General features: G+C 66.8%; 48 protein-coding genes (1 of these 48 running past the window's edge). 31 read left to right on the forward strand and 17 right to left on the reverse strand.

What is annotated here, in order from left to right; translation table 11 throughout:
- The first annotated feature begins 502 nt into the window (after nt 1-502).
- Together CDO46_RS00835 and CDO46_RS00840 are read left to right on the forward strand one after the other, a co-directional pair.
- Nucleotides 503-1,687: a DUF4236 domain-containing protein gene (locus CDO46_RS00835; RefSeq protein WP_087836681.1), complete on the forward strand. Its 1,185-nt coding sequence runs from the start codon at nt 503-505 to the stop codon at nt 1,685-1,687.
- Nucleotides 1,688-1,750: 63 nt separating this feature from the next.
- Nucleotides 1,751-2,158, forward strand: a complete 408-nt coding sequence (locus CDO46_RS00840) for a GFA family protein (protein WP_087836682.1) — start codon at nt 1,751-1,753, stop codon at nt 2,156-2,158.
- 52 nt (nt 2,159-2,210) lie between these two features.
- Here CDO46_RS00840 and CDO46_RS00845 read toward each other — a convergent pair whose 3' ends face one another.
- Nucleotides 2,211-2,435 carry an amidohydrolase family protein gene (locus CDO46_RS00845; RefSeq protein WP_132980475.1) on the reverse strand — a complete coding sequence of 75 codons (225 nt, stop codon included), beginning with the start codon at nt 2,433-2,435 and terminating at the stop codon, nt 2,211-2,213.
- Between CDO46_RS00845 and CDO46_RS00850 the strand changes: the two genes are divergently transcribed.
- From CDO46_RS00850 to CDO46_RS00865, 5 genes are all read left to right on the forward strand, one after another.
- A complete protein-coding gene (locus CDO46_RS00850) occupies nt 2,436-2,870 on the forward strand; it encodes a hypothetical protein (RefSeq protein ID WP_132980476.1) in 435 nt (144 codons plus the stop codon).
- Nucleotides 2,871-3,732: 862 nt separating this feature from the next.
- A complete protein-coding gene (locus tag CDO46_RS00855) occupies nt 3,733-4,572 on the forward strand; it encodes a MazG nucleotide pyrophosphohydrolase domain-containing protein (RefSeq protein ID WP_243724653.1) in 840 nt (279 codons plus the stop codon).
- A complete protein-coding gene (locus CDO46_RS27835) occupies nt 4,572-5,279 on the forward strand; it encodes a hypothetical protein (RefSeq protein ID WP_132980477.1) in 708 nt (235 codons plus the stop codon). Before CDO46_RS00855 ends, CDO46_RS27835 begins: the two co-directional genes overlap by 1 nt.
- Nucleotides 5,280-5,351: 72 nt before the next feature.
- On the forward strand, nt 5,352-6,389 hold the full coding sequence (locus tag CDO46_RS00860) for a uracil-DNA glycosylase family protein (protein WP_243724654.1): 1,038 nt from the start codon (nt 5,352-5,354) through the stop codon (nt 6,387-6,389).
- Nucleotides 6,390-6,630: 241 nt separating this feature from the next.
- Nucleotides 6,631-6,819 (forward strand): hypothetical protein, encoded by a 189-nt coding sequence (locus CDO46_RS00865; protein WP_087836687.1) that lies wholly within the window; start codon nt 6,631-6,633, stop codon nt 6,817-6,819.
- A 348-nt stretch (nt 6,820-7,167) separates the two neighbouring features.
- On the opposite strand, the gene CDO46_RS00870 is transcribed toward CDO46_RS00865, so the two are convergent.
- Complete coding sequence (locus CDO46_RS00870) at nt 7,168-8,073, reverse strand: LysR family transcriptional regulator (protein ID WP_087836688.1); 906 nt, start codon at nt 8,071-8,073, stop codon at nt 7,168-7,170.
- Nucleotides 8,074-8,219: 146 nt separating this feature from the next.
- Here CDO46_RS00870 and CDO46_RS00875 point away from each other — a divergent pair, with 146 nt between their 5' ends.
- The 5 genes from CDO46_RS00875 (at nt 8,220) to CDO46_RS00895 (ending at nt 12,615) form a co-directional block, all read left to right on the forward strand.
- The gene (locus tag CDO46_RS00875) at nt 8,220-9,857 is read left to right on the forward strand and encodes a tannase/feruloyl esterase family alpha/beta hydrolase (protein WP_087836689.1); all 1,638 of its coding nucleotides are present in this window, start codon (nt 8,220-8,222) and stop codon (nt 9,855-9,857) included.
- Nucleotides 9,858-9,928: 71 nt separating this feature from the next.
- Nucleotides 9,929-10,867 carry a tripartite tricarboxylate transporter substrate binding protein gene (locus CDO46_RS00880; RefSeq protein WP_165963301.1) on the forward strand — a complete coding sequence of 313 codons (939 nt, stop codon included), beginning with the start codon at nt 9,929-9,931 and terminating at the stop codon, nt 10,865-10,867.
- Nucleotides 10,868-10,877: 10 nt separating this feature from the next.
- On the forward strand, nt 10,878-12,071 hold the full coding sequence (locus tag CDO46_RS00885; protein ID WP_087836691.1) for an FAD-dependent monooxygenase: 1,194 nt from the start codon (nt 10,878-10,880) through the stop codon (nt 12,069-12,071).
- A 134-nt stretch (nt 12,072-12,205) separates the two neighbouring features.
- Nucleotides 12,206-12,409 (forward strand): hypothetical protein, encoded by a 204-nt coding sequence (locus CDO46_RS00890; RefSeq protein ID WP_087836692.1) that lies wholly within the window; start codon nt 12,206-12,208, stop codon nt 12,407-12,409.
- A gap of 2 nt (nt 12,410-12,411) precedes the next feature.
- Nucleotides 12,412-12,615: a hypothetical protein gene (locus tag CDO46_RS00895; protein ID WP_087836693.1), complete on the forward strand. Its 204-nt coding sequence runs from the start codon at nt 12,412-12,414 to the stop codon at nt 12,613-12,615.
- On the opposite strand, the gene CDO46_RS00900 is transcribed toward CDO46_RS00895, so the two are convergent.
- The 7 genes from CDO46_RS00900 to CDO46_RS00930 all read right to left on the reverse strand — a co-directional run bounded on the left by CDO46_RS00900 (nt 12,612) and on the right by CDO46_RS00930 (nt 21,556).
- Complete coding sequence (locus tag CDO46_RS00900; RefSeq protein WP_087836694.1) at nt 12,612-13,865, reverse strand: PepSY domain-containing protein; 1,254 nt, start codon at nt 13,863-13,865, stop codon at nt 12,612-12,614. The genes CDO46_RS00895 and CDO46_RS00900 overlap by 4 nt on opposite strands.
- 7 nt (nt 13,866-13,872) lie before the next feature.
- The gene (locus CDO46_RS00905) at nt 13,873-16,368 is read right to left on the reverse strand and encodes a TonB-dependent receptor (protein WP_087836695.1); all 2,496 of its coding nucleotides are present in this window, start codon (nt 16,366-16,368) and stop codon (nt 13,873-13,875) included.
- Between the two features lie 115 nt (nt 16,369-16,483).
- Entirely contained in the window at nt 16,484-17,500 is a 1,017-nt protein-coding gene (locus CDO46_RS00910; protein WP_087836696.1) for a FecR domain-containing protein, read from the reverse strand.
- Nucleotides 17,497-18,021 (reverse strand): sigma-70 family RNA polymerase sigma factor, encoded by a 525-nt coding sequence (locus tag CDO46_RS00915; protein ID WP_087836697.1) that lies wholly within the window; start codon nt 18,019-18,021, stop codon nt 17,497-17,499. The genes CDO46_RS00910 and CDO46_RS00915 overlap by 4 nt, the downstream gene beginning before the upstream one ends.
- Nucleotides 18,022-18,084: 63 nt before the next feature.
- Nucleotides 18,085-19,329 carry an FAD-binding oxidoreductase gene (locus tag CDO46_RS00920; protein WP_087836698.1) on the reverse strand — a complete coding sequence of 415 codons (1,245 nt, stop codon included), beginning with the start codon at nt 19,327-19,329 and terminating at the stop codon, nt 18,085-18,087.
- Nucleotides 19,320-20,540 carry a dipeptidase gene (locus tag CDO46_RS00925; protein ID WP_176400622.1) on the reverse strand — a complete coding sequence of 407 codons (1,221 nt, stop codon included), beginning with the start codon at nt 20,538-20,540 and terminating at the stop codon, nt 19,320-19,322. Before CDO46_RS00925 ends, CDO46_RS00920 begins: the two co-directional genes overlap by 10 nt.
- A 14-nt stretch (nt 20,541-20,554) precedes the next feature.
- Complete coding sequence (locus tag CDO46_RS00930; protein WP_165963303.1) at nt 20,555-21,556, reverse strand: tripartite tricarboxylate transporter substrate binding protein; 1,002 nt, start codon at nt 21,554-21,556, stop codon at nt 20,555-20,557.
- A 132-nt stretch (nt 21,557-21,688) separates the two neighbouring features.
- Here CDO46_RS00930 and CDO46_RS00935 point away from each other — a divergent pair, with 132 nt between their 5' ends.
- The 6 genes from CDO46_RS00935 (at nt 21,689) to CDO46_RS00960 (ending at nt 37,130) form a co-directional block, all read left to right on the forward strand.
- Nucleotides 21,689-22,576, forward strand: a complete 888-nt coding sequence (locus CDO46_RS00935; RefSeq protein WP_087836701.1) for a LysR substrate-binding domain-containing protein — start codon at nt 21,689-21,691, stop codon at nt 22,574-22,576.
- 305 nt (nt 22,577-22,881) lie between these two features.
- Nucleotides 22,882-23,460 carry a TonB family protein gene (locus CDO46_RS00940; RefSeq protein WP_176400623.1) on the forward strand — a complete coding sequence of 193 codons (579 nt, stop codon included), beginning with the start codon at nt 22,882-22,884 and terminating at the stop codon, nt 23,458-23,460.
- Between the two features lie 2 nt (nt 23,461-23,462).
- Nucleotides 23,463-23,978, forward strand: a complete 516-nt coding sequence (locus CDO46_RS00945; RefSeq protein WP_087836703.1) for an RNA polymerase sigma factor — start codon at nt 23,463-23,465, stop codon at nt 23,976-23,978.
- A 96-nt stretch (nt 23,979-24,074) separates the two neighbouring features.
- Entirely contained in the window at nt 24,075-25,070 is a 996-nt protein-coding gene (locus CDO46_RS00950; RefSeq protein WP_176400624.1) for a DUF4880 domain-containing protein, read from the forward strand.
- 185 nt (nt 25,071-25,255) lie between these two features.
- Nucleotides 25,256-36,571: a filamentous hemagglutinin family protein gene (locus tag CDO46_RS00955; protein ID WP_140416814.1), complete on the forward strand. Its 11,316-nt coding sequence runs from the start codon at nt 25,256-25,258 to the stop codon at nt 36,569-36,571.
- Between the two features lie 19 nt (nt 36,572-36,590).
- Nucleotides 36,591-37,130, forward strand: coding sequence for an RNA polymerase sigma factor (locus CDO46_RS00960; RefSeq protein ID WP_087836706.1), 540 nt, complete (start codon nt 36,591-36,593; stop codon nt 37,128-37,130).
- A gap of 18 nt (nt 37,131-37,148) precedes the next feature.
- Here CDO46_RS00960 and CDO46_RS00965 read toward each other — a convergent pair whose 3' ends face one another.
- From CDO46_RS00965 to CDO46_RS27840, 5 genes are all read right to left on the reverse strand, one after another.
- Entirely contained in the window at nt 37,149-37,394 is a 246-nt protein-coding gene (locus tag CDO46_RS00965) for a cytochrome c (RefSeq protein WP_254914535.1), read from the reverse strand.
- Nucleotides 37,395-37,539: 145 nt separating this feature from the next.
- Complete coding sequence (locus CDO46_RS00970; RefSeq protein ID WP_087836708.1) at nt 37,540-38,763, reverse strand: sulfite oxidase; 1,224 nt, start codon at nt 38,761-38,763, stop codon at nt 37,540-37,542.
- A gap of 35 nt (nt 38,764-38,798) precedes the next feature.
- Nucleotides 38,799-39,389 carry a hypothetical protein gene (locus CDO46_RS00975; RefSeq protein ID WP_087836709.1) on the reverse strand — a complete coding sequence of 197 codons (591 nt, stop codon included), beginning with the start codon at nt 39,387-39,389 and terminating at the stop codon, nt 38,799-38,801.
- Nucleotides 39,386-39,931 (reverse strand): RNA polymerase sigma factor, encoded by a 546-nt coding sequence (locus tag CDO46_RS00980; protein WP_087836735.1) that lies wholly within the window; start codon nt 39,929-39,931, stop codon nt 39,386-39,388. Before CDO46_RS00980 ends, CDO46_RS00975 begins: the two co-directional genes overlap by 4 nt.
- Nucleotides 39,932-40,001: 70 nt before the next feature.
- Nucleotides 40,002-40,967 (reverse strand): LysR family transcriptional regulator, encoded by a 966-nt coding sequence (locus tag CDO46_RS27840; protein WP_176400625.1) that lies wholly within the window; start codon nt 40,965-40,967, stop codon nt 40,002-40,004.
- 109 nt (nt 40,968-41,076) lie between these two features.
- Here CDO46_RS27840 and CDO46_RS00995 point away from each other — a divergent pair, with 109 nt between their 5' ends.
- From CDO46_RS00995 to CDO46_RS01045, 11 genes are all read left to right on the forward strand, one after another.
- Complete coding sequence (locus CDO46_RS00995; protein ID WP_087836711.1) at nt 41,077-42,042, forward strand: tripartite tricarboxylate transporter substrate binding protein; 966 nt, start codon at nt 41,077-41,079, stop codon at nt 42,040-42,042.
- A gap of 2 nt (nt 42,043-42,044) precedes the next feature.
- Entirely contained in the window at nt 42,045-42,821 is a 777-nt protein-coding gene (locus CDO46_RS01000; RefSeq protein WP_087836712.1) for an SDR family oxidoreductase, read from the forward strand.
- Nucleotides 42,822-42,835: 14 nt separating this feature from the next.
- Nucleotides 42,836-44,578, forward strand: a complete 1,743-nt coding sequence (locus CDO46_RS01005) for a thiamine pyrophosphate-dependent enzyme (protein WP_087836736.1) — start codon at nt 42,836-42,838, stop codon at nt 44,576-44,578.
- Nucleotides 44,575-45,366 carry an HpcH/HpaI aldolase/citrate lyase family protein gene (locus CDO46_RS01010; protein ID WP_087836713.1) on the forward strand — a complete coding sequence of 264 codons (792 nt, stop codon included), beginning with the start codon at nt 44,575-44,577 and terminating at the stop codon, nt 45,364-45,366. The genes CDO46_RS01005 and CDO46_RS01010 overlap by 4 nt, the downstream gene beginning before the upstream one ends.
- Nucleotides 45,367-45,372: 6 nt before the next feature.
- Nucleotides 45,373-46,065: an RraA family protein gene (locus tag CDO46_RS01015; protein WP_087836714.1), complete on the forward strand. Its 693-nt coding sequence runs from the start codon at nt 45,373-45,375 to the stop codon at nt 46,063-46,065.
- A gap of 252 nt (nt 46,066-46,317) precedes the next feature.
- A complete protein-coding gene (locus CDO46_RS01020) occupies nt 46,318-47,301 on the forward strand; it encodes a tripartite tricarboxylate transporter substrate binding protein (RefSeq protein WP_087836715.1) in 984 nt (327 codons plus the stop codon).
- The gene (locus CDO46_RS01025) at nt 47,298-48,728 is read left to right on the forward strand and encodes an aldehyde dehydrogenase family protein (protein WP_217896280.1); all 1,431 of its coding nucleotides are present in this window, start codon (nt 47,298-47,300) and stop codon (nt 48,726-48,728) included. The genes CDO46_RS01020 and CDO46_RS01025 overlap by 4 nt, the downstream gene beginning before the upstream one ends.
- A 3-nt stretch (nt 48,729-48,731) precedes the next feature.
- Nucleotides 48,732-49,220 (forward strand): MaoC family dehydratase, encoded by a 489-nt coding sequence (locus CDO46_RS01030; protein ID WP_217896281.1) that lies wholly within the window; start codon nt 48,732-48,734, stop codon nt 49,218-49,220.
- A gap of 73 nt (nt 49,221-49,293) precedes the next feature.
- Nucleotides 49,294-49,767, forward strand: a complete 474-nt coding sequence (locus tag CDO46_RS01035) for a MaoC family dehydratase (RefSeq protein ID WP_087836717.1) — start codon at nt 49,294-49,296, stop codon at nt 49,765-49,767.
- A gap of 7 nt (nt 49,768-49,774) precedes the next feature.
- Nucleotides 49,775-51,346: a class I adenylate-forming enzyme family protein gene (locus CDO46_RS01040; RefSeq protein ID WP_176400626.1), complete on the forward strand. Its 1,572-nt coding sequence runs from the start codon at nt 49,775-49,777 to the stop codon at nt 51,344-51,346.
- 11 nt (nt 51,347-51,357) lie between these two features.
- Nucleotides 51,358-52,125 (forward strand): SDR family NAD(P)-dependent oxidoreductase, encoded by a 768-nt coding sequence (locus tag CDO46_RS01045; RefSeq protein WP_087836719.1) that lies wholly within the window; start codon nt 51,358-51,360, stop codon nt 52,123-52,125.
- A 27-nt stretch (nt 52,126-52,152) separates the two neighbouring features.
- On the opposite strand, the gene CDO46_RS01050 is transcribed toward CDO46_RS01045, so the two are convergent.
- The gene (locus CDO46_RS01050; RefSeq protein ID WP_087836720.1) at nt 52,153-53,979 is read right to left on the reverse strand and encodes a tannase/feruloyl esterase family alpha/beta hydrolase; all 1,827 of its coding nucleotides are present in this window, start codon (nt 53,977-53,979) and stop codon (nt 52,153-52,155) included.
- 134 nt (nt 53,980-54,113) lie between these two features.
- Here CDO46_RS01050 and CDO46_RS01055 point away from each other — a divergent pair, with 134 nt between their 5' ends.
- Entirely contained in the window at nt 54,114-54,998 is an 885-nt protein-coding gene (locus CDO46_RS01055) for a LysR family transcriptional regulator (RefSeq protein ID WP_087836721.1), read from the forward strand.
- A 57-nt stretch (nt 54,999-55,055) separates the two neighbouring features.
- Here CDO46_RS01055 and CDO46_RS01060 read toward each other — a convergent pair whose 3' ends face one another.
- Nucleotides 55,056-55,682 carry a glutathione S-transferase family protein gene (locus tag CDO46_RS01060; RefSeq protein WP_087836722.1) on the reverse strand — a complete coding sequence of 209 codons (627 nt, stop codon included), beginning with the start codon at nt 55,680-55,682 and terminating at the stop codon, nt 55,056-55,058.
- A gap of 173 nt (nt 55,683-55,855) precedes the next feature.
- On the opposite strand from CDO46_RS01060, the gene CDO46_RS01065 reads away from it, so the two are divergent.
- Entirely contained in the window at nt 55,856-57,013 is a 1,158-nt protein-coding gene (locus tag CDO46_RS01065) for an MFS transporter (RefSeq protein ID WP_087836723.1), read from the forward strand.
- Between the two features lie 19 nt (nt 57,014-57,032).
- Here the strand turns inward: CDO46_RS01065 and CDO46_RS01070 are convergent, their stop codons facing one another.
- On the reverse strand, nt 57,033-57,671 hold the 3' portion of the coding sequence (locus tag CDO46_RS01070) for an IclR family transcriptional regulator (protein ID WP_087836724.1). 153 nt of this gene lie beyond the right edge of the window; the window shows 639 of its 792 coding nt (coding positions 154-792); its start codon lies beyond the right edge, outside the window — the gene reads right to left on this strand; it ends in the stop codon at nt 57,033-57,035.

Genomic DNA, 57,671 nt, shown 5'->3' on the forward strand with positions numbered 1-57,671 from the left:
CTGTTCCGCCAGCCTCACCGCCTCGCGCTTGAACTCGTCCGTGAAATGTCTTCTGTTTCGTGCCATCGCTTCGCTCTCCAGGCATGATCATGCCATCTGATCTGTCCGGAGTAACGGGGCAAGCCCAGACAGCATGATCGACGGTATTCCGGGCTGTGGTGCGCGTCGAGATTTTGAGCGCTACATCTTGTTTGTCGCCTCATCATTCCCTAAACTGTTCCCTCAGCGCCCCGACTTTTGAGAAGGTCCAATATCCATGCTGGTTTACGCCCCTTTTGGGATCGTGCCCCAGCCACCACGAATTTGATGCCCAGCCTTTTGGCTGGGCATTTTCATTTGTGCAGCAGACTTTGACGAAAGCCTAACCACACGTCCCAAGTCGTCCCGCTACTTTCACGTTTGCCCGAACCTTGGGTTGTACCAGCTATCGCCAACGCGTCATGTAACCAACGTGATATATAAAGAACGGCAAGCGGCATACAAAAAAACCTGAGGAAGAGGCATGGCGCTACGCTTTCGGCGGTCCATCAAACTGGCACCCGGCGTCCGCATGAATGTCAGTGGATCCGGCGTGAGTTGGACGCTCGGGCCTCGCGGCGCGACGGTTGGCATCGGCAAGCGAGGCACCCGTTTGAATACGAGCTTCATGGGGCTTTCTTCCAGCCAAATCCTTTCTCGCCCTCTTCCCCGTCCCCGACAAGCCGCGCCACCTGCACTGTCCGCACCAACCCGGTCTATCCCGTTGACTTGCTCGGTGGACGACGACGGCGTCCTATCCTTCCAGGACGAGCACGGTAACACTCTGGACGATGCCCTGGTCGAGATTGCCAAGAAGCAAAATCGCGCTGCGGTCCTCGGGCTTATTCAACGCAAATGCGACCAGATCAACGGGGAATTGGACGGGTTGGCGACCATTCATCTTCACACGCCTTCTCCCCATACGCCTCCGCGCTTCCACCCTGAATCCTATTCGGAGCCGACGCCGACGGCGCCGATGCCGCCTCGGCCACGTTGGTGGGAAAAGTTTCTGTCCAAACGCTTGGCGAAGCTGGACGCGCTTTACCAGCAGGCGCTTGCCGAGCACCAGGTCCGAGTAGAGTCCTGGCAAAGGGAAAAGGCTAAACACGAACAGGAGCAGGCAGCTAAGCAGCGCTTGATCGAGGAAGGCATCTATACCGATACGGTAGCGATGGAGTGCTGGCTGGAGGCGAATCTTCAAGAGATCGCTTGGCCACGTGAAACCTTGGTCGCCTTGGAAATTGCCGACGAAGGGCGCCATATTTTATTGGACGTAGACTTGCCGGAAATCGAGGACATGCCCGCTAAGCTCGCGGCTGTACCGACCCGTGGTTTGAGGCTTTCAGTTAAAGAGCTACCCTCTGCTCAGGTCCGCAAGCGCTATATGGCGCATGTTCACGGCATCGCTTTTCGGTTGATCGGCGAAACCTTCGCGGCTCTGCCAATCGTCCAGCGCATCACGCTATCAGGTTTCTCCCAGCGCAATGACCCTGCCACGGGACAGCTCCGGAACGATTATCTATATTCGGTCTTGGTGGATAGAGAGGCATGGTCGCATATCGATTTCGCACAACTCACCGCGATTGACGTCGTAGAAGCCCTGGGTAGATTCGAATTGCGACGACAGATGAGCAAAACGGGCATTTTCAAACCGATCGAACCGCTTTGATTTATCCCAGCATTCCTTGTGGAATGAGAGCTTTGCCATTCCGTGGCCGATTGGGAGAGAGCAATGAAAGTACACGGTCAATGCCATTGCGGCGCGATCCGCTACGAGGCCGAGGTCCAGCCTGGATCGATGCGGGTTTGTCATTGTTTGGACTGCCAGATCATGTCGGGTTCGGCGTTCCGCACGAACATTCCCGCGCCGGCCGAGACGTTCCGGTTGCTGCAAGGCAAGCCGCGCCACTATGTGAAGACCGCCGACAGCGGCGCGCAGCGGGTCACCGGTTTTTGCGAGCAGTGCGGCACGCAACTCTACGCGACCGATCCGGGTACGCCGAAGCGCTATTCGCTGCGGGTCGGCACCCTGGCGCAGCGCGACCAGGTGGGCGGTCCGCAGGCGCAGATCTGGACGCGCCGCCGTGTCGGCTGGATGCCGCCGCTCGAAGGCGTTGATGAGGTCGACGGGCAGCCGTAGCCGTGCCGTTAGGCTGAATTTTCCCGCGCTTCGGTGCCTTGGGGGGCAAGGTTCAGGTGGACTCGTCCGAATCAAGCCGCAGCAGCCGTCTGGCATTACCACTCTCGATCGCCCTGCGGTCTTCCGGTAACAGTTCGAGCCTATCCATCTGCTCCACCGCATGCCGCAACGGGAACCGGTCGTAGTCGCTGCCGAACAGGATCTGGCTGACGGGGACCCGGCTCATGAGTAGCGCCATCTGTTCCGGCGAGTAGGCCTGCGCGCACTCGAAGTACAAGTGGCGGAACTCCGCCGTGATGCCTTCGGGAAACAGTTCGGCCTGGCGGCCGATCCCGGCACCCTGTACCTGGTCCGGCCAGACCACAACGTCGCGGCGCGCTGGAAACGACCGGACCTTCGCCGCGTGCGGGAGCCAGTGAACCGCCTCGTTCTGAAGGAGACGGTGAACCGCGAGCCGACCTTGCCGCGGCCGGCGCTCAGCGCGACGGAGCGGGTGTACAACAGTTTGGGCGAACTGCTGGACCGCACGCAGAACAAGCTGGAAATACTGACGGCCCTGGCGCTGCGGCTAGGCGTGGACTTGAGTGACGCCGAGGCTTTCGAGCGGGCGGTGCAGGCGATAGAGGCCGCGCAGGAGGCGCGGCAGCATGCGATGCCGCAGGCCGACGAGGCCATCGGCATTCCGGTCAACGGATTGGACGCCTTGCCTTGAAGGCCCCGGGTCGCGAGTCGCTGCTGCGCACGCAGGAGCGCCTTGGCGGCGGGCGTGTCGGTGCTCGACCCCACTTATCATATCCATCGACTGTCGTGATCCGAAGGGAATCCGGCTGGAACTTCCCTGGCCTAAGATCGATTGTCGCTACCTCGAGCAGACCGTCGGCAGGCGCATGTCAAGTTGCGGCAATGGGCGTTGCGTGACAAAACGCCGTTGCATACCGCATATGCGCAGCCTGGACCCGGTACGGCATGAAGTAAAGTGGAGAACCTGCTTGATCGATGTCACTGTGAAGTAATGGCGCCAGCTCGATGAAACGCATGATGCCCTAAAGCGCAGTCAGGTCGATGTTCTCACCATGTCGGCTGAAGTGGCACAAAGTCAACGTGGTCATCGGGTTTCCTGTCGATCGACGGCTGGTACCCGAAATCGAAGCTCTCCAGTCCTTTGATGAACGGGAGCTTGGGCCAACGAGGTCCGCATGGTGAGCATATAGATGAGCTGGTGCTGCGTCACTTGGCGCTGCAGCCACCGCCCAAACGCGTTCGGTGGAAAGGCCTTTGCCTGTCGAAAGAAGGTGCAGCCGAAAACGGGCTAAGTAGCAGTCGAGAGGTAGATGAGGAAACGCGTCTACCTTGATTTGTTGCCTCAACCCGCACCGAGAGAATTTCTTGATTGGGCGGCAGGGTTTTTCCCCGCTCTTGGAAGGTGGGGAAAACCCGAGACATCGATTGTTACAAAATGCGTAAAATTGCCTCGCCAAATGCGCCGATAGCGCAGGGGGGCGGGGATGCCAACTACATCGGACCGCAAAGACCGTGGCCGGAAGCCGGTTCGTACGTTCGCCGACTACCAAGCCATGGTCGAACGAACCGACGAGCGCAAGAAGGTCATCGTATCCCTACTTGGTTTGGCTGGCGAGCTCGGGGACCTCAATTCGACCTTCAAGAAACTGGTGCTGCAACGTGACAGCCAAACGCTTCGCGGAGACCTTCGAGAGGAAATCGGCGACATCCTCTGGTATCTGACCAGCCTTGCCGTCCTCCATAAAATTCCTCTGCAAGAGGTGGCACGAGAGAGCGCGCGCAAGGCGGAACGACTTTATTCGCAGGGCGAGGTGAACCGTTTCGACGACGGCTTTGATCACGAAGAGCGCCTGCCACGGCAGTTCAGCGTCACGTTCTCGGAGAAGCGAAACGGCAAGCAATTGTTGGTTCGCATTATGGTCAGCGGCGTTATCGTCGGCGACACCCTAACCGACAACGCCCATAAGGGGGATGGCTACCGATATCACGACGTATTCCATTTAGCCTACGCCGCGGTACTTGGCTGGTCTCCGGTGGTCCGGCGTCTCTTGCGGCGCAAGCGTAGGAGTGACCCGCGCATCGACGAAATTGAAGACGGTGGCCGTGCGGTAGTGGTCGAAGAGGCTATCTCTGCGCTCGTCTTTAACGAAGCGCCGCAGCGAGCCTGGTACAGCGAAGAGAGTTCAGTCGACATCGGCCTGCTCAAGACCATCATTCGCCTTACCGCTGGATTGGAAGTCCATCGCTGTACTGCGAAACAGTGGAAGGCCGCTATCCTACAGGGCTACTCGGCGTTCAAGCAGTTGAAGGATCACTGCGGTGGTCGCATTGATGTGGACCTCGACCGGCAGACCTTGACCTATCACCCGCCACAAACCGTCGAGGATTCGTAGTGATTGCGCACAACGTTGTCGGCATCACGCCGCTGGACGCCTGGCGCGAGGGTGTTCAAACCCTTCTCACCAGGGGCGAGTTCTTTAACCTTTTCACGACTGTCGAACAGCCGGCCGCGTTCGACCTTTCGTGGCTTCAGACTCATTCGCCGCGACGAAGGGGAAGTGGCCGCGATGATCTGCGGGAGGTCATCAAGACCATCTTCCCGTATGATCTCGCACAACGCACGACGGATCGGCAGGATCTCTACAACGAATACTTGCGTTGCCATGATCGAGCAATGAGGTTCGTTCGCAACCGTGGAACATGGGGGACGTATTTCGAGCGGCTCGTGCGCTTCCCCGGACATCCCGAGACCAATCAACTTGAAACTGTTATCGGCAAGCTCTGCACTTGGCCAAGACGAAGCGGGACCAGCTTGGTATTTCATCTGTCGACACCGGTCTGCGATACTCCCCGTACTCGCGGAGGGCCATGTTGGCACTTCGGTGAAATAATCTGGCACCCGGGCAACCGTCTTGATTTGGTGGTGGTCTATCGCAACCACGATTTCTTCAACAAGGCTCTCGGTAACTTTATTGGCCTAGGCCAGCTTCTTAATTTCATATGTGCCGCCTCGGGCAAGACGCCCGGGCGCTTGTTGTGCCACTCGGTGCACGCCTACAACGGTGGCGGGACTGAAGCACTGCGTGCCTTGGCGGCTTGAACGATGATGGCGACTAGGCAACAGTTTGTTGACCTTGTACGTCGCGTGAAGGCGTGCAAGCGGTGCCCGCGCATGGCAGATAGCGCGCGCGTTTTCGGCGCAGGATGTGGTTCGCTCAGCGCCAAGGTGATGTTCATCGGCGAAGCCCCTGGGCGACTCGGAGCCGATGCTTCGGAGCTTCCGTTTCACGGCGATAAGTCCGGCCACAACTTCGAGTCGCTGCTGGAGCAAGTGGGGCTGAGCCGCTACGATGCCTTTGTGACCAACGCCGTGTTGTGCAATCCGAAGGACGAGAATGGTAATAACGCTACGCCCACGCCATCAGAGGTGGCCAACTGCGCCTCATTCCTGAAAGAGCAACTGGATCTTGTGGACGCTCCTGTGGTTGTGACATTGGGCGCGGTTGCCTTGCGGGCTGCTGCACTTGTCACGGCTCATACACTTACGCTCAAAGATAGCGTGCGGAAGGTCCATCTCTGGGCCGGGCGCCAACTTATTCCGGCCTACCACCCGGGCCAGCGTGCCATGGTCCATCGCAGCTTTGCCAACCAACTGGCGGACTACCAGTTCATTGCTGAGGCTGTGCGTCGAGGCAGTGGTGGTTCCGCGCGGCGGAAACCATCAACCAAGCTAAGCCGGGCGTCGGAGAAAGTTGGTGCCGCTGCCCGGGTACTACTCGAGGAAAGCGGCGAGCTGAGTTACTTCGCCCTGCACAAGCTATTGTTCATGGCCGAGGTTCGGCATCTCGAAGCTTCTTCGGAGCGCCTCACGGAGGGCTACTATGTGCGACAGAAAGATGGACCCTACTGCGTCGAGCTTCATGCCAGTCGGCTGACTGCGCTCATTCCGGGCTGCTTCACTCGCACTGTCGGCAGGCAACTGATGGTGTCGCTCCGTCAGGATGTCCTGTTTGGCGTTACATCGCAAGCCGATATACTCCCCCCGGCTGCAAGACGCATCTTGTCGGAGGTGGCGGGCAAGTACGGCCACCTGCCGGCCGGGAAGCTAAAGACCGCGATTTATTTGACGGCTCCCATGCGTGAAGTAATGCGCAAAGAGAAGACGCTAAGGATGAACCTGTTCAACAGCGCGGTGCTTCCACCACCTTGAGCCACCAAGCCGAAATAGGCGCGAAAGCAAATGGCCTACTGGTCTGTAATGTATCTGGTTGAACCGCCTATGCCCACAATATGACGCCTCCAATCTTGTCGAGGCGCTGCGTATGGTGTCGAGCACGCCGAACATTTAGATGTTCACCTATGAGGAAGTCGCCGAGCGCGTTCGCTGCGTTCAAGAGGTTCGAGCCAGACGGTGCGGCGGAATGCGGTCCGTAAGCTCGTTGAGTTAATTCTTGCGTAAGACCGAAATTCCGCCTGGGGAACACCGGTACAGCGTCCAACACCGCGGCATTATGCAATACGGCATTTGTTACCGGCTTGCCGAGGTCGCACTGCCGCTGAGCGACGATAACCATATCCAGGGGCTACTGCGCCGGATGGCGAGCAACATCATGCTGCCCGCCGATCGTAAGCAGTTTTAGGCAAGGGTGCATTGTAGGAGATCGTGCTGCTGGCTCATTTTGCCAAAGCCTGAATTGCCGCCCGATTTGAGGACCTGTTGGACATCGTGGCTACGTCAGACGACGAAGACTATCCGTTCGCTTGCAATAAGGTGTGGATCGAGAACGGCGTCAAAGCTCACATCCGCAAAGCAGGTCAGCAACACTGACTCTGCAAGCATTCTTCGATCTCTTCCCAGCACCAAGATTTTCCAGCAATGCCAGCGGTGCTTTGAAACCGGCATAAAGCCTTGGCTCTGCAAGGTTCGTGTACGTGCAGGGCGTTGCACCAGGAAGCGCGTCAATAACGACAGCCGTCGAACTTTCACCCTATCTTCGCAGCGGAGCGAGCAGGTCGGACAGGAAGTCGAGCAACGCCCGGGTCTTGGCAGGCAACAACTGGGAGGTCGTCACTGCGTAGACAGGCAGGCTGGTGGCGCTCCAATCGGAAAGCACGGGAACCAGCCGGCCAGCCTCGACTTCGGGAATGGCGAAAACGTCGGCCATGACGGCAATGCCATTTCCCGCCACGGCCAGATTGCGGATGAAGCCCACGTTATTGGCTGCCGCGCGACCCCGTACTTCGACTTCCACGGAGCGTCGAGAGGCCCGCAACGTCCAACGCCGCTCGATCTGGTCGGAACCCCGTTCGCTGCGAAGCACGCACTGGTGCTTCGTCAGGTCCTGCGGGTTGCGCGGATGACCGAAGCGGGCAAGGTAGTCGGGAGAGGCATACAGCCGCCTGGGCAAGTCGCCCAGGCGCCGGATGACAAGCGATGAATCGGGAAGCTCTCCCATGCGCACCGTGACGTCATACCGCTCCGCAAGCGGATCCATCCACTTGGGAGTGAAGTGCAGGTCCAGCGTGACGTCGGGGTACCGATCGAGAAATTCCCGCACCTTGTCTGCGGTGAGGCGGACCGTGAAATCGATGGGAGCCGCGATGCGCAAGGGGCCATTGGGCCGGGACGGCGCCGTCTGCGCCAGCTGCGTTGCCATGGCGATTTCATTCATCCCCCGGCTGCATTGTTCGAAGTAGCGCTGTCCCTCTTCCGTCAGCACCAGCGTCCGGGTGGTGCGATTGATCAATTTGATGCCCAGCTCTTTCTCCAGCGCGGCAATGCTGCGGGAGGTAGACGACTTCGGCATTTCCAGCGCGTTCGCCGCCGCCGTGAAGCTGCCCGTTTTCGCGACCTCGAGGAAAACGCGGACGTGATGAATCAGGTGGGGTTTCATGACGATCTTGATTGTTCCTTGTTGGGAACAATGTTATCCGGAAAAGCTATTTGTGGAACGAACCGGCCTCAATAGAATGGCTGCGGCGTAACGATCCGGTGCCTGTACGGCCTTGAGAGATCACCGCCCAAGAACAAGGAGACAGCATGTTCGAAGAGCAACTTGTCCGCGTACTGGCGATTTCCGCCTTGCTGGGCTTGATGGGGATAGCGGGTTGCGGAGGAGACGGCAGTGCGCCGGCCGCCGCGCCGGCAGAGACTTTCGCGGCCGCCACCAGCTGTGAAAGCCTCCGGAGCCTTCGGCTTCAGAACGTCGAGATCACCGCCGCCCAGGCCGTGCCTGCGGGGACTTACCAACCGGCTGGAAGCACCTCGGCTTTCGGCAACCTTCCCGCATTCTGCAGGGTGACCGCCAGTCTGGCGCCGGTACCGGGGTCCAGGATCGGCGTCGAGCTATGGCTGCCCGCTGCGTCGTGGAATGGCCGGTACCAGCAGTTGGGGCAGAACGGCTGGGGCACGGCGTTCTCATCCTACTGGGGCTCGATGGCGCCTCATCTCCGGAACGGCTACGCCATCGCCATCACCGACGGAGGGCACGCCGCGACCGCCGTCACCGATGCCACGTGGGCGATCGGCTTTCCGGAGCGCATCGTTGATTTCGCGTATCGCGCCACGCATGAGACGGCGGTCGCGTCCAAGGCGATCATCAAGGGGTTCTATGGGAAGTCCGCGGTCTACTCCTATTTCAATGGCGCTTCGACCGGGGGCAGAGATGGCCTGATGTCGGCGCAGAAATTCCCGACGGACTTCAATGGCGTGCTTGCCGGCTCGGCGCTGATCAACTGGACCCGCGTGGCGACGCAGAAGCTCTACGCGAGTCAACAGTTGCTGAAGGCCGGGATCCAGGGCGCGGCGGGCGCCTCCTTGCTGGATCTGGCAAGGAAATCGGCCATCGCCGCGTGCGATGCCGACGACGGCATTTCCGACGGCATCTTGCGGGATCCGCGCTCCTGCCGATGGGATCCTCACGCGCTTCTGTGCCATGCCGGCCAAGACTCATCGAGCTGCCTGACCAGCCTGCAAGCCGATGCGCTGACGACAGTCCTGTCCCCGTTGCGCGACCCGGTCACGCTCGAATATCTGTACCCGGGGTACCTGCATGGGTTCGAAAACGACTGGACAGGGTTTGGCTACGTGAATGGCACGCCTGCACACGCGGCCACGGTCTACAAGATCGCGCTGGGGCAGCCCGATTGGGATGCTTCCACGTTCGACGTTCACTCTGACCTGCCCCTGGTCGAGGCCACGCTCGGCTTCATGAACGCCGACCAGCAGGCTGACTTGAGCGCGTTCAGGCAGGCCGGGGGCAAGCTCATCCAGTATCACGGCTGGCAAGACGCGGTGACGATGCCGGAACGCATCGTCCAGTACTACGAGGAGGTCCGGAACCGCACGACAGGTGGCGACCTTGCCGCGGAGCAAAGCTTCTATCGCCTGTTCATGATGTCAGGGGTCGGGCACGGAGGCGCCGGCGAAGGTGCGTGGCACTTCGGGGCGATTGCGCAGCAGGCCGTGGCGGGCGATGCCGAACATGACGCCGTCCTGGCACTGCGCAATTGGGTGGAGAAGGGTGCCGCGCCAGAAAAATTCGTTGCGACGAAGTTCCAGGACGGCGACGTCACCAAGCCGGTGATGTTGCAGCGCCTGATGTGTCCGTACCCCCGTCAGGCTGTCTACAGGGGCAGTGGCGAAACGCAGTCGGCCGACAGCTTCTACTGCGGCTAGACCGGGGATCGTCCGTATTCATCAACTTTTCAGGGCATAGGCAAATGATAAAGAGACGAACATTCCTGGGCATGTCCTCGCTGTTGGCCGTCCCGCTGATCTCGCGCGCGAATGATTACCCGCGGATGCCGATCAACCTGGTGACCCCGCTCGCGGCGGGGGATGCCGCGGACCGCGCGGCGCGCCTGATCGGGCAGGAACTCTCGAAGTTGCTGGGCGTTGCCGTCACGGTCATGAACCGCCCGGGCGCCGGCGGTTCGCTGGGGACCCAAGCCGTCATCCGGGCGCCCAAGGATGGATATACCTTGCTCTACGCACAGAACAGCCCGCTGACCATCCGGCGCGTGATCGATCCCGAGGCGGCCAACTACGATCCATTGACGGACCTGACGCCACTGGCGCTGACGACCAGAAGCCCGTCGGTACTGGTGGTCCATAAAGACGCGCCTTTCAAGACCATCAAGGAAATGGTCGACCTCGCACGACAGCGTTCCGGCGGCATCAACATCGGGAATGCCGGACCCGGATCCGTCGGCGAGATAAGCGTCCAGTTGATGAATGCGGCGGTGGGCGCGCCGTTGAACTCGGTGAACTACAAGGGCGCGGCGCCCGCCGTGACCGACCTGCTCGGCGGCTACATCGATGCGGTGATCCTTGCGCTGGGCGCCGTAAGCGCCCATATCCGCAGCGGATCGTTGCGCGCTTTGGCGATCTCGTCGCCGTTCCCGGATTTCCCCGCCATCCCGACGCTGCGCAAGCTCGGATACAACGCCGATCTCCTGGGCGTATGGTTCGGCTTTTTCATGCCCGCCGGCGTTCCCGGGCACGTCATCGACACCTTGCTTCCCGCGCTGGAACAGGCGGCACGCAGCCCCGCCATCTCGGCGCAATTGCTTCCATCGGGCATGACGCAGGAATGGGGATCCCGCCAGGCGCTGGCCGAGGAAATTGCCACCGAGTATCGATCCATCAAGGAGCTGCTCGGTCCCACTTCAAAGAACGGAAAATGAAGGATCAGTGATGTCGAAAAGCATTCAGGTAGCCATTGTGGGTGGTGGCATCGGCGGGCTCGCCGCCGCAGTGGCGTTGTCTCATCGGGGAATCCGGGTCGCGGTCTATGAACAGTCGAGCGTGCTGCGGGAAGTCGGCGCAGGCCTCTTTGTCTATCCCAACAGCCTGAGGCAGCTCGAGCGGATCGGCCTGGGCGAAGCCCTGGCCCGGGTCGGCGCCAGGGTGGGCCAGGGGTCGGAGTATTACCGCATGGACGGTTCGGTCGTCGGCAAGATACTGACCACCGACTCGAGCGGCTGGAACGGGATGTATGGCATGCATCGCGCCGATCTCCTGAAGGTATTGGAGGATGCGATGCCCGCGGGGTCCATACATACCGGTCATCGGTGCATCGGCTTCAGCCAGGATGAAGCGGGGGCAAGCCTGACCTTCGACAACGGCCACGTCGCGCGTGCGGACGTCGTGATCGGGGCCGATGGCATCAATTCGGTCTTGCAGAAATACGTCGTGGAACCGTCGGCCCCTGAATACGCGGGATTCCGGGCATACCGGGGCTTGATCTCCTCTGACCGGATTCCCGAATGGAGACGGGAGGCACACCAGGTCTGGATGGGGGACGGCAAGCATTTCATGGTGTTCCCGGTCCGCCGAGGCGAAATGGTGAACTACGTCGGCTTCGTCCCGACAACGAGCGAGACGGTGGAATCCTGGTCCGCCGTTGGCGACCGCGATGAGCTCGCCGCGTCATTCGCCGGCTGGGACCCGCGCGTGACCGGATTGCTCGCCAAGGTCGAAACGTGTTTCTGGTGGGGACTGTTCGACCGCAAGCCGCTCGAGAAATGGGTGAACGGACGCCTGGCATTGCTTGGCGATGCGGCTCATCCGATGCTTCCCCACCTGGGGCAAGGCGCGAACCAGGCCATCGAAGATGGAACGGCCCTGGCGGTCCTGCTGCAAGGATGCGCCGATGGCGACTCGGTTCACGACGCGCTGAAGCGCTATGAGGCGCTGCGGCGGCCCCGTACCGCCATGGTGCAGGCGGAAGCCCGGAAGAATGGCTTGCGCTACGACTCCAAGTACGCGGATCTCGGACAGCGCGACCGGGAGATCGCCAACTCTTCGACGTTGCGCAAGTCGCTGTATGACTACGATATCGAGAAGGAGGCCATCGAGCTGCTCCGCCTCGGCCCTGTTTCTGCGTAGGCTCCGATCCTCGCCCGGGTCAGCCGCCCCGTACGAATTTAGCAGGCCTATTCGAGCATTAAGAAATGGTCGCTTGGTGGCCGGGGCTTCGCGCCATAGCATGGCTCATCACTATGTTGGCGCGAATCTGAAGCATGGTCGGGAACTCGTTCGGCTGTACCGTCATGGCGACGATGGCGGTGAAGAATGTACTGGTCCGCCTGTTGCCCCGCCTGGAGGAAGCGGCCGGGCGAGCCGTGACGCTGCGTATGGGCACCATAGCCGGCCTCCAGTCGGAAATCGAATGGGGCGCGGAATTCGACGTGGCGACCTGGATCAACGGGGCTTGCCGGGGGTAAGCGTGCTGACGACCGAGTTCCGCGATGCCTTTGCCAAGCAATGCGCGGCAATTGGTTTCGAAGGGGCGTCGCTTTACGTGCCGCACCCCATGCAGAACCGCACGACCGTGGAGCTGCATCGACTCGCGGAAGAGTCGTTCGAAAGCATTCTTGCAAGCCTGACCGCCAGCGCCGAGCAGGCGTGCGTATCCGCATCCGGCGCCTAAGGCCGCGTACAGGCGGGCGCGGGGTCGGCCCTTGCTCGCCGGCGCGCTCCTGCCTTGCGCCGCCAGACCAGGACGCCCGTCGCGCTCAGCATGGCGACCATCAGCCCAACGACCGTAACGAGCGCTTGAAGCGGCCAACCCCACCGCGCAGCCATGTGCAGGCCGGCCAGCCAACTGGTGATCGTGTCGCCGCTGGCGGCGCCGGTGGGAAACCAGGACAGGCGAAGCTCGCCCGTGTTGCCATCGAAGGCGACGACGGTACGGCCCACGCGTTCGCGCACGTCCAGGCTGCTGCGCACGTAGTAGCTGAACAGCGCGCGCCGCGGATCGTAGTACAGCAGGTCTTCGCGCTGGATGGAGAATCCCTTCGCCGACGCTTGTTCTTCCATCAACCTCCGGCCGGTCTCCAGGGCTTGTTGCCAGCTAAGACCGGGCTGGTCCTGGGGCGCCGTCAGTGTCGGCTGCGAACGCGTATCGGCCTGGAACGACAGGCCGCCGCGTGCCATGACCGCATCGTAGGCCGGTGTCAGGTTGAACGCCACGCTGCTCCACGCGAATACGAAGAGCATGGCCCAGATCCACAGGCCGCCCGCCCGATGCAGGTCGAACGTGAGTTTGTAGCTGCCGCCTTGCCAGCGTACCCACCACGCAGGCATCCATCGCCGCAGCCAGGATTTGCCGGCCATTCCGCCGGCCCGCCGCGGCGAGGCCGAAGCGGCCGGCAGGGTCAGCCACAGGCCGACGAAGCAGTCCACCGTCCAGAGCAGCGCCGCGGCGCCCAGCATCAGCGTGCCCGCCAGGCCCAGCGCCAGCGAATGGTGCAGGCGATAGATGAAGGGCATGACGTACCGGGCGCCAGGTGCGGCCTGCCCCAGGACACGGTCGCCGAGCACCTGGCCGGTATAGGGCTGGACCAGCACCTGCGCCACCGGCGGGACAGGCTTGCCGGTATCGTCAGGACCGGGCGCGACAAAGAAGACCGCCGAGCGGCCTGGAGGTTGGCTCAACGGTACATGGTTGACCCGCCGGTGCGGATACGCCTGCGCCACCCGTGCGCGCAGCGCCAGGGCATCCAGCGGCTGCGCGGCGCCGGGAGACGGGTGCGCCGTCAACAGCCGTGGTGCGAGCAAGGCATCCAGCTCGTCGTACCAGGCCAGCAGCGCACCGGTCAGGCCCGCGACCAGCAGGAAGCCCGCGGCCACCAGTCCGATCCAGCGGTGCAGCCGCGCGATTGCCGGCCGTAAGCGCATGCCGGGCTCAGAAGTCGATCGTGGCCGAGAGGTAGACCGTGCGCGGCGCCGACAGGACGATGCCGCCGGATCCCGCGCTTCCTTCCCAGTAGCTGCTGTTGGCCAGGTTCAGCACGTTCGCGCGCAGGGTGACGGGGTACCCGAGCGCCCGCGTCCGGTAGCGCGCGCCGGCGTCCCAGCGGGTCCAGCCGGGCAGCCGCAGGGTGTTGGCCGCATTGACGTATTGCTTGCCGGTGGCGAGCACGCGCGTGGTCAGCGTCAGGCCGGGCAGGAAGGGGGCGTCCCACTCCAGGCCGACGTTGGCGATCCAGCGCGGCGCCACGATGGCGTCCTTGCCGTCGTTGGTACCGCCCTGCGTGCGCATCTGCTTGGCCTGCAGGTAGGTCATGCCCCCCAGCAGCCGCACGCCGCGCGCCAGTTCGCCGAAGGCGCTGAGTTCCATCCCCCGGTTGCGCTGTTCCCCGTCCATCACGTAGCGATAGGCCAGCGGCGTGCTGCCGGGCACGGTGATCGCGTTGGGCTGCTTGAGCTCGAAGAGGGATACGGTGCCGATCACCCGTCCGAAGTCGATCTTGGCGCCCAGTTCCTTCTGCTTGGTCTTGACCGGCGGAAAGGTCTCTCCGCTGTTCTCGGCATCGGCCGGTGCGGTGGCGCCGGGGCTCAGCCCTTCGATGTAGTTGGCATACAGCGAGACGTGGTTCCAGGGCTTGACCACCAGGCCGACAGCGGGCGAGTTGACCGTGCGTTCGTAGCCGGAAGTGCGCGGATTCACGGGCGCGGTGGCGGCATAGTTGTCCACGCTGATCTTCTGCCGGCGCACGCCCAGAATGAGCCGCACCGCATCGTCGTTCCAGGAAATGCTGTCCGAGATGCCCACCGACGACAACTGCGTTTCCGAGGCCTTGCGGGTATCCAGAAAGCCCGCGAACGGCGCGCCGGCTTGCAGCGGGTCCGGGATCCTGGCGGGGTTGTACAGGTTGGAGGCGGTACCCGCCCATTGTGCAAATCCGTAACCGGCCGTGGTGTCCAGCGAGGATGCCGCCACGTTGATTTCGTGCAGGGCGTTCAGCGCCTCGAACTTCATCCGGGCGCCCGCCAGGAACGATTTGGACTTGGATGTTTCCGGATAGTTGACGGGCGAAGTGGCAAGATCACCCGCCGGGTTGAGGATGCGAGACTCGGTGCGGTAGTTGCTGTGGCGGTGGTCGCGCGCGCCAGCGGCGCCGTAGACCATGAGCGACGACGACACGTCGAACTCCACTTGCGCGACCTGGTAGTCGTCCACATACTTGCGCCGTTCCCAGTCCTGGGCGAAGCGCGCGCCGGTCTTCGGCGCGGCGGGCACGGCCGTGAGCGCGGGCGCCAGGCGATAGCCCACGGACGCGGCGCGCGCGTCGTCGGACTGGTATCCGAGATCCAGCGAGGCGCGAAGCCGCTCGCCCCGGTAGTCCAGGCCCAGCGACGCCGCGCCCAGCTTGACCGATTGTCCCGACGTCGCGGTGTCTCCGCTGCGATAGACGCCATTGGCCCGCACGCCGAACTGATTCTGTTCGCCGAATCGCCGGCCCAGGTCCACATGCGTTCCCCACAGCGAATCAGAGGCATAGCTGCCCGTCAGCCGCGTGATGGGCGCGTCGGTCGCGCGCTTGGGTACCACGTTGATGGCTCCGCCCACTCCACCGCTGGGGGCCATGCCTGTCAACAGCGCGCTGGGACCCTTGAGCACCTCCACGCGTTCTACCGTTTCCAGCGACAGCGTGCCATAGGGCAGGACGCCGTACAGGCCATTGAGAGAGATATCGCGGTTGCCCAGTCCGAAGCCGCGCAGGAAGAAGTTGTCGCCGCCGCCCACGCTGGTATTGCGCCCGCGCGAACTCATGCGCACGGCGGGGTCGTTGTCCAGGACATCGGCCAGGGTGGCTGACTGCTGGTTCTGCATCAGTTCGCTGGTGTAGCTTGCCACATTGAAGGGCGTGTCCATCACGTCCTGATTGCCCAGCAGGCCCAGCCGGCCGCCGCGCGCGACCTGTCCGCCGGCGTACGGCGGCGGAAGTTCGGCTTCGGATTCGCCGCGCGCCGTCACGGTGATGGTCGGCAGCATCGTATCGCTGGTCGATGGCAGGAGCGGCGCGGCGCGCAGGACATAGCCACCGCCGGCCGTGGTCACGGCTTCCAGCCCCGAGCCGGCCAGCAGATGCGCCAGGCCGTCGCGCACGCCGAAATTGCCCGACAGGCCCCGGCTGGTCTTGCCGGCGGTGAGCGAGCCGTCGATCGACAGCGTGATACCCGCGGCGGCGGCGAAGCGATTGAGTGCCTGGTCCAGCGTGCCCGAGGGAATCTCGTGCCGAAGTACCGCATCGCCTTGCGCCGCGGCCTGGGCCCGGGTCGCGGCGGGCAGTGCCAGGGTGCCCGCCGCCAGGCAGAGCATCAGCGCCGCGCGCGCCAGCGGCGTGCGCGGGCAAGAGGGCGGGGTATGGGGTCGGCTGCGGTGGCGCGGATGCATGGTTTTCCTTTCCGAGGGGAGCGTTGCGGCCTCGTATCTGCGCGAGGGCCTTTCCTGGTATCCCGGATGAAAAGGAAAAAGTGCTACGGCAAGCGGAAAAAACTCGATGCGGTTTCTAGCCTGCCCGCGCGCGGACCGTCACCCAGTATCGCGTCACGCTGTCGATGCGCACTGGCAGGGCATGGGCCAGGGTCGACAAGGCCAGGTCCGTGTCGTCGAGCGGGTACACGCCGGAGACGACGAGGTCCTGCACCGCCGGGTCGCAGCGCAGCAGGCCGCTGCGATAGCGGCCCAATTCAGCCAGGAAGTCCCGCAAGCGCATGCGTTCGGCTACCAGCCGTCCATGTGTCCAGGCTGAATCCCCGGGCAGGGATGCCACCGGCGATTCCACCGCCGTCGCGGAGAACCATGCACGCTGTCCCGCTTCAAGTCGTACCGGGCTCGCAGCGGTCAGGCGCGGCTGGATCCGCACTGCGCCTTCGTCCACCGACGCCATCGATCTGCCGTCGGACAGCCGCACGGTGAACCGCGTGCCGATTGCCTGTACGGCCCCGTGCTGGGTATGCACGGTGAAAGGGCGGGAGGCAAGACCCTCGGCGCCGAGCGGGTCCGGCGCCGTCGCGATGAAGACCTCGCCGGCGCGCAGGAGCACGTCGCGCGCCTGCGTCGTGAACCGCAGGTCGATCGCGCTGTCGGTGTTGAGCACCAGGCGCGTGCCGTCGGGTAGCAGCAGGTCCCGCCGTTCGCCGCGGCCCGTCCGATGCTCGGCCAGCATGGATTGCACCGGTGCCGTGTTTCGCGCCGCGTAGGCGGCCACGCCTGCTGTCGCGAACAGGCCTACGGTCCGCAACAGGGTGCGGCGGGTGGAGGCGCTACGCGCGGCATCCGCCGCGCGTAGCGCCTCGCCTTCCACCGGTCCGGTCAGCGACCGGACGCGCTGGCCGGTGCGCTGTACCTGGCTCCAGGCCCGTGCATGGTCGGTGTCCTGCGCCAGCCAGCGGTCGAATGCGGCGCGCTCGCGCGGCGTGACTTCGCCCGACCAGAATGTCACCTGCCATTCCAGCGCGCGCTGCACCGCGGACTCCGGGACGCCGGAAGATTCCGGGGCCGGTGTAGCATGCGCGGCACTCACTGCTTGTTCCCACCTTCCGCGGCCAGCATCGCTGCGTGCAGGGATTGCGCCGACCGCAGCATGTACTTGCGCACCGTGGCGAAAGAAATGCCCAGGCTCTTGGCGATCTGGGAATACGTGAGTCCGTCGAGTTGCGACAGCAGGAACGTCTGGCGTACCTTGGCCGGCAGCGCGCCCAGTGCGCGGTCCACCAGCAGCAGTTCCTCGATGATCAGCGCCCGTTGTTCAGCCGAGGGGGCCTGCGCCTGAGGCCGGTGCGCCAGGGCCTCCAGATAGGCGGCTTCCACCAGGCGCCGGCGGTGGAGGTCGATCACCAGTCCTTTGGCGACCTGCGTCAGGTGGGCGCGCGATTGGTCGGCCTCCGGCGTTCTTCCCGTCAGCAGGATGCGCAGAAAGGTGTCATGCGCCAGGTCGGCCGCATCCCCCGCGTGGCCCACGCGCCGGCGCAGCCAGCCCTGCAGCCAGCCGTGGTGGTCGCTGTACAGGGTGTGGAACTTGACGGTGGTGTCGCCGGAGGGCATGTGGGGCCTGCGCGGGGTGGAGCATATTGATGCGAACGATTCTCATTATATGCGTTGACCTGATTATGGCAATAAAGATGGCTCGACATCCGGCCCCAGCATCCCATCCGCAATTCTCCGCGCGGTATTGACCGAGTCGGTCATGCCAAGATGACCGTGTCCCACGGCCAGCCAGAGACCTGGCTCGATGGCCGGGCCGATGACGGGCAGCGAATCGGGCATGCAGGGACGATGGCCCATCCAGTGTGTAGCCGTTGCGTTAGCCAGTCCGTCGAAGGTTTCGCGTACGATGCGTTCGAGCAGGCGCGCGCGGCGCATGTCCGGGGGACGGTCGAGGCCCGCGATCTCGACCGTGCCGCCTACCCGCAGTCCGTCCTCCATCGGGGCCAGGAATATCTTGCGGTCGGCCAGCACCACCGAGCGCGAGACCAGCCCGGCACAGCCCGAGAACTGTGCGTGATAGCCGCGCTGGCTCTCCAGCGGCAGCCGGATGCCGAGCGGCTCCAGCAGGCGCGTGGACCATGCGCCGGCGGCCACCACCACCCGGGAAAAATGTTCGCCACCTCGTCCGGAATTCAGCTCCCATCCGTCGCCGTCGCGCTTGAGCGCCCGCACCTCGTCGCGCCGTACCTCGCCGCCGCGCGCGGCGAACGCCCGCACGATGGCCTGGACATAGCGCAGCGGATTGAGGATGGTTCCGTCGTCGGGCAGGAATACGCCAACCGTGTAGCGCTTGCCCACATGCGGTTCCAGTTCCAGGATGCCGGGACGGTCGAGCAGCGTGAAGGGCAAGCCGTGCGAGGCGCGCAGCCGCCACGCGGCTTCGTCCTGGGCGTGGGCATGGCTGTCGGGATAGAGGTGAAGCTGGCCGCGCTGAAGGATGAGTTCCGGGACGCCGACTTCGCGGGCAAGGGCCTGGTGCGCCGCGACGGCGCCGGCGTGCAGGCGTGCCAGCGTGCGCGACGCTTCCGCGACCTTGGCGGCGCGGGCCGACGCCAGGAACCTGAGCAGCCAGGGCAGCGCTCGAGGCAGGTAGCCCAGGGGAAGGAATAGCGGGCTTTCGGGATCGCGCAGCATGCTGGGCAGCGAGGCCAGGATGCCGGGCATGGCCAGCGGGGCGACGGAACTCATGCTGATCGCGCCCAGGTTGCCGAAGCTGCAACCGCGGCCCGGCTCGTCACGGTCGATCAGCACGACGTCGGCGCCACGTCGGCGCAAGGCATGAGCGATACATGCGCCGACGATGCCCGCGCCTATCACGGCGATACGCTGTTCCGGGCCGGGCGATGGGGTTGCCGCTATCCGCATATCTCGCGGAATACGCGCATGTAGTTCGCGCCGACGATCTTGACGACGGTGGATTCGGCCATGCCCCGGCGCAGCATGGCGGCGGTCAGGTTGGGCCACTTGTCCCAGGTTTCCAGGTCCAGCGTCTGCGCGTTCGGATCGAAGCGGTCCTGCGGGCGCCAGCCCACCCAGTTGAAGCTGCCGCTCTCGGGCCGGATCATCGACGGCGTCCAGGCCAGTGCGTTGTAGTAGGGCTTGCCCCAGTCGGTACCGACGCCGACGTGATCCTCGCCCATTACATTGACCAGGTGCTGGAGGTGGTCGACGACGGTGTCGAGCGTGGCCCAGCTGCGCGGCTTGCCGTGTTTCTCGGCTCGGCCGTCGCCTTCGGCCGGCAGGATGAAGGCCGGCAGCACCACCACGCCGGCGTAGCCCCCGCCGTCGGCGATGCCCTTCAGTACGTCGTCGGGCAGGCCTCGGGGGTGGCCGCTGAGCGCGCGGGCGGCGGTGTGGGTGGCCACGATCGGCGCCCTGGACGCGGCCACCGCGTCGCGCGCGGTGTTCGCGCTGGCGTGCGAGAGATCGACCATCATGCGCCGCGCATTCATCCTCTCGACCAGCGCGGCGCCGAAGCGGCTCAGGCCGCCGTCGTTCGTCTCCAGGCAGCCGTCGGCGAAGCGGGTACGCAGGTTGTACGTGAGCTGCATGCTGCGCACGCCGAGTTCGTGCAGGACTTCCACCCGGCCGAGGTCGGCCCCGACGGGCTCGGCGTTCTGCAGGTTGTACATGACGGCGTGCCGGCCGTCGCGGTGCGCGGCCTCGAGTTGCGCGGCGTTGGTGGCCAGCGTCACCTGTCCACCCAGCGAGGCCATGAGCGTTTCGGCGCGCCGCGCGCTGGCGATCGTCGCATCCAGGGCAGTGTCGGGCGGACCGGATGCGTACAAGGTGTAGTTGCATGCCGTGACACCCGAGCGCCACCAGTACGAAAGATAGGTTTCGCGCGTTTCGGGATCCTGCGCGCACTGGGCGATGAGGTGTTCGGCCATGGCCTTCTTGATGGCGGGGCGCGAGCCGCCCTGGGCCTGCAAGGCCTTGCCGATCTCGATCATGGCGGGCGTCAGCGCCCATTCGTCGACGAAGCTGGGCGCGAGCGAGTCGATGACGATGTGCTCGGCGTGGATGCGGCGGGCGGTCTCTTCCGCTTGCGCCGCCGTGGGTGTCGGTCTGTTCATGGTTGCCCCGCGTGTCATTGCGGCTGGATGCCGGCCAGGGAGACCAGCTCTTTGAGCTTCGCGATGTCCTGCTTGATGATCGCCGCATACTCCTCCGGCGTGCCTCCCAGTGGGCGGGCGCCCGCCGCCTGCATCTGCCGGATCGTCTCGGGCGATTTCAGGATCGCGTTGATCTCGCGATTGAGCCGATCCACGACGTTGCGCGGAACGTTGGCCGTGGTGAGCACTCCCTGCCAGCTCCTGACCGCGTAGCCCGGCAGGCCCGTTTCGTCGCAGGTGGGGGCATCGGGCAGCAGCGCGCTGCGTCGGACGTCGCCCAGGCAGACCACCTTGAGGCTGCCGTTCCTCAGGTAAGGCAGGTAGGCGGTGACGGCGTCGATGGTGACCTTGACCTCGCCGGAAACGATGTCGCGTATGGCTTCGCCGGTGCCTTTGTAGGGCACGTGATTGACCTGGATGCCGGCCATGCTGGTGAACAGGACCTGCGCCATGTGGCTGGACGAGCCGATACCGGTCGAAGCCATGCTGACGCCGCCCGGGCTCGCCTTGGCGTAGGCGATGAACTCGGCGGCGCCGCGCACGGGCAGGGACGGATGGGCGATCAGCGCATTGAGCGTGGTGGTCACCGTGGTGATGGGCTGGAAATCGGCCACCGGATCGAAGGGCAGCGATTTGTAGAGCGCGGCATTGATGGCGTGGGCCGCCGAGGTGTAAAGAAGGGTATAGCCATCGGCGGAAGCCTTCGCCACGGCACTGGCCGCGATGCTGCCGCCCGCACCGGGACGGTTCTCCACCACGACCGACTGCCCGAGCCGCTCGGACAACTGCAGCGCGATCATGCGTGCGGACAGGTCGGTGGCGCCGCCCGCCGAGAACCCAACCAGCATGCGGATCGGCCGGCCGGGGTAGTCGTCGGCCGCGCCCGCGCGGGGCGCGAAGGCCAGCCCGCCCGCCAGGACGGCGGCCAACGGCGCCCCCAGAGAGAACTTCAAGCCCCACGCTGTTGCATGTTTCATGATTCTTCCCCCGGTTTCGAGCACTATCATTTCCGCGGATGCGCTACTGTCCCCAGCATACAGACGCCGAAATCCGCGATCCAATCCTGTTTTTCTCTGAACCCATAAAAATCGCCTATACCCGATTCCGCCATGTTCAAAGTGCGTCAGCTCGAGGCTTTCCACGCAGTGATGGTCGCGGGAACCGTGACGGGGGCCGCCGTGCGGCTCGGGTTGTCGCAGCCCGCCATCAGTACCCTGATCGCGGGGCTGGAGTCCGATCTCGGCTTCAGCCTGTTCGTGCGCGAAAAAAGCCGCCTGCAGCCCACCGAAGAGGCCAAGTATCTCCACGGCGCGGTGGTGGGCGCGCTTCAAGGGCTGGACGGCATAGCGCAGCTCGCGGCAGATATCCGCGATGCGAAGGCGGGCAGCTTGCGGATCGCGGCGCTTCCCATGCTGGCGCTCGAATTCCTGCCGCGCGTCGCCGCCCACTTCCTGCGGGACTACCCGGGCGTCAACGTCACCTTGCAGGCACGCAGCTCACCCACGGTCGTGACCCTGGTCACCACCCAGCAGTTCGACATCGGATTCTCGGAGACGGCGTATGACCCAGGATGGGTCGACGCCGAAAAGCTCCGCCTGCGCTGCGTCTGTGTCCTGCCCGCACAGCATCCGCTGGCGGGAAAGGATGTCATCCGTCCGGCCGACCTGAGCGGACTGCCCATCGTGACAGCGCCGCGCGACCACATCCGCACGCAGCGCCTGCAGGAGCTGTTCGCCGAAAATGGCGCCACCCTGTCCATCAAGGTCGAGACGCCGCTGTTCGCGTCGATGTGCGCGTTCGTGGCAGAAGGCGTGGGCTACAGCATTGTCGATCCCGTCACTGCCCACGATTTTTCAGGCCGGGGCCTGGTTGCGCGCCGGTTCGAGCCGGCGTTCTTCAATGACTTCGCGATGCTGTTTCCGGCGGGAAAACCCCGGTCGCTGGTCACGCAGGCGTTCGTGCGGCTGGTTGCCGAATTCCTGAAGGACTATGACTAGTGTCTTGTCCTGCGTCCGGCGGTTGTTGCTCAGCCGAGTAACCAAACCGACATATCCGCCTGTCACCATGCGCGGTCCGAGAATGCTTTCCAGTTCGTGCGGATGCGATCAATCTTTCCAATCTCCCTCGGGACGGGACGCAAAGGCCGGCCAGAATGCGTGCCATGGCTGCGGGGTTGATCGGTTCCGGACTGATGGCCTGGGGAGCATGCGGGTCCGATCCAGCCTCGGGCGCCGAGTCGCCACGCGTTTTCTCTCCTGAGGATTCGAGTTCCGCCCAGCCCGCGGCGGACCGGGCACAGGCTGTGTTCGAGTTCGACATTCCCGCGATGCCGCTGGCCGACGCGCTGCACCGCTATGCCTCGCTGACCCGCCGCGCCGCATTGGTTCGCAGCGAAACGGTTGCCGGCCGCAGGTCGTCGGCGGTGAAGGGGCGTTACACATCCGACGAAGGACTGGCGCGATTGCTGGCGGGAAGCGGTCTGGAGGCGGAAAGCATAGCGGACGGCCCCGCGGATGCATTCGTGCTGAAGCCCGTCCAGGGTCTGGCGTGGTCCATGGCGTCGGCGCTGAATCGTGCCGGCGACTATCCGGCCCGGGTCCAGGCGCGCTTGTGGGACGCCTTGTGCGATTCGCCCGCGACCATGCCTGGCGCGTATCGTGCCTTGCTGCGGTTCCGGATCGACGGCCAGGGGCGGGTAGGGGCGGTCCAACTGCTGGAATCGACGGGAGACGCGGTGCGCGACCGGGCGGTGCGCAGTGCGATCGGCCTGGTGCGGATGGAGATGCCGCCGCCGTCCGGCATGCCGCAGCCGTTGACCATGATCGTGCTGCCGAACGATCCCGGCGATCCGGCCGGCTGGCGGCACTGCGGAGCGCCCTGACCATGTCCCAGGGCGCGCAACCCATTCTGCTGGATTACCTGACCAAGCGTTACGGCGAACTGAAATTGCGGCTGGCGCGCGTACTGCGCAATGCCGATCTGGCCGGCGATGCGTTGCAGGACACCTGGCTGCGGTTGAACAGCGAGAAGTCCGGCGGCATCGGGTCGGTGCAGAGTCCGAGGGCGTATCTGATGCGCATGGCGGCCAACGCGGCGGTGGACATCCAGCGCCGGCATGGCCAGTCGTTGCCGCATGAGGAGGTCAGCGCCCTGCTGGAGCTGGCGGATCCGGCGCCCGGCCCGGCCGAACAGGCCGAGGCGCGCTCCGACCTTGCCGCCTTGGTCGCTATGTTGAACCGTCTGCCCAGCCGGCAGCGCGAAGTCATCGTGCTGGTGCGCCTGGAAGGCATGGCGCAGAAGGAAGTGGCCCGGCGCCTGGGCGTGTCGCTGCGAACCGTGGAGATGGATCTGAAGCGCGCGCACGAATATCTGGATGCCCGGATGACAAATGAAAAATAGTTGCGGTTATGGCGGTCGTCAAACCGTCATAGTCGATCCATGGGAAATCCGGCCGGCGCTGGCCAGGACGGCCGGCACCCACGACAAGTTCATGCGATGAGACGCTCGACATCTTTCGACAGCTCTTCGGCCTCGGCCGACGCGATCCAGCGGCAGGCGCGCCTGTGGCTGCGCACGCTCGCGTCGGGCGACGTCAAGCCCTGGGATGCCGAGGCGTTCAAGCGATGGCTGCATGCCAGCCCGGCTCACCAGCAGGCATTCCGGGATGTCCGGCGGCGGTGGGACGAACTGGGCCCCGGGGTGGCGGAGATGCTGCGAACCAATGCCCAGGCCGCGGTCTTTCACGAGCGCACACTGCGTGTCCCGAGGCACGGCCGACGCGCGTTCCTGGGGGCCGCCGCGGGGGTGGCCGCGGCAGCTTCGGTGGCGGTGCTTTATCCGCCGGCGGGGGTGTGGCCGCCCTTTGGCGCATGGGGGGCCGATTTCCACACCGCCGCCGGTGAGCAGCAGGCCCTGAGCCTTGCACATGTCAACGTCACACTCAATACCCAGACGCGCATCCGGCAACAGGGCGCGGGTACCGGCATGCATGGCATCGAGCTGCTGGCGGGCGAGGCCGCCATCGATTTCGACGGCGCGGGCCGGGCCTTCACCGTGATGGCCGGTGCCGGCCGCAGCACGGCGCAGACGGGAAGCTTCGAGGTGCGCAACCTGAAGGGGCGGGTCTGCGTGACCTGCATCGCCGGGCTGGTCCGTATCGAGCATCCGGCCGGCGGCGCCATGTTGCAAGCGCGGACGCAGGCCGTCTATGACGAGACATCCTTGAGCGGAGTGGCCGCGGTCGATCCGGGCAACGTGTCCGCATGGCGCAGGGGGGAGCTGGTCTTCAACCATACCCGGCTGGGCGACGTGCTGGACGAGATCAACCGCTATCGCCCAGGGAAGATCATGTTGCTGAACGATGCGGCCGCACAGCGTCCGGTAACGGGCCGTTTCGTGATCGCGGCGCTCGACTCGGCGCTTTCCCAGCTTCAACACAATTTCGATTTGCACGCCCGTTCGCTGCCCGGCGGATTGCTGATTCTCAGCTGATCGAAAAAACCTGCGGTTTTTCCAAACCACGTTCCGTCTTAGCGCATCGGATCCGGAAACGCACCGGCGGATGGTGCGGGATTCGCGCGGATACGGCCGGCGGCGATGCCGCCGGCATGGCAATGGCTCAACTATTGGCGGGATCGGTCATGGGTACACGGGGGCGCGGCGACATGGGACGTGGGATGACACGCAAGGAGTGGCGGCACTTCAAGCCGGCGCCCGTGGCGCGCGCCATCGCCATGGCGTTGGCGGCGGGCGGCATGGTGGGAAGCGTCCAGGCGCAGCAGGCCTTCAGCCCCGCATGGTTCGCCGCCAAGGGGGCGGCGCAGGCCAACGCCGCGACGACCGGCCGCCTGCCCAACGGCGCGCCGGCATCCAGCCTGGCCGGCATCAATGCGGCGCAACGCGCCAATGCGCAGCGCTCGTACGAGAACCTGAACCTGGCCGCCCGCGCGATCGCGGCACAGCAGGCCGTGCAGGCAGCGGCGCGCGAGGCCGCATGGGGCCGGGGCCCGGACCTCGTCGACGGCTTGGGAGAGGGCGGCCTGAAGGTGGACGGGAACAGCCTGACCGCCGGCTGGCTCAACGCCCAGGCTCCCGTGCAGACGCAGTCGGCAGGCAGGACCGAAGTGGTCATCGGCCAGACCGCCGAGAAGGCGATCCTGAATTGGGAGACGTTCAACGTCGGCCGGAACACCACGGTCAGGTTCGACCAGCGTGGAGGCGCCCAGGCCGACGGCTCCAACACCTGGATCGCGCTGAACCGAGTGAACGATCCCAGCGGCCGCCCCAGCCAGATCGCCGGCCGGATCCAGGCCGAAGGCTCGGTCTATATCGTCAACCGCAACGGCATCCTGTTCACCGGCACGAGCCAGGTGAATACCCGCTCCCTGGTGGCCAGCTCGCTGCGGCTGACCGACGAACAGTTCAAGCTGGGCATCAACAATCCCCGGCGGATGAGCAACGGGGGCAACGATTTCGCCATTCCCCAGTTCGGCGAGTTCACCACCGAGCAGCCTGTCATCTATGGGCAGTCGGGGTACCAGCCCGGAGACGGCACGACACCGGACAAGCTGGGAACCATCGACCGCTTCGTGCCGGGAGCCCCGCCCGGCGAGGTCGTCGTCGAGGCGGGCGCCACGCTGGCCACAGGGCAGGGCGGCAAGCTGATGCTGTTCGCGCCCAAGGTGCGCAACGCCGGCGCTCTGTCGGCGCCCGACGGCCAGGTCATCCTGGCGGCAGGAGAGAATGTGTTCCTGGCCACGCCGCGCCTGGACGACCCCGCGGGCGTGCGCGGCCTGGACGTCGCCGTGTCGGCCGTGCCCGGCTGGGCGTTCACCGGCGGACAGGTCGCGGGAGCGCTGGGCCTGTCGCCGGTCTATGGCGATGCGCAGTTCGTGGCCGGCCTGCGCGATGTGGTCTTTCCCGAGATGGCCCAGCGCGCCGCGCAGGTGGGCTACGAGGTGGTCAACACCGGCAGCATCCGGTCCGACCGCGGCAACATCACGCTGCAGGCGCGCGACGTGCGGCAGCTTGGCGCGCTGACCGCGACGACCGCGCTCAACAATCGCAGCGGCTCCATCCTGCTGCGTGCCTGGGGGCTCGGCACGCACATGTATGCGGACGGCATGAACGAACTGGTGAACTGGTCGGCCGGCACGCTGACGCTCGGGCCGTCCAGCGTGACACAAGTTCTGCCCGATACATCCGACATCGGCGAGATCGAAGCCTCCGCGCTTGCCACCCGCTACCAGCCAGGACGGGTGGACCTGTATGGGCAGTTGATCGATCTCAAGCCGCAAGCGGGCGTGCTGGTGCCGGCCGGCACCATCAACATCGAGTCGGCGGTCAATCCCCTGTTCACCCAGCAGCCCTGGTACAAACCCGGCAGCGTGGGCGATGCCAGCCGGATCTACATCGACAGCGACGCGTTCTTGAGCGTGGCCGGCGTGAGGGACGTGCTGGTGCCCATGGCACGCAATTTCGTCGAGGTCGAGCTGCGCATCAACGAGTTGCGCGACTCCCCATTGCTGCGCGACTCGTGGCTGCGGGGGTCGAAGCTCATCGTCGACCGTCGCGCCAACGGCATCTTTACGGACGGTCCGATGGCCGGCGTCAATTGGGTGCAGAAAGACAACGGCAGCGGCCAGGTGGGCTACGTGCCGGGCGAGTGGATAGGCACGCCCCTGGGCGACGTCGCCGGCTGGGTGGGCGTGGGCAAGACAGACCTGGCAGAGCTGTCGGCCGATGCGGGCACCATCACGATGCGGGCAGGCGGCTCGGTCATCACCCGCGGCGGTTCGATGCTGGACATCTCGGGTGGCTCGGTGCGGTACACGGACGGTGTCAACACGGCGACCAAGCTGCTGGGGGCGGACGGCAGGCTCTACACCATGGACCGTGCGCTGCCCGATATCGGGTATGTGGGCATCGCGGGCCAGTACGCATCGTCCAGCCCGCGCTGGGGAGTCAAGGAGACCTGGCGCAGTCCGGTCATCGGCGCCAATGCGATGGAAGGGGGGTACGTCGAAGGCCGCAACGCGGGATCGGTCCAGGTCTTCGCCGGCGATGCGATGGTGCTGGAAGGCGAGGTCTGGGGCGGTACGATCATCGGCGATCGGCAACAGTCGGGTGGCAACGGCGGGGGCAGGCTCGAACTCGGAGGCGGCTCGGTCGAGGACAAACCCTGGTCGCCCGGCAAGATCGTCGTCAGCAACGATCCGCTGCGGCTGGGCGCGGACTTCGTCTCGACTTCGGCCCTGGGTGACGAGTTCTACATGGCCGACCCGTCGAAATCGCGCAAGCTGACACACCTGCTGGCCGATGGGCTCAGCCGCTCGGGCCTGGGCGAGATCGCCCTCAACATCGTCCGCGGCGATTTCGTCCTGGCCGCGGATGCGGTGCTGGAACTGTCGCCAGGGGCATCGTTGTTCGTGTCGGGGGGCGAAGGATCGACCTCGGACATCTACATCGATGGCACGATCCGGGCGCCGGGCGGATCCCTCCGGCTGGACTCCTCCGCGGGCCGGCTGTTCCTGGGCGCGGACAGCCGGCTGGATGCCGGCGGACAATGGGTCAACCGGTGGCGCGACGGTGCGATGCCGTCCGCATGGGCCATCGATGCCGGTACCGTCGACCTGGGCGTGGGCGAGCTGGTGGCCGCGCCCGGCGCGATCATCGACGTGTCCGGAGGCGGGCGAGTGGAAAGCGGTTCGCGGGGCGAGCCGATACTGCGGGCCGGCAACGCGGGAAGCGTGCGTCTGGGCGGCCTGCGCGCGGGCATGGACCTGGAGGCCCTGGACCTGCGGGCCTACGCGCTTGGAAACGCCGGCAGCCTGGCTCTGATGACGACGGACTCGGTCACGATCGGCGCGGTGGAACGGGATGATGCGGCACTGCACGTGCCGGCTTCGCTGTTTGCCCAGGATGGCTTCGGAAACGTGTCCATCTCTGTCATGTCCGACGGCGGCGACATTGTCATTCCCGAAGGTGCCGATATCGTGCAGGCCGCCGTGGGGCTCGATCTGGCGCTGCTCGACTACCATCGGCTGGCGACGGGAGAGCGCCTGGCGGACCACCTGCCTGCCACCATGCCGCGTCTGGAGCAGCGTGTGGCGCGCGGCGCGTCGGGCTTGTCCCTGGGTACCCGCGGCGGCGACATCGTGGTGGGCCAGGGCGCGCGCGTGCGCACCGAGGTGGGCGGCTCGCTGGCGCTGGCGGCCGGGGTCAACGGCGGTACCGTGGTGGTGGCGGGCCGGCTGGAGGCGCCTTCCGGCCGTATCGACCTGGCCGGCACGCAGGTGACGCTGTCCGCCGGCGGCGAACTGCTCGCGCGCGGCACGCCGGTGATCTATCGCGACGCGCGCGGCTGGCGCCGGGGCGAGGTGCGCGACGGCGGCGCCATTTCCATCAACACCGCCAGGCTGGCCCTGGCCCGGGGAGGGCTGGTGGACGTTTCGGGCGCCTCGGGAAGCATCGACGAGCCGTCGTACGGTCCATGGGGACCGCGCGATCCGCAGGCCGTCACGCTGGACAGCAACGGCGGCTCGATCTCGATCTCGGGAACCGGGCTGGTCGAAAGCACGCTGCGCGGGCTGGCAGGCGGGCCTCGCGCCGCCGGGGGGCGGCTGCGCTTCGACATGCAGGCGGCGAGCGGGCCCGACGGTTCCGCGGCGGAAAGGCTGCGGCAGGCGATGCAATGGATGGATCCCGACTGCTATGGCCTGGCCGGCAATGGCGTGTGCGACTACAGCAACTGGCAGGAAGCGCTGGACTTCGACTGGAGCCCGTTGATCGGCGGGGCCGCGCCTTTCGTGATTCCGTCCGCCCTGCTGGCTCATCTGGAAGACCGCAAGGAACTGGTGCTGTCCGAAGGGCTGCCGGCTCCCGCGCTCGAATCCGAACCGCTCGATCCGGCGGCATTCGGCCTGAGCGATGCGGCGCTCGATTTCTTCCGCGACAGCCTGCTTTACTCGGACCTGTTGCGGGAAGTGTTGCAGAGTCCCGGCAAGATCCACGCGCTGACCGTGAGGCCGGGCGCGTTCGCCGCCGGAGGATTCGCGGACCTGGCCCTGGTCAATTCAGTGCAGGGAGCCATCAGGCTGGATGGCGTGGACGTGTCGGCGAACCGATCCATGGTCTTGAGCGGGCAACTGGTGGGACACGAAGGGACCTCGTCGTCGCTGCGTGCGCCGCACATCGCCCTGAGCGCGATGGCCACGCCGGGCGGTTCCGCGCCGGTTGCGCAAGGCGGCGCGGGCCGGCTGGCGCTGAATGCGGAGCTGATCGATGTCGTGGCCGATGCCGCCGCGCTGGCGGCCGGCGGCGGCCGGGCCCGGATCACGGGATTCGGCGAGACCCGCTTCCGGGCCGGAGAGATCCGCCTGGGAAGCGCATTGCCGGAACAAATGACCGGTAACGAGGCGCTGCGGGTAGACCTGGACGTAGACGGCGACCTGGTGCTGGAGGCAGGCCAGGTCTATCCCGGCACGGCGATGACCGCCACGCTGCGCGCCGGCAACGCCATCCGGGTCGAGCGCCTGGGCGGCGACCTTCCGGTGCCGCTTTCGGCGGGCGGCACGCTACGTATCGAGGCTCCGGTCATCCAGCAGGACGGCGTGCTGCGCGCGCCATTGGGAACCATCGAGCTGGTTGCCGGCCAGCGTCTCGTCCTGGGCGCGGGCAGCCTGACCTCGGTCGCCGGGGCCGGTATCGCCGTTCCGTACGGAACCTTGTCTAACGACGAGCAGTGGCGGGACCCGACCAAAGCCGATGACGGGTCCAGCACATCGCAGGCCATGCTGGCCGTGCCGCCCGAAAAACGCATTTCGCTGCAGGCGCCCGACGTGGCGGTGGGCGCCGGGGCGGTGGTCGACATTTCCGGCGGCGGCGATCTGTATGCGTGGGAACACGTGCCCGGCCCGGGCGGATCGCACGACGTGCTGGCCATGCCCGGGATGTATGCGATCGTGCCCGATGCGCCGGGAGCGGCGCCATTCAGCGACCTGCCTGCGGGCGAGCGCGTATGGCTGGCCGGCGGGCCCGGCCTGGCGTCGGGCTGGTACACCCTTTTGCCGGCAAGGTACGCCCTGCTGCCTGGCGCCTTCGCGGTGCAGGCGACGGGTAGGTCGTGGTCCGGTCCGGACCGGCCAGGCTTCGAAACGCCTGACGGCAGCCTCGTCATGCAGGGGCGGCGGGGCAACGCGTATGACGGTTTCGAGCCCGTGACGGCGGCGGTCTGGCGAGTTCTGCCGGGCAGTACGGTGCGGCGCTACACGGAATACAACGAAGCGTTCGCCAACGAGTTCTTCTCGTCCGATGCCTTCAAGCTGACGCAGTACCGATTGACCGGCCAGGACATCGTGACGCCCCGCCTGCCCCGCGACGGCGGCGCCGTGGTGTTCAATGCCGGACAGACCCTGCTGCTGGACGGTTCCCTGCGCTCCGCGCCCGCCGGCGAAGGCCGTGGCGGGCTCGTGGACATCGCCGGAGAAAAGATCGCCATTCTTGGCAAGGGGCAGGACGCCGCGGCGCTGCGGGGCGAAGGCTATCTCGTCATCGACGCCGCAAGCCTGTCGACGTTCGGCGCCGGCAGCCTGCTCATAGGCGGCCGCCGCCAGGGCGCCCCGCAGGGCCTCATGTTGGATGTCACGGCCAGCGACATCATCGTCCGCAACGATGCCGGGTCGGCGCTGTATGGTCCGGAGATCATCCTGGCCGCGAGCGATCGCGTCGCCGTCGATGGGGGCAGCGTGATCCATGCCCGCGGCGACGCCGCCCGAGGCACCGGGGATCTGGTCGTCCAGCCGCAGCGGCAAGCGGTCTACACGGATCCCGACGGCAATCTCGACGATAACTGGGATGGCGTGATCAACGAACTCGATGCCGCGGATGACGTGCTGACGAGTCCCGCGGCCGATTGGGGGGCCCTGATCAGGGTCGCGAATGGCGATGCGCTCAAGGTCATTCGCCAGAATGTGGATACGACGCGAGGCGGGCTGGCCGTGGTGGGGGCGGGCGCGGTCCTGGAAGGCGGCGCGTCGCTGCTGATCGATGCGACACGCACGACCGAGCTGGCTGCAGGCGCACGAATTTCCGCCGACGATCTGTCGGTGGCGGCGGGGCGCATAGGCTTTGGCGGCGGGTCGGGCATGGTGCTCGATACGGCAACGCTCGGCCAATTGTCGGACTCCCGTCACCTGACCTTGCGCAGCTATTCCAGCTTCGATTTCCATTCGTCGCTGGACCTGGGCAAGGCCGGCGTGTCTTCGCTGACCTTCGACGGCGCATCGTTCGCCGGCCACGGCGACCATGACATCACGGTAAGAGGAGGCACGATCGTCCTGGCCAACAGCGGCGGCCATGCGGGAGAGGCGGGCGCCGGCCGCGGGCATCTCGTCCTGGACGCCGACACGCTGGTGCTGGGAGAAGGGTCGAAGCGGTTCAGCGGCTTCGACGGCATGACCTTCGCCGGCCGCACGCAGATCGTGGCGGAAGGGACGGGCGGCGTCGATGCCGGGCGGGCTGCCCTGACGCTGGCGACTCCGCTGGTGACCGGCCGTGGCGGCGCCGCGCAGCATCTGGCGACCACGGGCCGCCTGGCGATCGAAGCCTCGGACGGCAACGCTTCCGGCCTTGCTCCGCAGGACAGCCTGGGCGCCCGGCTTTCGTTCACGGGCGCAAGCATCGACGTGAACGGACATGTCGCCGCGCTAGGCGGTGCCGTGGAAATGGTGGCCACCCATGGCGACCTGGTCGTGGCGGAAGGGGCGCGCATCGATGTCGGCGGTTTTGCCAAGGCGTTCTACGACGTGGCCGAGTTCGCGGATGCAGGCCGCATTGCCTTGTCGGCCGTGGGCGGCAACGTCGATCTGCGGGCGGGCAGCAGCCTGAATCTCGCGGCGGACGCGCGTGGCGGCAACGCCGGGACCTTGACGCTTGCCGCGGCCGGCGGCGGCAACGTCATGCTGGACGGCGCGATCGCGGCGCATGCGGGCGAGGGCGGACAGGCCGGCAAGGTCGCGCTGGACATCGAGACGCTGCCTGCCTTCGGGGCACTCAACGTGCGATTGAATGAAGCGGGCTTCAACCATACCCGCGAGTTCCGGGTCCGCAAGGGAGATGTCCTGCTCGACGGCACGACCATCGTCGAACATTTCCTGTTGACCGCCGACGCCGGCACCGTGGACATCGCCGGTACCGTCGATGCGCGAGCCGGCTACGGCGGATCCATCCGTGTCATCGGCGGCGACGGCGTGAGCATGCGCGACAGCGCCCGCCTCCTGGCAGGCGCCACGGGCGAGCTGGGCAGCGGCCGTGTGACGATCGAGGCGACGGGCGGCGAACTGGCCCTGGCCGGCGGCGTCATCGACGTGGGCGGCGCGGAGGGCGGCAAGGTGCGCCTGCGGGCCGGACAAACCGTTGATCATGCGGACGTCCGGGTCGGCCGGCTGGACGTGGCCGTGGCCGGCGCGCGGTCGACCGTGCTGGAGGGCGTGGCCGTCTACGACAGCGGTTCGGTCGACGCGGTCAAGGCGGCGGCGATAGAGGATGCCGGGACGTTCATGGCGAATGCCGGCACCATCGCCGCCAGGCTGGGCGGCGATGGCATCACGCTCGCCCCGGGTATCGAGATACGCAGCGCGGCCGACCTGGCACTCGAAAGCGACTGGAACCTGCTGACCGATTTCGCCGCGTCCAGGGAAGGAACGCTTACGCTGCGCGCGGGTGGCGACCTCGTCGTGGGAGGGCACCTGAGCGATGGGTTCGACCGTGCGGATCGTGGCGGCGTCCTGCGGGATACTGCTTCATGGAACTTGAGGCTTGTCGCCGGCGCCGACCTGGCGGCGGCCGATGCGCTGGCGCTGCGTCCGCTGGCGGCGCAGGCCGACGGCAAGGGATCCGTGCGCGTCGGCACCGCAGGCACGGGAAAGGACGGCGACGAGGGGGCCGGCAAGCTCGTACGCACGGGCACGGGAGATATCGAGGTGCGTGCCGGCCGCGATCTGGTGCTGGCCCACAAGGAGTCGGTGATCTACACCGCGGGCCGACGGGACACGACGACGTGGAGCGATTTCACGACGGCCAATCCGGCGGCGGTGTACGGCGTACAGGGAGGCCACCTGGACATCCAGGCGGGCGGAAGCATCCAGGCCAGCCATTCCGGCCAGCGGTTCGTCGAGTGGCTGAACCGGCAGGGCAACGTCGGCGAAGGCATGTATTTCGGCGAATACAACAGCGGCGAGTACGGAGTTCGTCCCGACGGATCGTATGGCTACATCTATCTGCCGCCGGAACAGTCCAGCTGGTGGATCAACTACGGCGCCTTCCAGCAGGGAGTCGGGGCGCTGGGCGGCGGCAACGTGAAGGTCTCCGCCGGCGGCGATCTGGACAACCTGGTCGTCGTCCTGCCCACGACCATGCGCATGCGCGGCGGGCGGACGGCCGACGAGGCCCGCACCATGGAAGTCCGCAACGGCGGATCGATGGAGGTGGAAGCAGCCGGCGCGATCCGCGGCGGCCAGTACTACGTGGCGCGAGGCTCGGGCCAGTTGCGCGCTGGCGAGACCGCCAGCGGCCACAATGTGGTCGTTACCCGCAACCAGGGAGAAATCGACGAGCGGATCACGGTGCTGCCCGTCGCGCCCGTGCTGGCGCTGGGCGATGCGACGCTGCGCCTTGCCACCGCCGGGGACCTGCGCGTGCAGTCCGTGATCGACCCGCTGCTGATCCGCTACGGCGATGACGGCACGGGTTTCCTGCCGCGGCTCGACCACGGTTCCTACATGAGCGGCTATACCGGACGCAGCGCGTTGAGCCTGGTTTCCACGGGCGGCAATGTCACGCTGGTGAACCAGGCCGAGTTCGCGTTCCGCGACGTGTCCCTGCGCAGCAATACCACCGGCCAGGACCGGCTCGTCGGCCTGGGCGGCAATCTTTATCCCGCCCTGACCCGCGTCGTCGCGCTCAACGGCAATGTGGAGAACCAGGGACCGATGTTCGTGATGCCCGGCGCGGGCATGGACTTGAACGTGATCGCCGACGGCGATGTGCGTTTCGATGTCCAGAATTTCAAGGTGATCGACGATGCCACGCGCTCGGCGCCCTACGCGCGCATCGTCATGGCCAGGGCGATTCCCGGGATGATGCCTTCGCCCGATATGCCCGCGGGCGGGGGCGGCAATCCGTTCCAGGCCGATCTGATGGCGTTGATGCAGAATGCCATCAGCCCGTATTCCAGCTTGCATGCCTACTACAAGGGGCTCGCCAACCCCGACGTATTGCCGCTGGCGGACGATCATGAGCCCAGCCGCATCTATGCCGCGCGGGGGTCGATCGTCGGGCTCGACCTGGCCGCCAGCGAGCAGATGAGGATACGCGCCGGCACGGACGTGAGGGGTTTGCTGGTCGATGCGCGCAACGTGCGGGCGAGCGACATCACGCTGATCGATGCCGGCAACGATATCCTGGCGATGAGGCCGGTGCGCGACCGGTGGGGGCTGAACAACGGGACAGGCCGGATCGTGGTGCAGGGGCCGGGCGCGCTGGTCCTGGCGGCGGGCCGCGACGTATATGCGGACAACCTGACGGTCGAGACCGTGGGCAATCGCCAGTTCGATCCGGCCACGAATCGGCCCATCCCCGGTACCGACGTCAACGGCCTGCCGGCGACCGGAGCGGCGATCACCGTGATGGCCGGGCTCGACAAGGCGCCGGGCTACGACGCGTTCGCGGCCGCCTATCTGGACCCGGCGAACGTCGCGGCCATGCCCGATTACCTGAAAGCCGCCGGCGACGGGGGCGCCGTGCTGCCGGTCTACCTGACCGACGGAATCGAGGTCCGGCCCGGCGGGGAGGAGAAAGTGGTGCGGCGCGGCCTCGTTTCCTACATGCGGGACATGACCGGCCAGACGCTGGCCCCGCTCGACGCGTGGAAGCGCTTTCAGGATCTGCCGCGACTGGCTCGCGAACAATTCCTGCGGCAGGTGTACCTGCTCGAGCTGCGCGAGGCCGGGCGCGACCAGAACGAACCCGGCATCGGCGGATTGCCGCGCAATGGCGGCTACAACCGCGGCCATGCGGCCATCGAGACGTTGTTCCCTGGCGACGGCTGGCGGGGCAGCGTGGCGGCCAATACCATGATGCTGCGTACCATGGCGGGTGGCGACGTGAGCGTGCTGACGCCGGGGGGCGGGCTGCAGGTGGCGGCGCTGGGCGCTACGGTCGCGCCAGGCTATGGCCTGGTCACGCTGGATTCCGGCCATATCGACATCTTCGCCAGGAATGACGTCGTGGTGAACCGCTCCCGTATCCTGGCGTTCGTGCCCGAAGCCAGGCGCGAGGGCAGCGACATGATCATCTGGTCCACCGAAGGCGATATCGATGCCGGGCGCGGCGCCAAGACGCTGCGCGTGCCATCGGCGCCGGAGGTGCTGACCGACATCGACGGCTTTACGACGATGCGCGAGCGCTCGGACATGAGCGGCAGCGGCATCGGTACCGTGGGCGACGGCGACCTGGACCTGATCGCGCCGGAAGGGACCGTCAACGCGGGCGATGCCGGCGTGCGGGTGGCCGGCAATCTGAACATTGCGGCCCTGCACGTGCTCAACGCCGAGAACATCCAGGTCAAGGGGCAGAGCAAGGGCCTGCCGCAGGTGGCGGCCGTCAACGTCGGCGCCCTGACCAATGCCAGCGCGGCGGCATCGCAGGCCGTCGCCGCCGCGCAGGACGTGGTGCAGCGCGAGCGCGTCGCGGCCAGGCAAAACCTGCCATCCGTCTTTACCGTTCGGGTACTTGGCTTCGGCGGCGAGCCGGCCAGCGAGAGCCGCGGCGAAGGCCGCGAGGCGCGATCCGGGCCCCAGGCGCAGGCTGGCGGGGACCGGCGGTACGATCCGGGGCATCTGATCCAGCTGGTCGGGCTGGGGCACAACATCGACCCGCGCCTGGCTGCCCGCCTGACGGAAAGCGAAAGACGGCAATTGGAGCGCAACCGCTGAGCGTGGAGACTGGTCCGTCATGGATACGATTAGCATCGCCGCATCCACTCGCGCGCACCTGGTCGGAAACTACGCCAGGCTGCGCCAACGCCTGGCCCGCCGCCTGGGATGCGTGGACCTGGCCGCCGACTGTCTGCACGACGTGTGGCTCAAGCTGTCGCGGCCCGTCGAAGCCGACGTGGCGAATGCCGACGCCTACGTATGGCGGATGCTGTGCCATACGGCCACCGACCACCTGCGATCGCAGCGTCCGTCGGTGTCCCTGGACGATCCGGACATCGACGCCCTCGGACTGGCCGATGCCGGCCGGGGACCGCAGGCGGCCGTCGAGGCCCGCTCCGAGCTTGCACGGCTGGATCGCGCCCTGGAGGGACTCTCGCGCCGCCAGCGCGCGGTCCTGATCGCCGTGCGCGTCGAGCAGCGCAGCCGGCGCGACGTGGCGGATTGGCTGGGGGTTTCCATCAGGACCGTCGATACGGCGCTGCACGAGGCCTTGGCCCACTGCAGCGCCTACTGCGGCCGCAAGGGGACGGACTCCGCTCTGTCCATCCTCGAATAGTTCACCCCCGCGGGGGAATTACTTGCCCCGGCTGGCCTTGCTCACATACAGCGCCAGCGCCTCGATATCCGCGTCGCTCATGGTGGCCTTGAACGACGGCATGCTGCCGATGCCGTCGCGCAGCGCGCGGGCAACGCGGGGAGCGTCGGGTTGCAATTCGTCCAGCACGGGGCCGATGGTGCCTTCGGCACCGGCATCCTTGAGGGTGTGGCACACGGCGCAGGCCGGGGTGGCGGTGGTGAACAGTTTCTTGCCGCGCGCCATTTGCGCGGCGTCGTCGGCGGCATGCGCCGTGGTGGCGGCCAGGGCCGAGAAGGCCAGCGTACAGAAGGTAAGGACGTTCTTCATGTCTAGAGTGTTGGCTTGAGGAGAGACATGCCCCGGGGAGTGCCCCGGGGCGTACCGCCGCCTAGGCGACGGTGATGGTGACGGCGTGATCGGCCCAACTGGTGTTGTTGTAGCCGCTCTGGTTTTCACCGCGCGTTTCGGGCTGGACGTTGCCCTGGTCGTCGGTGGCGCGGCTGGCCAGCACGTGCTTGCCCTTGGGCAGGGTGGCCTGCAGCACGAACTGGCGCCAGGCGTACTTGCCCATGTCGGGGCCCACCAGGCGTGCGGCGCGCCAGGTCTTGCCGCCGTCCAGCGAGACTTCCACGCCCTTGATGCCATGCAGACCGCCGAAGGCCACGCCGTGGATCTGCACGGTGCCGGCCGCCTGGGTGCCGTCCTCGGGAACGGGGCTGTTGATCCAGGACTTGACGCTCATCTCCTGCACCGAGGGCTGGCTGGGGTCGCCCTTGCCGCCCGGGGGCGTGATGCGGTAGCCGTGCGACATGATGCGGGCGTCGCTTTCCTTGGGGGTGAAGGCGAGCTGCTTGATGTACTTGATGTTGTTGACGCCGGTGTAGCCGGGCACGATCAGGCGCAACGGGCCGCCGTGGGCCAGGGGGATGGGCTCGCCGTTCAGTTCCCAGGCCAGGATGGCGTCCTGCATGGCGGCGACGGGAACGGAGCGTTCGACGATGACGGTCTTGGGGTCGATGCCGGCCGGCAGCACTTCGCCGCCGGTGCCGGTCATGTAGGGCACGCCGTCGATCAGGCCGCCCAGGGCCTGGACGACGTCGCGCACGGGCACGCCGCTCCAGGTCACGCAGCCGGCGGCGCCGACCGTCCAAGGAGTGCCGCTGGGCTTGCTGGGGAAGAAGCCGCGGCCGTTGCCCGAGCATTGCAGCACCATGGTGACGGTCTCCAGCCCCAGGGTCTTGAGCTCGCGCAGGCTCAGGGTCCTGGGCTGCTTGACGCCGGCGACCTGCAGTTGCCAGGCGTCGCGGTCGGCCACGATGGATTCGGAGGGCGTGGGCAGGTTGTTGCGTACGTACAGCTGGTTGGTGGGCGTGACCACGCTGGTGCCGAAGGCGCTGCGCTTGGTTTCGATGGTGGTGCTGCTGTGCACGACGACCGCGTCGGCGTTCTTCCAGCCGGCGTAGCCGGGCAGGGGTTTGGCCGCCGCGGGGGCGGCGGCGGCCTGGGCCAGGGCCTGGCCGTGCAGGCCCGCCAGTCCGGCGGTCGCGGCCACGGTGGCGCCGCCCGCGAGCAGGCGGCGGCGGGGCAGGGAGGTGGGGGTGGTGTCTTGCATGGTCTCTCCTTGTTGTTGTGGATGAGAACGGGAAATCAGGACGCGGGGGCGGTTTCGGGTTGCCCCAGCGCGCGCGAGGCCACGGACAGGGCCTGTTTCTTCTGGGCGATGAGTATCAGCGGGCGGCCTTCGTGCGAGCGCACGACTTTCCAGTAGGTGTTGGCCCACCAGCCCTCGCCGTCGGGAATCTGCTGGAACTGCTCGAAGGACAGCACGGTGACGATGCCGCCTTTCTCGAAGAAGGTGGTCAGGTGGTAGGCGCGTTCCCGGCCGATGTCGCAGGGGCGCATCAACTGGATGTAGCCGGGCAGCGCCTGCTGCGGCGGGAGGTCCAGGTGGCGCGCCATTTCCGTGGCGGGCAGGAAGCTGCCGCGCAGCGTGCGCTCGTAGTATTCGTGCTCGATGGCCGAGCGCACCAGTTCGGGCGGGCGCATGGCGAAGACGGCGCCGGCCGCCGAGCCGGCGACCAGCACGGCTGCCAGCATGCCGCGCAGGCCGCGCCGCGCGTGCCAGGGCGTGTGGCGCAGGAGGTGCGCGGGCGGATCGCCCGGTTCGAACGCCAGGGCCAGCTCGGCGCGGGCGCGCAGGTCGAATTCCGTGTCTTGGAGGCTGTCGTCGCAATTCATGGGGTTTGTTTTCGCAGCGGTATGACACTGGCCGCCGTGTCCGGCGCGGCAGGGCGCGGGGGAGCTTGCAGGGCGGCCTTCAAGGCATCGCGGGCGCGCGCCAGGCGCGACAGCACGGTGCCGGGCGCGATGTCCAGCGCCTCGGCCATCAGGGCCGTGGGCATGTCGTCGAAGTAGTACAGCACCAGCACTTCGCGGTGGATGGGGGCGATGCGGGACAGGGCCTTGACCACGTCAAGTTGCTCGTCCAGCGCATGGGCGCGGGGGTCGGCTTCTTCCTCGACCCGGCCGTCCCCTTGCAGGCTCGTCTGGGCCGGATCGAGATTGCGGAAGGCATGGCGCCGCATGATCTGGAACAGCCAGGCGCGCGCCATGGCCGGATCGCGCAACTGGTGGCGAAAGCGCCAGGCGCTGGTGAAGCAGTCCTGCACCACGTCCTCGGCGATCGCCCGGGAGCCGGTCAGGGCCCAGGCGCTGCGCAGCAGGAAACGATAGTGTTCGCGCACCCATTGGTTGTAGCGCGACTCGGCGGAAGAGATCATGTCGTACAAGAGCGCGCCGGGCGGGGTTTCATTCCCTCCGGCGAGGGTAAGGGTATTCCCTGACGAGACATCACGCCCCCGGCATCACGATGCGGGCTCCCTTCCAGACGCCATCGGCCACCAGCGCCTCGCACTGCGTCCGCAGCATCCGCAGGAATTGCCACAGTCCGGTCGTCATGGAGCGGTTGTTCGCATAGGCGATGACGAGCCGGCGCGACAGGTCGGGCTTGCGGATGGGCAGCGCCGCGAGCCGGCCTGTCTCGACCTCGTCGTGCACGCCGGAGAAGGGCAGCACCGTGCAGGCCAGATCCGTCATCGGCATCTGCTTGGTCAGCGTGAGCGAAGTGTCGAACTCGTGGCGCACGTCCAGGCGCACCCGGTGCACCGCCGCCTGGTCTTCCAGCAACTCGCGCAAGCCGTGGGGGCGGCTGGGCAGGGACAGGGGGAAATCCCCCAACTGCGAGAAGCTGACGGATTTCTTGTTGCGGGCTCGAGCGGGCGTCATGACCAGGCATAGCTCTTCGTCCATCAGCGGGTCGGCATGCAGGCCCGCGATCGGGATCATCGTATAGAGCAGCGCGAAGTCCAGGTGTCCCCGGTGCAGGGAGTCGACCAGGGCGCGATGGAAGCCTTCGACGACGTGCATGCGCAGGGTCGGCAGCGTCGTCCTTACAGTGCTCAGGAGCCGTGGGCCCAGGATGTTGGCGATGGATGGCGGCAGGCCCATGGTGACCTGGCGCAGGCCGGCATCCTCGACTTCCGCCATGGCAAGCCGGCGTCCGTTCAGCAACTGCTCGAAGCCCGGCAGCACGGCTTCGTAAAGGCGCCGCCCCGCCGCCGTCAGCGTCACGCCCCGGCCCACGCGCTCGAACAGGCGGGCATGCATCTCCCGTTCCAGTTTCAGGACGTGGCGGCTGAACGTCGGCTGGCTGACTCCGGCGCTGAGCGCGCCGCGCGAGAGCGATCCCGCCTGCGCGGCCAGCACGAAGAAGTGCAGCGACGTGAAGTCGGCGTTCTGGAGTTCACCGAATTTCATGGCCGGCGCCTTTATTCGATAGTGAATAACAAGTATACGAATTTGCATGCCATGGCGGCTCGCGGCCCAGTAGAGTGGGAGCCACAACACAAAGCACAGGAGACATGCCATGGCCTTCATCCGGGTACTCGTCATGCTTGGCGCATTGGCCGTGTTCAACCATGCCGCACAGGCCCAGGACTACCCGGACAGGCCCTTGCGCCTGGTCGTCCCGTTCTCGGCCGGCGGCGTCACCGATCTGGTGGCGCGGATCTACGCCGGCGAACTGGGCAAGGGGCTGGGGCAGACGGTGGTGGTGGAGAACAAGACGGGCGCGGCCGGCGCGGTCGCCATGGATGCGGTCAAGCAGGCGGCGCCGGACGGCTACACCCTGATGCTGGCGACGATAGGCACCCAGGCCCTCAACCCCGCGCTGCTGCCGAACCTGCGCTATGCGCCGGGCGACCTGGACTACGTGACCATGCTGACCACCGTGCCGCAACTGCTGGTGGTGAACGCGAAGTCGCCGATACGCACGGTGGCCGAACTCGTGGACCATGCGAAAAAGCATCCGGGCAAGCTGTCCTACGGTTCGTCGGGCATCGGTTCCGCGCCGCACCTGGCGGTCGAGATTTTCGCCTCGCGGGCCGGTTTCCGGGCCGTGCACGTGCCCTATCGGGGCAGTTCGCAATCGATCACGGACCTGATCGCGGGGCAGCTCGATTTCATGATCGATCCCGTGACGACGACCCTGCCGTACATCCATTCCGGGAAACTGCGGGCGCTGGCCGTATCGACGCCCCAGCGCCTGCCCGCGCTGCCGGACCTGCCGACCATCGCGGAGTCCGGATATGCCGACTATGACGTGGGCGTGTGGAACACCATCGCGGTGCTCAACGGTACGCCGCGCCCCATCGTCAAGCGCCTGGCCGCGGAATCGGCCCGTATCCTGGCTTCCGAGCCCGTACGCAAGCGGCTGCTGGAGGTGGGCGCGGTGCCCGTTCCGGCGTCGCCGGACGAGACCCGCGCGTTCGTGGAGCGGGAGCAGGCCAAGTACCTGCAGATCGTCCGCGATGCCAACCTGAAGGTGGAATAGGCATGGATCTCGGTCTGCAAGGACGCCGTGCCCTGGTGTGCGCGGCCAGCAGCGGCCTCGGGCTGGCCTGCGCGCAGGCGCTGGCCGGCGAGGGCGTGGAGGTGGTCATCGTCGGAAGGGACCCGGCCCGGCTGGACGCCGCGGCGCGGCACATCGCCGGCACCGGCGCCAGGGCGGCGGTGACGACCGTCGTCGCCGATCTGTCGGATCCACGGGTATGCGGCGAGCTGCCGAGCCGCACCGGCGTTCCGGACATCCTCGTCACCAATGGCGGCGGGCCGCCGGTACGGCATGACGCGACCGGCATCGACGGCGCGCTGTGGGAATCGGCGATGAACGGCCTCTTCCATGGTCCCAGGGCATTGATCGGCGCTTGTGTGGACGGGATGCGTGCGCGGGGCTTCGGCCGCATCGTCAACATCTCTTCCGCCGCGGTGCTGAGTCCGCGCTCCGGATTCGCGCTGTCGGTGTCGCCCCGCGCGGCGCTCATCGCCTTCTGCGACCTGCTGGCGCGCGAGGTCGCGCCGTACGGCGTGACGGTGAACCATCTGCTGCCGCACAGCATCGAGACACAAAGGCTGCGCGACAACCTGGCGGCCGAGGCCGCCAATCTGGGAATCGGCGCGGACGAGCTGCGCGCACGCCGCGTGGCCTCGATTCCCGTGCGGCGAGCGGGCCGGCCACAGGAGCTCGGCGCCTATTGCGCATTCCTGTGCGGCGCGCAGGCAGGCTATGTGACGGGGCGCAGGCACGTCATCGACGGTGGGACCTATATCTGATGGAGATGGAAACGATGAACGACTCCGCGGCGGCATCGCCGAGCGGCGGCGAGCTGCTGGTGCGTTGCCTGATCGAGCAGCGGGTGGACCTGGCCTTCTGCGTGCCGGGCGAAAGCTACCTGGATGCGCTGGATGCCCTGTTCGAACAGCGCGGGCGGCTGCGCCTGATCGTGTGCCGCCACGAGGCGGCGGCCGCCAACATGGCCGAGGCCTACGGCAAGCTGACCGGCAAGCCGGGCGTGTGCTTCGTCACGCGCGGGCCTGGCGCCACGCATGCCAGCATCGCCGTGCATACCGCGCACGAGGACGAGACGCCGCTGGTGCTGTTCGTCGGGCAGGTCGCGCGCGGGCACATGGGCCGCGGTGCCTTCCAGGAGGTCGATTACCGCGCCATGTTCGGCGGCATGGCGAAATGGGTGGCCGAGGTGGATGATCCGGCCCGGCTGCCCGAGATCGTCGCTCGCGCCTTCCAGGTCGCGGCCGGCGGCCGGCCCGGTCCGGTCGTGCTGGCGCTGCCGGAGGATGTGCTGGAAGCGCGAACCCCCGCTCCCGTCGCGCCGTCGCGCGCGTGGTCGCGGCTCGGCATCGAACCGACGGCGGCCGCGCTGGCCCAGGTGCATGGCGAACTGGCGCGCGCCCGCAAGCCACTGCTGGTCGTGGGCGGCGGCGGGTGGAGCGCGCAGGCGTCCGAAGCCCTGGCCGACTTCGCGCGAACCCTGCGGCTGCCGGTCGTGGCCGAGTTCCGCTGCCAGGACTACCTGGACAATCGCCACGACAGCTATGCCGGCGACCTGGGGCTGTCGACCAATCCGGCGCTGGCGGCCCGCGTGCGCGACAGCGACCTGCTGCTGGTGCTGGGCGGCCGGTTGTCGGAAGCCTTGACCGGCGGCTATCGGCTGGTCGACGTGCCTCGGCCGCGCCAGCGGATGATCCATGTGCATGCCGACGTCGATGAGCTGGGCCGCGTCTACCAGGCCGACGTCCTCGTGCCCGCGACGCCGGAGGCTTTCCTGCGTGCGGCGCTGGCGGCCCGCCAGCCGTCGCTCGCGGCGGATCCTTCATGGCAGGACTGGACGCGCGCGGCCCGGTCCGATTATCTGCGCTTCCTCGCGCCCACGCGGGAAGGTGGCACCGTCGACATGGCCCAGGTCGTGGCCACCCTGGACCAGGAACTCGCACCCGATGCCATCGTGACCAACGGCGCGGGCAACTACACCACCTGGCTGCACCGGCACTACCGCTACAAGCATTTCCGCGGCCAGCTCGCGCCGCTGAACGGCGCCATGGGCTACGGCCTGCCCGCGGCCATCGCGGCCAAGATCCACGAGCCGCGGCGACAGGTCGTGTGCCTGGCGGGCGACGGCTGCTTCCTGATGAACGTGCAGGAACTGGAGACGGCCGTCCGCTACAACGCCGCCATCGTCGTCGTGGTGGTGGCCAACGGCTCGTACGGCACGATCCGCGCCCACCAGGAGCGGCGCTTTCCCGGGCGGGTCTACGCGACCGACATCGGCAACCCCGATTTCGTGGCGCTGGCCCGCTCCTTCGGATTGTCCGCCGAGCGGGTCACGCGCCACGAGGACTTCGCGCCGGCGCTGCGGCGGGCGCTGGACGCGGGCGTGCCGAGCCTGATCGAGCTGCCCACCGAGATCGAACACCTCAGCGCCCAAAGCCGGCTGTCAGCCGTCCGCGATCGCGCGCTCGCCGCGGCGCGCCAGCATTCTTCCCAACCCCAGGTTCCAGGAACGCCAGCATGATTCCCAATCCTCTCGTCAAGAAACTCGCCGCTTCGCAGACCGTCCTGGGCGTCGCGGTGCGCCAGGCCCGCACCGTGGACATCGCGCGGATCATGAAGACCGCGGGCTACGATTTCCTGTTCATCGACACGGAACACACCCCCGTGCCGGCCGACGTCGTGAGCCAGATCTGCCAGGCCGCCCTGGGTTCGGGTATCGCGCCCATCGTGCGCACGCCCAACCTCGAGCGCGTCCACGCCATCCACGCGCTGGACAGCGGCGCGCAAGGCCTGGTGTTTCCCCACGTGGAGAACGCCGACGAGGCGCGGCACATCGTCGACATCTGCCGCTATGCGCCGGCGGGCCACCGCTCCATGGCCTATGGCCTGCCGCACGTCGAGTTCGCCAGCCACGACCCTCGCGAGCTGATGGACTTCGTGAACCGCGAAACGCTGATCGCCGTCATGCTGGAGACGCCCGAGGCCATCGAGCGCTGCGAGGAGATCGCGGCCGTGCCGGGCATAGACATCCTTCACGTGGGCACGCAGGACCTGTCGGCCGAGATGGGCATCCCGGGCGAGGTGGGCGCGCCGGCCGTCGCGCAGGCCATCGAGCGGGTATCGCGCGCCTGCGCGGCCCATGGCAAGGTGCTGGGCGTGGGCGGGTGCTACGACCCCGAGTTCATCCGGCGCTACGTCACCCAGGCGCGAGCCCGGTTCTTCGTGGTCGGCAGCGACCTCGGCTACCTGCTGGGCGCCGCCCGCGCGCAGTCCGCCAAGGTGCGCGCGTCGCTGGAAACCCTGGGCTGAACGGCCATGGCCGAGGAGCAAACCATCATGCACGACATCCACGAACGGCTCCGGTCCGCCGGCGCCAGCACCGTGTGCGCGGTACTGGACATGCTGGGCGCCACCGGCACCATCACCGGGCTGCCGGCCATCCGCCCCGGCGGATCGTTCGCGGGGCCGGCCTTCACCGTGCAGGCTTCGACGGGGCCGCTCGGCACTTACGACCCGGGCGATTTCGACATCGCGCAGTATGCGGACCAGGCCGGCGCGGGGCAGGTGATCGCGATCGACGCGGGCGGCGCGCGCGTCTCGCTGGCGGGGGGCATCGCGGCGCTGGCCAGCGCGCGGCGCGGCGTCGCCGCCTGGGTGGTCGACGGCGGCATGCGCGACGTGGACGAGCTGGGGGAAGCCGGCATTCCCATCCACGTACGCCATGGGGTGGCCGTCACCGGCCGCACCCGGGTCCGCATCGAACGGGTCAACGGTCCCATCGTCATCGATGGCGTTTCCGTCCAGCCCATGGACGTGCTGGTCGGCGATGCAAGCGGGATCGCCTGCGTGCCGGCGCGCCGGCTCGCTCAGGTGGCGGCCATGGCGGACTGGATCGCCGGCCGTGACCGGATCGCGGGCCGTCTGGTCCGGGAAGGGCTCTCGTTTTCCCGCGCCTTCAAGGAAGCGACCGCGGAGTACACGGCCTTGCATGGGCCACTGGAAAACTGAGCCCGCTCAAACTTTTCACTGGCCGAAAACTCTCAAAACTCGCCTTGATGGCGCGGGACGCCGGGGTGCATCCTCTTTGGCGAGACGGCCTGAACGCCTGCCGCGCCCCGCGATACCAGCCAGGGTATTCCCCGTCTCCAGCGACGTGCCTCCGACGTGTCGGGCGCGCCTCGCCTGCATTCATCGAAAAAAAAGCGGAGCCCGCTTCCCGCGGGCTTCTCGATACGCTGAACACAGCACACGGAGACGACGATGAAACCTTACGCATCCCCCCGCGCATGCGCCACGCTGGCCGCGCTGCTACTAGCCCTGCAGAGCGCCGCCGCGCAGGCGGAGGAATCCTGGCCCAGCAAGCCCGTCCGCGTGATCATGCCCTTCGCCGCCGGCGGCAGTTCCGACCTGGTCGGACGGCAGGTGGCGCAAAGCCTGAGCGCGCACTACGGCCAGCAGTTCGTGGCCGAGAACCGCGCGGGCGCCGGCGGCAACATCGGCGTCGATGCGGTGGCCAAGTCCGCGCCGGACGGCTATACCCTCGGCATCGGCACGTCCGGTCCGTTGGCCAACAACAAGTCGCTGTACCACCCCATGCCGTTCGACGCCGAGAAGGACCTGACGCCGATCGCGCTGGTCGGCGAGATCCCCGTCGTGATCGCGGTCAACCCGGCGGTGAAGGCCACTACCCTGGCCGAGTTCGTCGCCTTGAGCAAGTCGTCCGCCAATGCGGTGACGGTTTCCAATCCGGGCAACGGCACCATCGGCCACCTGGCCACCGAGTACCTGAGCATCCAGACCGGGGCGAAGCTCCAGCCGGTGCCGTACAAGGGCGATTCGCCGGCCATGGTGGATGCGATGAGCGGCTCGGTCTCGGCGGTCGTGGCACCGGTCACGTCACTGATTCCCAATATCCAGGCCAACAAGCTCAGGGCGCTGGCGGTGATGTCCAAGACGCGGTTCCCGGGCCTGCCCGACGTGCCCACGGCCAACGAGCAGGGCGTCAAGCTGGAAGCCACGGTATGGAGCGCCATGGTCGGGCCCGCCGGCCTGCCCAAGTCCATCGTCTCGTCGCTGAACGCCGAGATCAACAAGTACACGGCGTCGCCGGAAGGCAAGGCCAAGCTGAACTCGCTGGGCATGGTGCCGCTGTCGGGCACGCCCGAACAATTGCGCGAGCTGATGAGGAACGAGGCGACGAAGTGGCAGGAAGTCGTCAAGTCGGCACGGATCTCGATCGAATGACCATGAACACGCTGCAGTTCTATATCGACGGCGCCTGGGTGGATCCGGTGGCGCCGAGAAACCTGGAAGTCGTGAACCCGGCGACAGAGGAAAGCTTCGCGCGCATCAGCCTGGGGTCGCCCGAAGACGTGGAGCGGGCCGTGCGCGCTGCCCGGCGGGCGTTTCCGGCCTATGCCGCGACCAGCGTGCAGGAGCGCCTGGGGTGGCTGGAACGGATCGTCGCGGGCTTTCGCGCGCGGCTGCCGGAGCTGGCGCAGGCGATGACGATGGAGATGGGGGCGCCCATCACGTTCTCCACCGAACGCCAGGCCACCGTTGCGCTGTTCCACTTCGAAGAGGCGCTGCGCGTACTGGCCGGCTACCCGTTCGAGGAGCGCATGGGCAGCGGCATCGTCCGGCGCGAGCCCATCGGCGTCTGCGGACTGATCACGCCGTGGAACTGGCCGCTCAACCAGGTAGCCTCCAAGGTCGCGCCGGCGCTGGCCACCGGATGCACCGTCGTCCTCAAGCCCAGCGAGATCGCGCCGCTCAGTTCGCTGTTGTTCGCCCAGATCGTGCACGAGGCGGGCCTGCCGCCGGGTGTCTTCAACCTGGTCAACGGCGACGGACCGACCGTGGGCGAGGCGATCGCCGCCCATCCCGCGATCGACATGGTGTCGTTCACCGGGTCCACGGGGGCGGGGGTGAGAGTCGCCAAGCTGGCGGCCGATACCGTCAAGCGCGTGGCGCAGGAACTGGGCGGCAAGTCCGCCAACATCATCCTGCCCGACGCCGACATCCGTGCCGCGGTGGTCGCGGGCGTGCATGCGTGCAACACGAACGCCGGCCAGAACTGCCAGTCGCCCACCCGCATGCTGGTCCCGCGCGATCGGCGCGACGAGGTGTTCGCGGCGGCACGCGACGCGGTGGCGGCGATACGCCTGGGCGATCCGATGGACCCGGCTTCCACGATGGGACCCCTGGTCAGCCAGGCGCAGTTCGACAAGGTCCAGCAATTGATCCAGTCGGGCGTGGACGAGGGCGCCACCCTGGTGGCCGGGGGCGCCGGGCGTCCGCCCGGCCTCGAGCGCGGCTACTACGTGCGGCCCACGGTGTTCGGCGACGTGACGCCCGACATGCGGATCGCGCGCGAGGAGATCTTCGGCCCCGTGCTGTCCATCATGAGCTACGACGACGAGGACCAGGCCATCGCCATCGCCAACGATACGCCGTTCGGGCTGGCGGGGTTCGTGCAGTCGCCGGACCTGGAGCGGGCCCGGCGCGTGGCCAACGCGATCCGTGCCGGCCGCGTCTATCTGAACGGCGCGCCATTCGATCGCAGCCTGCCCTTTGGCGGCTACAAGCAGTCCGGCAACGGACGCGAATTCGGGGTCTTCGGATTCGAGGAATATCTCGAGGTGAAGGCCATACTCGGCTACGGAAACTGATTCATGACGACTGCTGCAATGCATTCCGCCGCGAACGGCGGGGAGGCCCGCTGTTTCGAGGATTTCCAGGTGGGAGAGCGCTGGATTAGCGAGCCCACGGTGATCACCGAGGAAGAGATCATCGCCTTCGCCCGCGCCAATGATCCCCAACCCATGCACATGGACCCGGAAGCCGCGCGCGCAGGCCCTTTCGGCACGCTGATCGCGAGCGGCTGGCAGATCGCCGCGCTGTCGATGCGCGTATTCCTGCAGGCGGGCGGCTATGGCAAGACCCCCATGGTGGGCATGGGCCTGGACGAATTGCGCTGGACGAAACCCGTGAAGGCCGGCGACACGCTGGTGGTCGAGCGCGAGGTCATCGAGACCGTGCGGTCGAAGTCGCGCCCCGGCATGGGCATGATCCGCACGCGCGTCACGGTGCGCAACCAGGACGGCGATGCCGTGATGTCGCTGGTGTCGCTCGGCAGGGTGCCGGCGCGCGCGCAGGCCTGACAGTTTGAAAAAGCCCCTTTGGGGGCAGCGCCGCGGAGCGGCAAGCGTGAGGGCATTTTTCAAGGGAGTCGTCATGGTGGTTCTCGACCGTCCCGCCGATCTGAAGGCGTGGATAGGCAAGGAAATAGGGGTCAGCGAATGGCTGGCCATCGATCAGTCGCGCATCGACGATTTCGCCCGCATCTCGGGCGACGATCATTGGCTGCACGTGGACGTCGAGCGCGCTCGGCGCGAGATGCCGGATGGCAAGACCATCGCGCATGGTTTCATGACCTTGTCCTTCATTCCTTATCTGGTCCGCTCGGTCTATGCGATCACGCACCGGGGCCGCGGCCTGAACTACGGCACCAACCGGATCCGCTTCGTCAACCCGGTCCAGGTCGGCGACCGCATCCGCCTGCGCCAGCGCATCAAGGCGGTCGAGCGCGGCGAGGGGGGCGGGCAGGAAGGCGCCACGCGCGTGGTGTCGGACTGCACCATCGAGATCGAAGGCAAGGAGCGCCCGGCGCTGGTCGCCGAGTTCCTGATGCTGGTCTATGACGAGTGACGCCGCCATGACCCAGAACGTGCACGACATCATGGCGCGGCAGGCCCGGCAGCCTTTCGTCGACTTTCCTTCCCTGATCGCCCGCCACGCGAGCGAGCGGCCCGGCGCGCCCGCCTTCCGCTGCGGCGGCGACACGCTCGACTGGGCCGGACTGGCCCGCGCGACGGAACGCGTCGCGGCCGCCTGCGCGGCCCTGGGCGTCGGACCCGATGGCAAGGTCGCCCTGCTGGCTTCGCCGGGGCTGCGCGCCATCCAGGCGTTCTTTGGCGTGGTACGGGCCGGCGGCTGCGTGGTGCCGCTGGCCACGTCGGCGACGGCGGCGACGCTGATGGGCATGCTGGGCGATTCGGACGCCACGGTGCTGGTGGCCGATGCCGACGCGCGTGAAAGCCTGAAGGCGGTCGAGGCGGAATTGGCCGCGGCCTTGCCCCATCGCCTGGTTGCGCTGGATTTCCAGGCGCCGGGCTGGCTGGGGTGGGACGACTGGCTGGCGCGCGGCGGCCAGCCGCCCGCCGTGGACCACCGGGCCGACCAGGCCTTCAACCTGATCTACAGTTCGGGCACCACCGGCAAGCCCAAGGGCATCCTGCACCTCCATGGAATGCGGTCGCGGCAGGCCAACCGGCGCAGCTTCGGACTGGGGCCGGACAGCGTCATGCTGCTGTCGACGCCGCTGTATTCGAACACCACGTTGCAGCCCATGCTGGCCACGGTGGCCAATGGCGGGTCGACGGTCCTGATGCGCAAGTTCGACGCCGCCGAGTACCTGCGGCTGTGCGCCGCGCACCGGGTCACCCACACCATGCTGGTCCCCGTGCAGTACCAGCGACTGCTGGCGCACGAGGACTTCGCGCGCACGGACCTGTCGTCCTTCGTGCTCAAGCAATGTACCGGCGCGCCGCTCGACGCCAGGGTCAAGTCGCAGATCCTGGCCCGGTGGCCGGGCGGGCTGCGCGAGATCTATGGCATGACCGAGGGCGGATGCAGCTGCGTGCTCGACGCCCATGAGTTTCCGGACAAGCTCGGCACGGTCGGCCGTCCGGCGCCGGACCACGACATGCGCATCGTCGACGACGACGGCCGGGTGCTCGCGCAGGGCGAGGTCGGCGAGATCGTCGGCTGGTCGCCGTACATGATGGCCGGCTACTACAAGCAGCCGCAGGCCACCGAGGCCTTCTACTGGCGCGACGACTCGGGCATCGCCTTTCACCGCAGCGGCGACATCGGCCGCTTCGACGACGAGGGATTCCTGATCCTGCTCGATAGGAAGAAGGACCTGATCATCTCCGGCGGGTTCAACATCTACGCGACCGACCTGGAATCGGTGGCCGCCGCCCATCCCGAGGTGGCCGACGTGGCGGTCATCGGCATTCCCAGCGAGCAATGGGGCGAGACGCCGCTGGCGCTGGTCGTGCTCAAGCCGGGCAGCACGCTGGACCCGGAGGCGCTGCGGTCGTGGGTGAACGGCCAGGTCGGGCGCACCCAGCGGCTGGCCGCCGTGGAATATCGAAGCGAACTGCCGCGTTCGGCGCTGGGCAAGCTGCTCAAGCGTGAGCTGCGCCAGCCTTACTGGACATGAAAGGGGCAAGCATGGAACAAGTCTGCCTGGTGACCGGCGCGACCGGCCGCAACGGCGCGGGGTCGGCCACCATCAAATTCTTCGCCAAGCAGGGCTGGCGCGTCGTCGTCAACTACTCGCGGGACGAGGCGGCGGCGCAGGAGGTGGCGGCCGAGTGCCGCTCGCTGGGCGCGGCCGACGTGCTCGTGGCCCGCGCCGACGTGACCAGCGACGACGCCTGCCGCGCCATGGCGCGCGACATCGAGCAGCGCTGGGGGCGACTGGACGCGCTGGTCAACAACGCGGCCGTGACCACCTTCAACGACCACAAGAATCTGGACGGCCTGTCGTTCGAGGACTTCCAGCGGGTGTTCGCGGTCAACGTATCGGGCGTCTACGTCGTCACGCGGGCCATGGCCGCACTGCTGCGGCGTACGGGCAATGCCTCGGTGGTGAACATCTCGTCGGTGGGCGGATTGCGCGGCACCGGGTCCAGCATGGCCTACGCCGCGTCCAAGAGCGCGCTCAACGCCATGACGTTCTCGTTCGCCCGCGTGCTGGCGCCCGAGGTCCGCGTCAACGCGCTGCTGCCCGGGTTCATCGAAGGCGACTGGCTGATCAACGGCATGGGGCGCGAGCGCTACGAGGCCGTGCGGGCGGCGCTGATCGCCAAGAACCCGCTCAAGTCGGTGCAGACCCCGGACGAGATCGCCGAGGCCGTCTGGTGGCTGGTGCATGGCCCGGCCGCGCTGACCGGGGAACTGGTGCAGCTGGACGCGGGGGGGCGGCTGGTGGTGTAGCGGCCGTGCCCCGCGTCACGAGGCGAGTCAGGAGCAGTTGTAGCTGCTCGCCACGAGCGGATTGCCGCTGACGTAGCGGGCCTGCTGCGGGTACAGGCAGAGAGGCCAGGTCTTGGGTGGCGAACCCTCGGCCGATGCCTTGCTCGATATTTCCAGCCGCGCCGGCGCAATGCCTTTCTCGACCCAATCCGTCAGGGCCCTGTATAGCTGATCATTGGTGGGCAGCGGCGGGGCAGCGTCGGCATTGGGACTGCCGTTGACGAAGCCATGGAACATTCCCGGCACGAGATAGAAACGGTAGAAACCCTGGATCGCGTCGTACCCTCCCATGGCCCGCATCACCCGGTTGTAGTAGTGCATCGATCCGCCCGGCTTGATCAGGGAGTCCGCCAATCCGTGATACATCAGGAGCTTGGTCCCATGGTCGCGCAGCGCCGAGAGGTCGGGCGTGTCGGTGTTGATGAATGCGAACTGTTCCTGCAGCGCGAGGCCGCGATCATAGGCGTATGCCAGCCAGTCGTGGGTGAAGGTCCTCCACAGATCACGTCCGTCGCCTCTCGCGTTGATGAAGCTGGCAGGAGCGTAGGCGCCGTTCTCCAGTTGCAGCGCCACTTGCGACGCACTGTTCGGCGTAGGCCCGCGCAGGAAGTTGGCCAGGCTCGAACCGCGCGGAGGTCCGTACCAGCGCTGTCCGGCTGCCAGGGATACGCTCCAGCCGTTGTCCGCTTCCGGTGAAGGGGCGGTGCCGTCGTCGGTCTGGCCATACCAGATCTTGTTGAATGCGACCGCTTGCTCGCGGGTGATGCAGGCCGCGCTGGCGTTCGCGCCGCCATCCGCCGCGCACAGTACCGACGGGTCGGTGGTCGGATCATACCGGCACGATGCCGGGTCAGGCACGTAGCCAAGGTGCGTGCCGCCCACCATGTCGCACGCTGCCACGGCAGCCGTCGACACCAACTGCTCCTGCTCCGCTGTGAATCGGTGACCGCCGAGGTCGCGTTCGAATACGACCTGAGGATGCAGGTGGCTGGTACTGAACCGGCTCCAGTTGATGGCTGGCGCGCCGGCCAGAATGCCGTCGAATTGTTCGGGGAATTTCTGGGCCGCCTTCATGCCTTGGCGGCCGCCTGTGGAGAAGCCGTTCCAATAAGTGTGCGCCGCTGCTTTGCCGTAGTAGGCCTTTGCGAGAGCCTTGGTCTTGGTGACCAGCTGGAAAATGCTGCGTTCCGAAAAGTCATTCAGGAGCGCCAGGTTCAGACTGCCATCCGGGTTCATCGCGAACGAGCCGAAATTGGCGGTATTTGCATGGCCGGTGTCGGTGGAAGCCGAGACGGCTCCTTCCTGCTGGGCGACGGTTGCCGGGTTGCCGCCTCCGGCTCCATCCGTGCCGGTACCCGCCAACTGGGTCGTATCCCCGTGGACTCCGCCCGCCCAGCCGCCGCCGCCCTTCAGGTGGATGCGATGGTTCCAGCGGGCGGCGCCAGGCAGCCATACCTCGATGCCAATGCCAGCCGAGGTCGACGGAGCGTCCTTCGGGCCGGCATTGCCGGGGCCGACATTAAGCTTGACCATGCACACGTCAGCGGTGGCGACAGGCGTGCTCGCGGTTGGCGTACCCGAGAGCAGTAGCGGATCGCCTTGCCGGAACTGACGGACCATCAGCACGGTGGTCTGGTCGTCGGGACGAAATCCCGTGCGCAGCGAATCGTCGCACGCGAGGGGTGCCGCCGGGTCTTCCCGCGCAACGTCGTTTCCATCCCCGCCGCCACAACCGGCGATGCCGGCCGATATGGCGAGGCAGCCCGCCCCGCGACGGAGCATCCGCCACGATGGCTGGAGGCTCTTGAAGTCCATGCCTGTCTCCTGTTCTGATGGTATTGCGCCGGCCGATCCAGTGTCTGAAAGGCGAGCGATTGCAGGAAGATTAAGCAAGCTGGAAAATTTAGTCTATTTAATGGCTTTGATAATCTTCAGCGGAAAACGAAATAATGGACATGCGACTGCTCTGCGTTTTCGACGAGGTCTACAAGACACGCAGCGTGTCGCGGGCCGCCGAGAACCTGGAAATTCCGCAGACGTCGGTAAGCCTTGCGCTCGCCCGCCTTCGGCGCCAGTTCAACGACTCCTTGTTCGTAAGAACGTCCGAGGGAATGATGCCTACGCCGCATGCCATGGAACTGCGCGTTCCCTTGCAGCATGCTCTTGAGCTACTGCGCAGCGTCACTCAACAGCGTGTCGTGTTCGACCCTTTGACGTCGAAGCGGCACTTCCGCGTCAGCATGACCGATATAAGCCATCTGGAATTTCTCCCGCGCCTGGTCCGGCGTGTGGAGACCATCGCGCCCCGGATCCACGTCGAAGTGCTGCGCATCGGCCCGGATACGGCATCCCGCCTGGAATCGGGCGAGTCGGATCTGGCCGTCGGCTACATGCCGGCGCTGGAAGCCGGGTTCTACCAGCAGAAGCTGTTCGACGAAGGGTTTGCGTGCGTGGCGCGAAAGAATCACCCGAGGCTGCAGGGGAAGATGACTCGGCAGCTATTCAAGCGCGAACGCCACGTGTCCATTACCGCGCCGGGAACCGGTCATGAGCTGGTCGAGCGCGAACTGAAACGGATCGGGGTGGATCACAGTGTCGTGTTGTCGCTTCACACGTTGCCGGGCCTCGGCAATCTTCTTGCCCACACGGATCTGATCGCGACCGTGCCGGCCCGGGTCGCCCAGACCCTGGCCGGGATCGCGGCGGTGAAACTCATCGCACCGCCGTTTCCATTGCCGGTCTTTGCGATCAAGCAGCATTGGCACGAACGCTTCCATCATGACCCGGCAAACCGATGGTTGCGCTCGTTGATCGCGGAGCTTTTCCTGGAATGACATGCCGCGTGGGCGGCTACGTTCCCTGGGAGATTGTCCGCGCGGCGGGGCCGACCGTCAGTCCAGCTTCCTGGCGAATCCGCGCTGCACCGCGGGCCGCTCCATCAGCGCCGCATACCAGCGCGCCACGTTGGGGTAGGCCGCCAGGTCGACCTGGTGGCGTTCGTGCCGCCAGGCCCAGCCCAGGATCGCGAAGTCCGCGATGGACAATTCGCCGGCCACATGGTCATTGGAGGCCAGGCGGGCATCCAGCACGCCATAGAGCCGGTGCGTCTCGGCGCTGAATCGCTGCAGGCCGTAGCGGCGGTCGGTTTCGTCGGCCACCGCCCTGAAGTGATGCACCTGGCCAGGAATGGGCCCGAAGCCGCCCATCTGCCACATCAGCCACTCCATGACCACTGTCTGCGCCCGCAGGTCGGCCGGCAGGAACTTGCCGGTCTTGCGCGCGAGATAGAACAGGATGGCCCCGGACTCGAACACGCTGATCGGCTGGCCGCCGGGCCCGTCGGGATCGACGATGGCGGGGATCTTGTTGTTGGGGCTGATGCGCAGGAACGAGGCCTCGAACTGCTGCCCGTTGCGGATGTCGACGGGTACCACCTCGTAGGGCAGTTCCATTTCTTCCAGGGCCACGCTGATCTTGCGGCCGTTGGGGGTGTTCCAGGCATGGAACTCGATGGTCATGGGCGCGGATACCGGTTGGTGGAGGTCCAGACCATTATCCTCCACCGGCGGCCGGCGCCGGGTTTACCCGCATGCGTGGACGAAACTGATACCTCGTAGAAACAGAATGCGTTTTTCGGGCCATCCAAGCCCTTCTATCCTAGCCGCAACGACAAATAGGGCTGGGAGACGACATGAACGACATCCAACGGTGGCCGGCGCGGAGCGCGCTGATGGTGGCGCATTGCGCCGGCATGGTGGACCTGGTGGCATTGCCGGTATGGGTGGGCACGCTGATGTCCCGCTACGGCCTCGATGCCCAGCAGGCGGGAGCCCTGGCGACCTTGTTCCTGGCCGGGGCGGTGCTCGCCAGCGCCTGGCTGGCACCGCGTTTCCATGGCCTGAACGGGCGCTGGATCGCGCCGGCGGCCTTCGGGACCGCGGCACTGGCGTTCTTCGCCTGCTCCCAGGTCAGCCAGTTCGGCGCGTTGGCGGCATTGCATCTCGCGGGCGGCCTGGCCAATGGCGTAGGCCTGAGCGTGACGCATGGCACCGTGGCGCGCACGGGCAACCCGCAGCGGTTGTTCGGAATCATGCAAACCATGCTGGGCGTGTTCGGCGTGATCTTCATGGCGGCCACGCCGCAGCTCATCGGGGCGTTGGGCGGGCCAGCCCTGTTCGGCGTGTTCGGCGGCGTGATGCTGGTGGCCAGCCTCGTGACGGGGCTGTTCTTCCCTGACGTGGCGGCCGCCGGCGGCCAGCAGGCGGTTTCCCGCAAGGCAGCGAAGCTGCCCGCGAGCGTCTGGTTCGGCATCTGGGGCATCAGCGTGATGGCCATCGTGCAAGGCATGGTTTTCAGCTTCATGGAACGCATGGGCGCGGACCGCGGGTTTTCCGTTTCCCAGTTGAATGGCCTGCTGATCGCGGTGGGGTTGTTCAACCTGCCGGGGGTGATCGCGGCGCTGTTCCAGGCCCGCATCAATGCGCGCGTCGTGGTGCTGTGCGGCGCGACCGCGCAGGGCGTGCTCGCCATGCTGCTGGCCTCGAGCACGGCCTTCGAGCCGTACGCGGCAGCCGGTGCCGTATTCGTGGCGGTAATGGTCTTCACGCACATCTTCGCGTTCGGGCAGTTCGCCGCGCTGGACCCGTCGGGCCGGGCGGCGGCGGCGACTCCCGCCATGACCATGATCGGCGCCGCGGTCGGCCCGATCCTGGGCGGCACGCTGGTCAAGCTCAGCGGTTATCCCGCATTGGGCATGGCGGCGCTGGTGCTCGATGTGCTGGCCTTCGCATTGTTCATGCGGCTGGCGCTGCGGCCCGCCGCCAGCTATGCGGAAAGCCCGGTCAGATGAATGCGCAGGTTCCCGCCTGCTACGCGAATGCCGCGCCGGCATCGGCCAGCGTCTGGCTCAGCTTCGCCGCCTCGGCGTTCATCATTTGCACCACTTCCTCGCGCCTGTCTCCCCGCAGGCGATGGTTCAGCGCGACGATGCTGATCGCGGCATAGTGGCTGCCCAGTAGCGTCGGCACGACTACGCCCAGCCCGGTGACTTCGGGCAGGATGTCGCCGTCGTTCAGCGCGTAGCCCAGCTGGCAGGCGCGCTCGACCATATGGTCCAGCACCGCCTCGGACAGTTTCCCGTAGCGGTTCAACCGGTGCCGGTTCCTGCGCATCACGTCGTCGCGTTCGGCCTGGGGCATGGCGGCCAGCAGCGCCAGTCCGCCCGCCGTGCTGCCCAGCGGGCGCCGCTCTCCCACCATCTGCGTCAGGGCCTTGACCGGATAACTGCCTTCCGCGCGTTCGATCACTACGCTGTCCGTGCCGCTGCGCGTGGTCAGGAACACCGTGTCGCCGGTGGCGCGCGCCAGCCGGTTCAGCACCGGGCCGCACAGCTCGCGCAGGTTGAAGTGGCAGTTCGCCGCCAGCCCCAGTTCGTAGGCCAGCATGCCCAGGAAGTACTCGCGCTTGGGCCCGCGCTGCATCAGCAACCCCTGCTCGACCAGGCAGGC

The sequence above is a fragment of the Pigmentiphaga sp. NML030171 genome (assembly GCF_002188635.1).
GTDB lineage: Bacteria > Pseudomonadota > Gammaproteobacteria > Burkholderiales > Burkholderiaceae_B > Pigmentiphaga > Pigmentiphaga daeguensis.

Coding starts and splice junctions, on each gene's coding strand:
- CDO46_RS01010 (WP_087836713.1), top strand. CDS start 44,575: ATGATTCCCAATCCTCTCGTCAAGAAACTCGCCGCTTCGCAGACCGTC.
- CDO46_RS00975 (WP_087836709.1), bottom strand. CDS start 39,389: ATGAATTGCGACGACAGCCTCCAAGACACGGAATTCGACCTGCGCGCC.
- CDO46_RS00840 (WP_087836682.1), top strand. CDS start 1,751: ATGAAAGTACACGGTCAATGCCATTGCGGCGCGATCCGCTACGAGGCC.
- CDO46_RS01065 (WP_087836723.1), top strand. CDS start 55,856: ATGAACGACATCCAACGGTGGCCGGCGCGGAGCGCGCTGATGGTGGCG.
- CDO46_RS01030 (WP_217896281.1), top strand. CDS start 48,732: ATGACGACTGCTGCAATGCATTCCGCCGCGAACGGCGGGGAGGCCCGC.
- CDO46_RS01040 (WP_176400626.1), top strand. CDS start 49,775: ATGACCCAGAACGTGCACGACATCATGGCGCGGCAGGCCCGGCAGCCT.
- CDO46_RS00855 (WP_243724653.1), top strand. CDS start 3,733: ATGGTCGAACGAACCGACGAGCGCAAGAAGGTCATCGTATCCCTACTT.
- CDO46_RS01000 (WP_087836712.1), top strand. CDS start 42,045: ATGGATCTCGGTCTGCAAGGACGCCGTGCCCTGGTGTGCGCGGCCAGC.
- CDO46_RS00920 (WP_087836698.1), bottom strand. CDS start 19,329: ATGCGGATAGCGGCAACCCCATCGCCCGGCCCGGAACAGCGTATCGCC.
- CDO46_RS00905 (WP_087836695.1), bottom strand. CDS start 16,368: ATGCATCCGCGCCACCGCAGCCGACCCCATACCCCGCCCTCTTGCCCG.
- CDO46_RS00925 (WP_176400622.1), bottom strand. CDS start 20,540: ATGAACAGACCGACACCCACGGCGGCGCAAGCGGAAGAGACCGCCCGC.
- CDO46_RS00875 (WP_087836689.1), top strand. CDS start 8,220: ATGTTCGAAGAGCAACTTGTCCGCGTACTGGCGATTTCCGCCTTGCTG.
- CDO46_RS01020 (WP_087836715.1), top strand. CDS start 46,318: ATGAAACCTTACGCATCCCCCCGCGCATGCGCCACGCTGGCCGCGCTG.
- CDO46_RS01050 (WP_087836720.1), bottom strand. CDS start 53,979: ATGGACTTCAAGAGCCTCCAGCCATCGTGGCGGATGCTCCGTCGCGGG.
- CDO46_RS00950 (WP_176400624.1), top strand. CDS start 24,075: ATGAGACGCTCGACATCTTTCGACAGCTCTTCGGCCTCGGCCGACGCG.
- CDO46_RS00885 (WP_087836691.1), top strand. CDS start 10,878: ATGTCGAAAAGCATTCAGGTAGCCATTGTGGGTGGTGGCATCGGCGGG.
- CDO46_RS00900 (WP_087836694.1), bottom strand. CDS start 13,865: ATGCGCTTACGGCCGGCAATCGCGCGGCTGCACCGCTGGATCGGACTG.
- CDO46_RS00965 (WP_254914535.1), bottom strand. CDS start 37,394: ATGGCGCGCGGCAAGAAACTGTTCACCACCGCCACCCCGGCCTGCGCC.
- CDO46_RS01045 (WP_087836719.1), top strand. CDS start 51,358: ATGGAACAAGTCTGCCTGGTGACCGGCGCGACCGGCCGCAACGGCGCG.
- CDO46_RS01025 (WP_217896280.1), top strand. CDS start 47,298: ATGACCATGAACACGCTGCAGTTCTATATCGACGGCGCCTGGGTGGAT.
- CDO46_RS00880 (WP_165963301.1), top strand. CDS start 9,929: ATGTCCTCGCTGTTGGCCGTCCCGCTGATCTCGCGCGCGAATGATTAC.
- CDO46_RS01060 (WP_087836722.1), bottom strand. CDS start 55,682: ATGACCATCGAGTTCCATGCCTGGAACACCCCCAACGGCCGCAAGATC.
- CDO46_RS00945 (WP_087836703.1), top strand. CDS start 23,463: ATGTCCCAGGGCGCGCAACCCATTCTGCTGGATTACCTGACCAAGCGT.
- CDO46_RS00995 (WP_087836711.1), top strand. CDS start 41,077: ATGGCCTTCATCCGGGTACTCGTCATGCTTGGCGCATTGGCCGTGTTC.
- CDO46_RS00890 (WP_087836692.1), top strand. CDS start 12,206: ATGGTCGGGAACTCGTTCGGCTGTACCGTCATGGCGACGATGGCGGTG.
- CDO46_RS00955 (WP_140416814.1), top strand. CDS start 25,256: ATGACACGCAAGGAGTGGCGGCACTTCAAGCCGGCGCCCGTGGCGCGC.
- CDO46_RS00915 (WP_087836697.1), bottom strand. CDS start 18,021: ATGCCCTCCGGCGACACCACCGTCAAGTTCCACACCCTGTACAGCGAC.
- CDO46_RS00860 (WP_243724654.1), top strand. CDS start 5,352: ATGGCAGATAGCGCGCGCGTTTTCGGCGCAGGATGTGGTTCGCTCAGC.
- CDO46_RS01055 (WP_087836721.1), top strand. CDS start 54,114: ATGGACATGCGACTGCTCTGCGTTTTCGACGAGGTCTACAAGACACGC.
- CDO46_RS27840 (WP_176400625.1), bottom strand. CDS start 40,967: ATGAAATTCGGTGAACTCCAGAACGCCGACTTCACGTCGCTGCACTTC.
- CDO46_RS00930 (WP_165963303.1), bottom strand. CDS start 21,556: ATGAAACATGCAACAGCGTGGGGCTTGAAGTTCTCTCTGGGGGCGCCG.
- CDO46_RS00835 (WP_087836681.1), top strand. CDS start 503: ATGGCGCTACGCTTTCGGCGGTCCATCAAACTGGCACCCGGCGTCCGC.
- CDO46_RS00960 (WP_087836706.1), top strand. CDS start 36,591: ATGGATACGATTAGCATCGCCGCATCCACTCGCGCGCACCTGGTCGGA.
- CDO46_RS00970 (WP_087836708.1), bottom strand. CDS start 38,763: ATGCAAGACACCACCCCCACCTCCCTGCCCCGCCGCCGCCTGCTCGCG.
- CDO46_RS01035 (WP_087836717.1), top strand. CDS start 49,294: ATGGTGGTTCTCGACCGTCCCGCCGATCTGAAGGCGTGGATAGGCAAG.
- CDO46_RS00980 (WP_087836735.1), bottom strand. CDS start 39,931: ATGATCTCTTCCGCCGAGTCGCGCTACAACCAATGGGTGCGCGAACAC.
- CDO46_RS00935 (WP_087836701.1), top strand. CDS start 21,689: ATGTTCAAAGTGCGTCAGCTCGAGGCTTTCCACGCAGTGATGGTCGCG.
- CDO46_RS01015 (WP_087836714.1), top strand. CDS start 45,373: ATGGCCGAGGAGCAAACCATCATGCACGACATCCACGAACGGCTCCGG.
- CDO46_RS01005 (WP_087836736.1), top strand. CDS start 42,836: ATGAACGACTCCGCGGCGGCATCGCCGAGCGGCGGCGAGCTGCTGGTG.
- CDO46_RS00870 (WP_087836688.1), bottom strand. CDS start 8,073: ATGAAACCCCACCTGATTCATCACGTCCGCGTTTTCCTCGAGGTCGCG.